The sequence below is a fragment of the Corynebacterium poyangense genome (assembly GCF_014522205.1).
Taxonomy (GTDB): Bacteria; Actinomycetota; Actinomycetes; order Mycobacteriales; family Mycobacteriaceae; genus Corynebacterium; species Corynebacterium poyangense.
Window position 1 is genome coordinate 2,073,798 of the sequence record NZ_CP046884.1, and the last position, 57,671, is coordinate 2,131,468.

General features: G+C 52.7%; 52 protein-coding genes, 6 tRNA genes and 3 rRNA genes (2 of these 61 cut by a window edge). 21 read left to right on the forward strand and 40 right to left on the reverse strand.

Annotation, left to right across the window (positions count from 1 at the left end; translation table 11 throughout):
- The 4 genes in view from murI to clpS are tightly spaced (at most 21 nt apart) and all read right to left on the reverse strand, a layout consistent with a single transcriptional unit that may run on beyond the window.
- Nucleotides 1-214, reverse strand: partial view of a glutamate racemase gene (gene murI, locus GP475_RS09805; protein ID WP_224400627.1) — the 5' portion only. Its footprint begins 656 nt before the window's first position; the window shows 214 of its 870 coding nt (coding positions 1-214); the start codon lies at nt 212-214; the stop codon falls past the left edge of the window.
- Between the two features lie 21 nt (nt 215-235).
- Nucleotides 236-877, reverse strand: coding sequence for a rhomboid family intramembrane serine protease (locus GP475_RS09810; protein WP_187974208.1), 642 nt, complete (start codon nt 875-877; stop codon nt 236-238).
- On the reverse strand, nt 861-1,394 hold the full coding sequence (locus tag GP475_RS09815; RefSeq protein WP_187974209.1) for a DUF2017 domain-containing protein: 534 nt from the start codon (nt 1,392-1,394) through the stop codon (nt 861-863). Before GP475_RS09815 ends, GP475_RS09810 begins: the two co-directional genes overlap by 17 nt.
- 3 nt (nt 1,395-1,397) lie before the next feature.
- Nucleotides 1,398-1,739, reverse strand: coding sequence for an ATP-dependent Clp protease adapter ClpS (gene clpS / locus GP475_RS09820; protein WP_262485178.1), 342 nt, complete (start codon nt 1,737-1,739; stop codon nt 1,398-1,400).
- A 30-nt stretch (nt 1,740-1,769) separates the two neighbouring features.
- On the opposite strand from clpS, the gene GP475_RS09825 reads away from it, so the two are divergent.
- Entirely contained in the window at nt 1,770-3,131 is a 1,362-nt protein-coding gene (locus GP475_RS09825; protein WP_187974210.1) for a nicotinate phosphoribosyltransferase, read from the forward strand.
- A 59-nt stretch (nt 3,132-3,190) separates the two neighbouring features.
- The gene (locus GP475_RS09830; protein ID WP_187974211.1) at nt 3,191-4,027 is read left to right on the forward strand and encodes a hypothetical protein; all 837 of its coding nucleotides are present in this window, start codon (nt 3,191-3,193) and stop codon (nt 4,025-4,027) included.
- Here GP475_RS09830 and GP475_RS09835 read toward each other — a convergent pair.
- From GP475_RS09835 to nrdF, 5 genes are all read right to left on the reverse strand, one after another.
- A complete protein-coding gene (locus GP475_RS09835; RefSeq protein WP_262485179.1) occupies nt 4,024-6,012 on the reverse strand; it encodes an ATP-dependent DNA helicase in 1,989 nt (662 codons plus the stop codon). The genes GP475_RS09830 and GP475_RS09835 overlap by 4 nt on opposite strands.
- On the reverse strand, nt 6,005-6,763 hold the full coding sequence (locus GP475_RS09840) for a peptidyl-tRNA hydrolase (RefSeq protein WP_187974212.1): 759 nt from the start codon (nt 6,761-6,763) through the stop codon (nt 6,005-6,007). Before GP475_RS09840 ends, GP475_RS09835 begins: the two co-directional genes overlap by 8 nt.
- Complete coding sequence (gene serB, locus GP475_RS09845; protein WP_224400621.1) at nt 6,763-8,028, reverse strand: phosphoserine phosphatase SerB; 1,266 nt, start codon at nt 8,026-8,028, stop codon at nt 6,763-6,765. The genes GP475_RS09840 and serB overlap by 1 nt, the downstream gene beginning before the upstream one ends.
- A 111-nt stretch (nt 8,029-8,139) precedes the next feature.
- A complete protein-coding gene (gene ctaD / locus GP475_RS09850) occupies nt 8,140-9,882 on the reverse strand; it encodes an aa3-type cytochrome oxidase subunit I (protein ID WP_262485180.1) in 1,743 nt (580 codons plus the stop codon).
- A 406-nt stretch (nt 9,883-10,288) separates the two neighbouring features.
- Nucleotides 10,289-11,296: a class 1b ribonucleoside-diphosphate reductase subunit beta gene (nrdF, locus tag GP475_RS09855; protein WP_187974213.1), complete on the reverse strand. Its 1,008-nt coding sequence runs from the start codon at nt 11,294-11,296 to the stop codon at nt 10,289-10,291.
- A 438-nt stretch (nt 11,297-11,734) separates the two neighbouring features.
- Between nrdF and GP475_RS09860 the strand changes: the two genes are divergently transcribed.
- Together GP475_RS09860 and GP475_RS09865 are read left to right on the forward strand one after the other, a co-directional pair.
- The gene (locus tag GP475_RS09860; RefSeq protein ID WP_187974214.1) at nt 11,735-12,223 is read left to right on the forward strand and encodes a ferritin; all 489 of its coding nucleotides are present in this window, start codon (nt 11,735-11,737) and stop codon (nt 12,221-12,223) included.
- A 119-nt stretch (nt 12,224-12,342) separates the two neighbouring features.
- Nucleotides 12,343-13,062, forward strand: coding sequence for a FadR/GntR family transcriptional regulator (locus GP475_RS09865; RefSeq protein ID WP_187974215.1), 720 nt, complete (start codon nt 12,343-12,345; stop codon nt 13,060-13,062).
- Between the two features lie 62 nt (nt 13,063-13,124).
- Here the strand turns inward: GP475_RS09865 and nrdE are convergent, their stop codons facing one another.
- The 5 genes from nrdE to GP475_RS09890 all read right to left on the reverse strand — a co-directional run bounded on the left by nrdE (nt 13,125) and on the right by GP475_RS09890 (nt 18,063).
- Nucleotides 13,125-15,287 carry a class 1b ribonucleoside-diphosphate reductase subunit alpha gene (nrdE, locus tag GP475_RS09870; protein WP_187974216.1) on the reverse strand — a complete coding sequence of 721 codons (2,163 nt, stop codon included), beginning with the start codon at nt 15,285-15,287 and terminating at the stop codon, nt 13,125-13,127.
- 24 nt (nt 15,288-15,311) lie between these two features.
- On the reverse strand, nt 15,312-15,788 hold the full coding sequence (gene nrdI, locus GP475_RS09875) for a class Ib ribonucleoside-diphosphate reductase assembly flavoprotein NrdI (protein WP_187975904.1): 477 nt from the start codon (nt 15,786-15,788) through the stop codon (nt 15,312-15,314).
- 96 nt (nt 15,789-15,884) lie between these two features.
- Nucleotides 15,885-16,118, reverse strand: a complete 234-nt coding sequence (nrdH, locus tag GP475_RS09880; protein ID WP_187974217.1) for a glutaredoxin-like protein NrdH — start codon at nt 16,116-16,118, stop codon at nt 15,885-15,887.
- 369 nt (nt 16,119-16,487) lie between these two features.
- Nucleotides 16,488-16,610 carry a type B 50S ribosomal protein L36 gene (ykgO, locus tag GP475_RS09885; RefSeq protein WP_005511141.1) on the reverse strand — a complete coding sequence of 41 codons (123 nt, stop codon included), beginning with the start codon at nt 16,608-16,610 and terminating at the stop codon, nt 16,488-16,490.
- Nucleotides 16,611-16,719: 109 nt separating this feature from the next.
- On the reverse strand, nt 16,720-18,063 hold the full coding sequence (locus tag GP475_RS09890; protein ID WP_187974218.1) for a sugar porter family MFS transporter: 1,344 nt from the start codon (nt 18,061-18,063) through the stop codon (nt 16,720-16,722).
- A 35-nt stretch (nt 18,064-18,098) separates the two neighbouring features.
- Between GP475_RS09890 and nadE the strand changes: the two genes are divergently transcribed.
- A complete protein-coding gene (nadE, locus tag GP475_RS09895; protein WP_187974219.1) occupies nt 18,099-18,947 on the forward strand; it encodes an ammonia-dependent NAD(+) synthetase in 849 nt (282 codons plus the stop codon).
- Nucleotide 18,948: 1 nt separating this feature from the next.
- On the opposite strand, the gene GP475_RS09900 is transcribed toward nadE, so the two are convergent.
- Nucleotides 18,949-19,701, reverse strand: coding sequence for a fructosamine kinase family protein (locus GP475_RS09900; protein WP_187974220.1), 753 nt, complete (start codon nt 19,699-19,701; stop codon nt 18,949-18,951).
- 173 nt (nt 19,702-19,874) lie between these two features.
- Here GP475_RS09900 and GP475_RS09905 point away from each other — a divergent pair, with 173 nt between their 5' ends.
- Both GP475_RS09905 and GP475_RS09910 read left to right on the forward strand, forming a co-directional pair.
- Nucleotides 19,875-21,182, forward strand: coding sequence for a Na/Pi symporter (locus tag GP475_RS09905; RefSeq protein WP_223144653.1), 1,308 nt, complete (start codon nt 19,875-19,877; stop codon nt 21,180-21,182).
- A gap of 12 nt (nt 21,183-21,194) precedes the next feature.
- Nucleotides 21,195-21,449 (forward strand): hypothetical protein, encoded by a 255-nt coding sequence (locus GP475_RS09910; RefSeq protein ID WP_187974221.1) that lies wholly within the window; start codon nt 21,195-21,197, stop codon nt 21,447-21,449.
- Between the two features lie 7 nt (nt 21,450-21,456).
- Here the strand turns inward: GP475_RS09910 and GP475_RS09915 are convergent, their stop codons facing one another.
- The 12 genes from GP475_RS09915 to pgm all read right to left on the reverse strand — a co-directional run bounded on the left by GP475_RS09915 (nt 21,457) and on the right by pgm (nt 31,028).
- Entirely contained in the window at nt 21,457-22,050 is a 594-nt protein-coding gene (locus GP475_RS09915) for a vitamin K epoxide reductase family protein (RefSeq protein WP_187974222.1), read from the reverse strand.
- Between the two features lie 82 nt (nt 22,051-22,132).
- Nucleotides 22,133-22,561, reverse strand: coding sequence for a pyridoxamine 5'-phosphate oxidase family protein (locus GP475_RS09920; protein WP_187974223.1), 429 nt, complete (start codon nt 22,559-22,561; stop codon nt 22,133-22,135).
- A gap of 83 nt (nt 22,562-22,644) precedes the next feature.
- Nucleotides 22,645-23,169 (reverse strand): hypothetical protein, encoded by a 525-nt coding sequence (locus tag GP475_RS09925; RefSeq protein ID WP_187974224.1) that lies wholly within the window; start codon nt 23,167-23,169, stop codon nt 22,645-22,647.
- 24 nt (nt 23,170-23,193) lie between these two features.
- Nucleotides 23,194-23,523 carry a hypothetical protein gene (locus GP475_RS09930; protein WP_187974225.1) on the reverse strand — a complete coding sequence of 110 codons (330 nt, stop codon included), beginning with the start codon at nt 23,521-23,523 and terminating at the stop codon, nt 23,194-23,196.
- Between the two features lie 188 nt (nt 23,524-23,711).
- Nucleotides 23,712-24,068 (reverse strand): DoxX family protein, encoded by a 357-nt coding sequence (locus GP475_RS09935; protein ID WP_187974226.1) that lies wholly within the window; start codon nt 24,066-24,068, stop codon nt 23,712-23,714.
- A gap of 2 nt (nt 24,069-24,070) precedes the next feature.
- The gene (locus tag GP475_RS09940; protein ID WP_187974227.1) at nt 24,071-24,658 is read right to left on the reverse strand and encodes a TetR/AcrR family transcriptional regulator; all 588 of its coding nucleotides are present in this window, start codon (nt 24,656-24,658) and stop codon (nt 24,071-24,073) included.
- Between the two features lie 259 nt (nt 24,659-24,917).
- Complete coding sequence (locus tag GP475_RS09945) at nt 24,918-26,168, reverse strand: ArsB/NhaD family transporter (RefSeq protein ID WP_187974228.1); 1,251 nt, start codon at nt 26,166-26,168, stop codon at nt 24,918-24,920.
- Between the two features lie 36 nt (nt 26,169-26,204).
- Nucleotides 26,205-27,320, reverse strand: coding sequence for a 2-methylaconitate cis-trans isomerase PrpF family protein (locus GP475_RS09950; RefSeq protein ID WP_316932490.1), 1,116 nt, complete (start codon nt 27,318-27,320; stop codon nt 26,205-26,207).
- 832 nt (nt 27,321-28,152) lie between these two features.
- A tRNA-Ala gene (locus GP475_RS09955) sits at nt 28,153-28,225 on the reverse strand.
- 51 nt (nt 28,226-28,276) lie between these two features.
- A tRNA-Ala gene (locus tag GP475_RS09960) sits at nt 28,277-28,349 on the reverse strand.
- 82 nt (nt 28,350-28,431) lie between these two features.
- Nucleotides 28,432-29,172 carry a DsbA family protein gene (locus GP475_RS09965; protein WP_187974229.1) on the reverse strand — a complete coding sequence of 247 codons (741 nt, stop codon included), beginning with the start codon at nt 29,170-29,172 and terminating at the stop codon, nt 28,432-28,434.
- 197 nt (nt 29,173-29,369) lie between these two features.
- A complete protein-coding gene (gene pgm / locus GP475_RS09970; RefSeq protein WP_187974230.1) occupies nt 29,370-31,028 on the reverse strand; it encodes a phosphoglucomutase (alpha-D-glucose-1,6-bisphosphate-dependent) in 1,659 nt (552 codons plus the stop codon).
- A gap of 224 nt (nt 31,029-31,252) precedes the next feature.
- Here pgm and GP475_RS09975 point away from each other — a divergent pair, with 224 nt between their 5' ends.
- The 3 genes from GP475_RS09975 to GP475_RS09985 are packed head-to-tail and all read left to right on the forward strand — an operon-like array spanning nt 31,253 to nt 33,329.
- A complete protein-coding gene (locus GP475_RS09975; protein WP_187974231.1) occupies nt 31,253-32,671 on the forward strand; it encodes an alanine/glycine:cation symporter family protein in 1,419 nt (472 codons plus the stop codon).
- 26 nt (nt 32,672-32,697) lie between these two features.
- Nucleotides 32,698-32,991: a fluoride efflux transporter family protein gene (locus GP475_RS09980; RefSeq protein WP_187975907.1), complete on the forward strand. Its 294-nt coding sequence runs from the start codon at nt 32,698-32,700 to the stop codon at nt 32,989-32,991.
- Nucleotides 32,988-33,329, forward strand: a complete 342-nt coding sequence (locus GP475_RS09985; RefSeq protein ID WP_187974232.1) for a FluC/FEX family fluoride channel — start codon at nt 32,988-32,990, stop codon at nt 33,327-33,329. Before GP475_RS09980 ends, GP475_RS09985 begins: the two co-directional genes overlap by 4 nt.
- Before the next feature lie 2 nt (nt 33,330-33,331).
- On the opposite strand, the gene GP475_RS09990 is transcribed toward GP475_RS09985, so the two are convergent.
- The 7 genes from GP475_RS09990 to ramA form a co-directional block, all read right to left on the reverse strand.
- The gene (locus GP475_RS09990) at nt 33,332-35,920 is read right to left on the reverse strand and encodes an ABC transporter permease (RefSeq protein WP_187974233.1); all 2,589 of its coding nucleotides are present in this window, start codon (nt 35,918-35,920) and stop codon (nt 33,332-33,334) included.
- The gene (locus GP475_RS09995) at nt 35,920-36,696 is read right to left on the reverse strand and encodes an ABC transporter ATP-binding protein (protein WP_187974234.1); all 777 of its coding nucleotides are present in this window, start codon (nt 36,694-36,696) and stop codon (nt 35,920-35,922) included. Before GP475_RS09995 ends, GP475_RS09990 begins: the two co-directional genes overlap by 1 nt.
- Nucleotides 36,697-36,979: 283 nt before the next feature.
- Nucleotides 36,980-37,097 (reverse strand): 5S ribosomal RNA (gene rrf, locus GP475_RS10000).
- 107 nt (nt 37,098-37,204) lie between these two features.
- Nucleotides 37,205-40,318: ribosomal RNA gene (locus GP475_RS10005) — 23S ribosomal RNA — on the reverse strand.
- A 247-nt stretch (nt 40,319-40,565) separates the two neighbouring features.
- Nucleotides 40,566-42,084 (reverse strand): 16S ribosomal RNA (locus tag GP475_RS10010).
- The 16S, 23S and 5S rRNA genes sit together here, the layout of an rRNA operon.
- A 395-nt stretch (nt 42,085-42,479) precedes the next feature.
- Nucleotides 42,480-43,739, reverse strand: coding sequence for a UDP-N-acetylglucosamine 1-carboxyvinyltransferase (murA, locus tag GP475_RS10015; RefSeq protein ID WP_187974235.1), 1,260 nt, complete (start codon nt 43,737-43,739; stop codon nt 42,480-42,482).
- 66 nt (nt 43,740-43,805) lie between these two features.
- Nucleotides 43,806-44,648 carry an acetate metabolism transcriptional regulator RamA gene (gene ramA, locus GP475_RS10020; protein ID WP_187975908.1) on the reverse strand — a complete coding sequence of 281 codons (843 nt, stop codon included), beginning with the start codon at nt 44,646-44,648 and terminating at the stop codon, nt 43,806-43,808.
- 428 nt (nt 44,649-45,076) lie between these two features.
- Here ramA and cysK point away from each other — a divergent pair, with 428 nt between their 5' ends.
- The gene (gene cysK / locus GP475_RS10025) at nt 45,077-46,012 is read left to right on the forward strand and encodes a cysteine synthase A (RefSeq protein ID WP_187974236.1); all 936 of its coding nucleotides are present in this window, start codon (nt 45,077-45,079) and stop codon (nt 46,010-46,012) included.
- Nucleotides 46,013-46,097: 85 nt separating this feature from the next.
- Entirely contained in the window at nt 46,098-46,670 is a 573-nt protein-coding gene (gene epsC, locus GP475_RS10030; RefSeq protein ID WP_187974237.1) for a serine O-acetyltransferase EpsC, read from the forward strand.
- A gap of 35 nt (nt 46,671-46,705) precedes the next feature.
- Here the strand turns inward: epsC and GP475_RS10035 are convergent, their stop codons facing one another.
- The 6 genes from GP475_RS10035 to GP475_RS10060 all read right to left on the reverse strand — a co-directional run bounded on the left by GP475_RS10035 (nt 46,706) and on the right by GP475_RS10060 (nt 48,146).
- Nucleotides 46,706-46,993 carry a GNAT family N-acetyltransferase gene (locus GP475_RS10035; RefSeq protein ID WP_187974238.1) on the reverse strand — a complete coding sequence of 96 codons (288 nt, stop codon included), beginning with the start codon at nt 46,991-46,993 and terminating at the stop codon, nt 46,706-46,708.
- A 127-nt stretch (nt 46,994-47,120) separates the two neighbouring features.
- Nucleotides 47,121-47,267, reverse strand: coding sequence for a hypothetical protein (locus tag GP475_RS10040; RefSeq protein ID WP_187974239.1), 147 nt, complete (start codon nt 47,265-47,267; stop codon nt 47,121-47,123).
- A 303-nt stretch (nt 47,268-47,570) separates the two neighbouring features.
- Nucleotides 47,571-47,643: transfer RNA gene (locus tag GP475_RS10045), tRNA-Phe, on the reverse strand.
- A gap of 41 nt (nt 47,644-47,684) precedes the next feature.
- A tRNA-Asp gene (locus GP475_RS10050) sits at nt 47,685-47,758 on the reverse strand.
- A gap of 234 nt (nt 47,759-47,992) precedes the next feature.
- Nucleotides 47,993-48,069, reverse strand: a tRNA-Asp gene (locus tag GP475_RS10055).
- A gap of 1 nt (nt 48,070) precedes the next feature.
- Nucleotides 48,071-48,146, reverse strand: a tRNA-Glu gene (locus tag GP475_RS10060).
- A gap of 285 nt (nt 48,147-48,431) precedes the next feature.
- On the opposite strand from GP475_RS10060, the gene GP475_RS10065 reads away from it, so the two are divergent.
- The 9 genes from GP475_RS10065 to GP475_RS10105 all read left to right on the forward strand — a co-directional run.
- Nucleotides 48,432-50,081, forward strand: coding sequence for an ABC-ATPase domain-containing protein (locus tag GP475_RS10065; RefSeq protein ID WP_187974240.1), 1,650 nt, complete (start codon nt 48,432-48,434; stop codon nt 50,079-50,081).
- Entirely contained in the window at nt 50,081-50,563 is a 483-nt protein-coding gene (locus tag GP475_RS10070) for a methylated-DNA--[protein]-cysteine S-methyltransferase (protein ID WP_187974241.1), read from the forward strand. The genes GP475_RS10065 and GP475_RS10070 overlap by 1 nt, the downstream gene beginning before the upstream one ends.
- Before the next feature lie 25 nt (nt 50,564-50,588).
- Entirely contained in the window at nt 50,589-51,161 is a 573-nt protein-coding gene (locus GP475_RS10075) for a hypothetical protein (protein WP_187974242.1), read from the forward strand.
- Between the two features lie 90 nt (nt 51,162-51,251).
- Entirely contained in the window at nt 51,252-52,673 is a 1,422-nt protein-coding gene (locus GP475_RS10080) for an MFS transporter (RefSeq protein ID WP_187974243.1), read from the forward strand.
- Entirely contained in the window at nt 52,673-53,755 is a 1,083-nt protein-coding gene (locus GP475_RS10085; protein ID WP_187974244.1) for a glycerophosphodiester phosphodiesterase family protein, read from the forward strand. Before GP475_RS10080 ends, GP475_RS10085 begins: the two co-directional genes overlap by 1 nt.
- Nucleotides 53,756-53,838: 83 nt before the next feature.
- Entirely contained in the window at nt 53,839-54,813 is a 975-nt protein-coding gene (locus GP475_RS10090; protein ID WP_187974245.1) for a FecCD family ABC transporter permease, read from the forward strand.
- A complete protein-coding gene (locus GP475_RS10095) occupies nt 54,810-55,637 on the forward strand; it encodes an ABC transporter ATP-binding protein (RefSeq protein WP_187974246.1) in 828 nt (275 codons plus the stop codon). The genes GP475_RS10090 and GP475_RS10095 overlap by 4 nt, the downstream gene beginning before the upstream one ends.
- Entirely contained in the window at nt 55,606-56,580 is a 975-nt protein-coding gene (locus GP475_RS10100) for an ABC transporter substrate-binding protein (protein ID WP_187974247.1), read from the forward strand. The genes GP475_RS10095 and GP475_RS10100 overlap by 32 nt, the downstream gene beginning before the upstream one ends.
- Nucleotides 56,581-56,600: 20 nt before the next feature.
- Nucleotides 56,601-57,671, forward strand: the 5' portion of a protein-coding gene (locus tag GP475_RS10105) for a family 1 glycosylhydrolase (protein WP_187974248.1). 276 nt of this gene lie beyond the right edge of the window; the window shows 1,071 of its 1,347 coding nt (coding positions 1-1,071); its start codon is at nt 56,601-56,603; its stop codon lies off the right edge, out of view.

Sequence of the window (57,671 nt, forward strand, 5' to 3'; positions counted from 1 at the left end):
CATAGGTTCGGACCAGTGGCAAGGGCAGCGGCCCATAGGGGCTATGGGCGGTATCGCCGATGTAGATGATGGATTCACCCGGAAGCTGGTCCATGATGGTGCGCGCCACCGTCAAACCGCCTACTCCCGAATCAAATATCCCGATCGGAGCATTCGGATCATTCAGTCCGGGGTATGAGCTCGGGCCGGGCACATGCTGCTGCGAATAATTCACTTAACACACCATAGTCGGGTTTTATTGTTCCATCGACGATGGGAGCCGCTGCTGGCGTCGAGCTTGAAGAGCAGGCGGGTCATCGGATCGGATCACCATGCCCGCAAGAGCTCCGCCGATCCCTCCAAAGAGATGCGCCTGCCATGATATTCCAGGAACGCCGGGGAGCACGCCCCATACGAGCCCGGAATAGCAGAATCCCAGGATGACCCCCAACAGGATTTGGCTGAAGCTTCGATTGAATATTCCTCGTATAACGAGGTAGGCTAGCCACCCGTAAATCAGCCCGGAAGCACCGATGTGGTTGGTCCCAACCCCACCAAATAGCCACACTCCGATGCCGCCGATGATGAGGCTGATGAAGGTTACTTCCCAAAAGGCTCGTCGCCCCGATAACCCAATGAGGAAACAAAAGATAGCGCCGGGGGCAGAGTTGGAGATGAGGTGTTCTAGATTTGCGTGGAGAAGAGGGCTGACAAAAATATGCCACCATGCCGAAGGATCCAGGGGATGGATACCTAAGGCGTTGAGAGTTCCGCCGAAAACAAACAGGTTTATAAAAAACACCGCCCAGATCAGGACTACATACCCAAGGGCATAACGCACACCGGTAGCTATCCGCGATGGGCGGGGGCGGGTTGAAGGATTAGCCAAGTAAGACATCGAGAAGAGAATCCTGGTTATAAGCGAGCCATTCAGCGACAGTGTCGATATCCAACGGGCTGGTATCTACTTGCCCCTCGGTGAGAAGGTAGAGCCGCATATCGTTGATAGCGGCCACCCAAGCATGTGCCTCTTCTTCACTGAGATTGATTTCTACACCGCCGTCTGGCCCGAGCGCCGTATTGACAACCTGTAAGTTGCTCAGCTTTGCCCGAATAATGTCATTTTCATGGAAGGAACGCAGTAAAGAGTTGTCGCCTTCAAACTCTTCATCGCCATCACGTTCAAAATCAGGTAAGAGTCGGGCCAAGGCTGGGTCTTCTGGGGCTTCTTTATGCCCGGATGACAAGCCAGTCATTTCGGCCAATTCATCCTTCGGCGATGACTGTGCCCGAGCAATCAACGCCTCAGCTACCGTCGAGCTCATATTTCCGAGGATTTCTCGCTCCAGCGGTTCTAACACACACTGGAACCTGACCTGACGCATCAGACCTTTCTTCTTCCGCCACGGTTGCATTTCTCACCCTGCCTGCTGCATTGTTGCCCAAAGCCCAGCGGTATGAAGCTTCTTCACATCGCCTTCCACTTTGTCCCGTTCGCCACTAGAAACTACCGCTTTGCCTTCGGTATGAACCCGACGCATCAGTTCCTGCGAGCGTTTACGGGAATACCCTAGGACGGTTTGGAACACATAGGCAACATAACTCATTAAATTAACTGGATCATCCCAGACGATGCACAGCCAGGGTAAATTTTCGCCGGTTAACACTTCCATCTCAATGTTTTCATCAAGTTCTGGAGTGGCCATCGGCGAGCCCATGGCACGCACTGTATCCCGGGCGATATCTTCTACCTCACTCATGCCACATAGCCTAGCCAAGCTGAGAGCATCATGAGGTGCGGCCCGGTGAACTTAGTGCCGATTTCTCCCCGCGATAGGATAAATACTGTGACTTCTTCCTCCACCGCTTTTCTTACTGATAAATACGAATTAACCATGCTAGAAGCCGCTCTTCGGGATAGCACCGCAGACCGGCAATGCACTTTTGAAGTTTTTGCCAGAAAACTTCCTAATGAACGTCGGTATGGCGTAGTAGCTGGAACCGAACGCGTCTTAGAAGCAGTACGACATTATGTTTTCACCGAGGAGCAACTCGCCACCCTGGATTTCCTTCAAGAAAGCACCATCGAGTATTTGCGCCGCTTCCGATTCTCTGGGCATATCGATGGCTACCGCGAGGGAGAACTGTATTTCCCCTATTCCCCACTGCTCACGGTCCGCGGTTCTTTCGCTGAATGCGTTGTTTTAGAAACCGTCATTCTTTCCATCATGAATGCAGACTCCGCGGTTGCTTCTGCCGCAGCCCGCATGGTTACCGCCGCCGATGGTCGCCCCATCATGGAAATGGGGTCCCGACGTACGCACGAATACTCCGCAGTCACTGCTTCCCGTGCGGCTTATCTTGCCGGTTTTCAAGCAACCTCCAACATGGAGGCGAGCTTCCGCTATGGCATCCCCGCCTCGGGCACTTCCGCCCACGCATGGACTCTCCTCCACGTTAACGAGAAGGGCGAACCAGATGAGAAAGCAGCATTTAAGGCCCAAGTAGAGGCATTAGGGATTGGCACAACCCTACTGGTCGACACGTACGACATATCCCAAGGAGTAAGAAACGCCATTGAGGTAGCCGGGACTGAACTAGGCGGAGTGCGGATTGATTCCGGTGATCTTGGCGCTATTACCCGACGCGTCCGAGCGCAATTAGATGAGCTCGGCGCCTATAACACAAAAATCGTCGTGTCGTCAGATCTTGATGAGTTCACGATCGCCGGGCTGAGGGGCGATCCCATTGATTGTTTCGGGGTAGGCACCTCGGTGGTTACTGGTTCAGGCGCGCCAACCGCCCACATGGTTTATAAATTAGTGGAGGTGAATGGACACCCGGTGGCCAAACGATCTCGAGGGAAAGCAACTACTGGGGGTACTAAAAAAGCTCTCCGAACCCATCGGGCCAGTGGTACAGCCATAGAAGAAATTGTGTATCCCTTCACTGCACCGCGTCCAGACTTCCCGCACCTGCACTGCTTGGAGTTAACTCATCCGCTCATCCGCGATGGAGAAATAGTTTCCGACCAACCTTCCCTCAGCGAGGCGCGCGAATACTTAGCACAGCAATTGGTATCTCTACCTTGGGAGGGGTTAGCTCTGTCTCGGGACGAGCCCGCAATTTCTACCCGTTTCTTAGGTTTCTAGGATTCCGCCAGGGGCACCGATGCTGAGAAATAAATAGATTGACATTGTAGACTGGCTCCATGTCTCAACCACCACAAAATTTCTCTCCCCATCCTGAGGATTCCCCTAACTGGGGAACCTACCATCCCCAACCGACTTCTTCGGAAACTATCAGTGATCCTCAACGAAGCCCAGAGCGACCTGGGAAATTCACCATCGGGGATACCTTGAGCATTAGCTGGAATGCTTTTAAAGAGCATTGGAAAACATTGGTAGGCGCCTATGCCCTTTTCATCCTCCTCTTGATCGTTCTCGTTGTGGTCGCAATCATCGCCTCTCCCTCAAGAGGTGCTACCTATGACCAGAAAACCGATGTACCTTTTGAGGTCGGTCCCGAATTTTGGCTAGCGTACGGGATAATCTGCGTACTGAGTTTAGCTTTCTCTATCGCCATTGTCCTCAGCAGCGCACGAATCATCGGTGGTCAACCCTTTGCCGGTCTCCGTGGATTTTTCGACTTTCACGGCGGAGGACTAGTTTTTCTCGTCAACATCATCGCCTCTATTCCCGGCCTGATCCTGTTCTCCATCGTCACCTGGGTATCGCTGAATCCCTTCGTCTTTTTACTCTGCTCCCTTCTCCTAATCCTTTTCAGCCTATTATTAGTTTTCAGCGTCTATGCTGCAGCAAATACACCTCAGGGTGTCATTCACGCTCTCCGCAGTTCGGTGAACGTCCTCAAGAAAAACCTCGGTGCCACCATTGGGCTTTTGGTACTGATCACCCTGTTCTCCATCATTGCTGGTTTCACCCTGATCGGGGTACTTGTCGTCTCACCCTATAGCGTTCTTGCCTACACCACGGCGTATCGCATTGCCGTTGGCGCCCCGCTCAAGACCGCCTATCTGCGAAACTAACCCTTGCTCTGAGGCGATACCAACCGCCGCAGTGCTCCCTTAACGATGTCGGGATCTGTGGTTTGCCAAAAGCGAGGCATTGAGGCACAAAAGAAGCTGCCATAGCGTCGGGTCACGAGGCGGTTGTCCAAGACTGCTACTACTCCTCTATCGTCGATACGACGTAGGAGCCGCCCGGCGCCTTGGGCTAATAACAACGCTGCATGGGTTGCCGATACTTCCATAAAGCCGTTACGCCCTTCGGCGTCAGCGGCTTCTTTTCGGGCTTGGAGCAAGGGATCATCGGGGCGGGGGAAGGGAATCCGATCAATGAGTACGAGAGAAAGTGATCGTCCCGGCACGTCTACTCCCTGCCACAGGCTTAAAGTGCCAAAAAGACAGACGTTTTCTGATTCAGCGAAGCGTCGAACTAACACCCCGGTTGCTTCGTCACCTTGAAGCAAAATATCAAAGGGAAGTTGGGGCCGGAGTGATTCGGTAGCTTGTTGAGCTGCTCTCCGCGAGGAAAATAACCCCAGGGTCCGCCCTCCTGCCGCCATGATGAGTTCCTTCATTTCTTGAAGGGTTTCGGGCGATAAACCTTCGCGCCCCGGCGCTGGTAGATGCCGCGCCACGTAGAGGATTCCTGAGCGCTCGGGGACGAAGGGGTACCCCACGTCTAGTCCGTCCCAGGATCCTTTTGCTAAACCCCATGACGCAGCTAGCGCCGAAAAATTCCCGCCCACCGTCAACGTCGCCGATGTTAGGATCACAGTTTTTTCGCTAAATAACCGGCTGTGCAGCAGTCCTGCCACGGACAGGGGTGCGACTTGCAGCGAAACTCCCCGACGACCATCCATGTCCAGCCAGACCACATCAGAGTGTCGAGCAGGATCAGGCTCGTCAAACACCTGCAGCATCCGCACGACAGAATCATGCAACTCCATCAAGTGGTTACAAAGGTTATGGCGCTCGGCTGCTTGCTCGGGGTTCTTTGCGGCCTCATCTTCTGGCCCACGCCCCAGCCGTTGGCGCAACTGAAACAGATCATCCCGCAGCCCCTCCATGAGATCCTTCATCCGCGGATCTAAGGTAGTCCACCGGCCTATAACTTGATTCTCCAGCGCTTCTTCAAAAGCCGCAGCACTATCTTCTAAACCTTGAACTTTAGCTTCTTTACCGGACAGTTTTTTGGCTCGACGCGCAGCCATCCGCAGCATGGTCCCCGATAGAGAATTTGACGCTACCGAGGTGATCCGGCTATCTAATTCATGCGCTTCATCGACAATTACTACATCATGCTCCGGCAAAATCTGAATATCCGAAAGCGCATCAATGGCGAGCAAGGCGTGATTAGTGACCACAACATCAACATCGCGGGCTGAATTGCGCGCTTGCTCAGCAAAACACTCCGCACCATGAGCGCAAGTCTTTGCTCCGACGCATTCACGGGCAGTAACTGACACCATGCGCCAGGCAAGATCGGGCACCCCCGGTTCCAGATCATCTCGATCTCCCGTTTCTGTGTTCTCTGCCCATTCTCGCACTCTGGCGACTTGTTTCCCCATCCACGAAAGTTCTTCTTCCTCGATCAACGCCTGACTCGGCTCACCCATGTCTTCTGCAGATATTCGGTTGAGACATACATAGTTGGAGCGGCCTTTCATAATCGCGAAGGTGGGGGTGCGCTCCAAATGTGCGTCGAGCGCCTTCACGAGGCGTGGCAAATCCCGCTGAACTAATTGATTTTGCAGCGCAATGGTTGCTGTTGATACAACAACTGTTCCCCCCGTAGCCTGGGCATGGCGCAACGCCGGCACCAGATACGCCAAAGACTTACCGGTACCAGTTCCCGCCTGTACTGCAAGGTGGCGTCCAGTGTCCATCGCCTGCGTTACCGCTTGTGCCATGCGCTGTTGGCCTTCCCGTGGGGCGCCCCCTAAAGCCTCCACCGCAGCTTCCAGCAAGAGGGCCGTATCTGGGATTTCCGACGCACAATCAGTCACGAATATTGAGTGTATCGGTAGCTAACGCGGTGACCGAGCCGGGGGCAACCTCAGTGAAGCCGGCATCGTGCACCACAATGGTGTCCGGATCATTAGCTAGATGTTGAAACTGCTCATGAGACAATTCGACAGCCCGAATTGGCATATTTGCCGATACCCAGCGCCCCACAACGTCTGCAGGTTTTCGCGCTGCCCACAACATAGCTGCATGACCCACCTGCGCAGCCGCCTTACCCAGAGTCATCGCCAAGGAAGCATCTACTCCAACTAATAGCTCATGCTTTCCCATCGGAGACAGGAGGGGCGGTGTCGGATCTGGCGGCAAGTCTGTGCCGGCAATTTGTAACCTCCGCAACGCAGGGGGAACCATATTTACCGGACCGGGAAGAAAGGCACGCGCTTGAGCATCCGGATTATTCTCAGCCACCGCGGTGATTCCCGGTAACTTCTGCACATCCCTCCAGCCCTTATTGCGAGCTCGTCGGCTTACCTTCCGTATTCGATGGGAATACCAACCGTGCAGGGCTTGGCGCCAGGCCGGATCTGTAGCTGCCCGTGGGTCCAGACATACTGCGGCTACAGCCTGGGCGGCTACAGCGAGTAGTTCTGACCGCAAAGGCGGATCCTGTTTGGGGAGGTGCAACACAATTTGCATCGCCTGGACTGTTACTGGATCATCCGGATCCTCGGTACGTGGACCACCTGCTGCAAGCGAATGCAGGAGGTTATAAGACTGGCGAGAAAACTCCATTATGGTGTTAGTGGTACTCGGTGGAAATTGCCGTCTTCCAGGTCCGATGCTTCTATTTCAGATCGAGGGATCCCCAACATATACAGCACTTCATCAAGGAAGGGATTGTTGACGGAGGTATCGGCAACCTCTTTGAGCGCTGGTTTTGCATTGAAGGCAATTCCGAGGCCAGCGGCCGATAACATGTCAATGTCATTAGCACCATCGCCCACCGCCACGGTCCGATGCATTTGGACTCCTTCTGCATCGGCGAATTCTTTCAAAAATCTCGCTTTTGCTTCTCTATCGACGATGTCGCCGACCACGTTGCCAGTAAGCTTTCCATCGAGGATTTCTAGCTCGTTGGCCCGTGCATAATCGATCCCTAAGTCATCCACCACATAATCGAGCACTTGGGTGAAACCTCCTGATACGACGGCGGTGGAGTAACCCAATCGCTTTAATGTTCTGATGGTTGTGCGCGCGCCGGGGCTCAGCACAATAGCTTTGGCAACTTCTTCAATGACCGACGCATCAAGGCCAGCAAGAGCCCGGACTCGTTCTCTGAGAGATTCAGCAAAATCTATTTCCCCCCGCATGGCCCGCTCGGTGACCGCGGCTACTTCAGCTTCACGCCCGGCATGAGCGGCGAGCATTTCAATTACCTCTCCGGTAATTAAGGTGGAGTCGCAATCAAAGCAGACCAGTCGTTTGGAGCGACGCAACAGGCCCGCTCGCTCTATCGCAATATCCACTCCCAGTTCAGGGGTCAGGGCTGCCAACGCCGCGCGCAATGTGCGTGATCCCCCAGGATTCGGGTTGGGGACCCGGAGTCGAAACTCTAGCCCGGTTACCGGATAATCAGCAATCCCACGGATGCGGTCAATATTCGCCCCGAAATCTGCCAAGGTCTGCCCAATCCTAGATACATCACGGGCGGTGACGGGATTACCAAGCACCACCATCATGTGGGTGGAACGCGGGTGAGACTTTTGGACCCGATCACTGACTTCAACAGTTACTGACTGCCCGTAGGAACTAAGTGTTCCCTGTAATCCGGATCGTAGTTTTGATTCTGCTTCCGGGGGGAAAGCCACGAACGCCGCCAGGGAGAGTCGACCACGGAATTGAGATTGCTCGACGTCGAGAAGCTGAACGTCGTGTGAGGACAAAACGCGGAAAGTCGCCGCGGAAACTCCTGGTCGATCTGGACCAGTTACGGTAATGACAGCTGGCGCGAACCCGGGTTGAAGAGGTGGAGAAATTTTTTCTGGCTGATCAGTCACCACTCTATTTTGTCATGGCACTTCTCAGCTACGACCGAAGCCCCTGGCTCCTTCCATCGAGGATAGAACCAGGGGCTGTGTAGTCAGGTAGGTAGTTTCGCTAGAAACTTTTTAACGAACTCCGACCGTTTCGTCGTGCTTACCGGCGGTGCCTGAGGGCTCAAACTTTCCACCATGGTTTTCAGCACGCATCCGTTCAACCACGTGTGGATAGTGCAGCTCAAAAGCGGGACGCTCGGAGCGGATTCGCGGCAGGGATACGAAGTTGTGGCGCGGCGGCGGGCAGGAGGTAGCCCACTCCAGGGAGTTGCCATAACCCCAGGGATCATCGACGGTGACCACTTCACCGTAGCGCCAGGACTTAAAGACATTCCAGATGAACGGGAGAACAGAAAGACCCAGCAAGAAGGCAAATACCGTGGAGATCTGGTTCAGCAGGGTGAAGCCATCGGTGTCGAGGTAGTCAGCGTAACGACGTGGCATACCCATGTTGCCCAGCCAGTGCTGAACCATGAAGGTGCCATGGAAACCGATGAAGGTCAACCAGAAGTGAATCTTGCCGAGCCGTTCATCCAGCATACGTCCGGTCATCTTCGGGAACCAGAAGTAGACGCCAGCGCAGGACGCGAATACCACGGTACCGAAGAGGGTGTAGTGGAAGTGCGCAATCAAGAAGTAGGACTCAGAGATATGGAAGTCCAACGGAGGAGAAGCCAACATGATGCCGGTCATACCACCGAAAAGGAAGGTTGCCATAAAGCCTAGGCACCAGATCATCGGGGTCTCCCAGGTGATGTGGCCACCCCACATGGTTCCAACCCAGTTGAAGAACTTCACGCCGGTGGGGACCGCGATGAGGAAGGTCATGAAGGAGAAGAACGGCAGCAAGATGGCGCCGGTCACGAACATGTGGTGTGCCCACACTGCCATCGAGAGAGCACCGATGGACAAGGTCGCGAAGACCAGGCCGATGTAGCCGAACATCGGTTTCCGCGAGAAGACGGGGATGATTTCAGAGATCACGCCAAAGAAGGGCAGAGCCAAAACATAGACCTCGGGGTGTCCGAAGAACCAGAACAGGTGCTGCCACAGGATAGCGCCACCATTACCGGGATCATAGATGTGTCCGCCGAGCTTGCGGTCATAGAGCACGCCCAGGGCGGCGGCCAGTAGCAAGGGGAAGATCATGAGTACGATGACCGAGGTGACGAAGATGTTCCAGGTGAAAATCGGCATCCGGAACAGGGTCATGCCCGGTGCGCGTAGGCAGAGAATAGTGGTCAGCATGTTGATGGCAGATGCAACGGTACCTACACCAGTTGCACCGACACCCACGATCCACAAGTCTGCACCAATACCTGGGGTGTAGAGCACGTCGGAAAGCGGGGAATACATGGTCCAGCCGAAGTCAGCGGCTCCACCTGGGGTAAGGAAACCGGCGAGCATGGCTACACCACCGACGGTGGTGATCCAGAAGCCGAAAGCGTTCAGACGCGGGAAAGCAACGTCGGGCGCTCCGATCTGGAGCGGAAGCACATAGTTAGCGAAGCCCCAGACGATGGGGGTGCCGTAAAGCAGCAGCATGACGGTGCCGTGCATGGTGAACAGCTGGTTGAACTGCTCATTGGATAAGAATTGCAGACCCGGCGAGAAGAGTTCCGCACGGATCAACAGTGCCATCAGCCCTCCCAGGAAGAAGAAGCTGAAGGACATGATGATGTACATGATGCCCAACTGCTTGTGATCAGTTGTGGTAAGCATCATCCAGGCTCTAGACCCTTTACGGTCATGCCCGGTGGGATTAGGCCGGGTAGGCTCGACGTAATTGTCAAGCCGTGGCTCCACAGCGGTCATATGATCCTCCTGACTACGTGGGCAGCTCTGAAGGTTACAGAAATGCCCAAGGGTTTCACGGATCTATCTTAAGAGAGCATGAGGAACTAATCCAGCTCGGCATGGTTCCAACGGGGGTGGAAAATATCTAAGACCACCTGGTTATGAGGCAGAGCTCAAGTGATTCCAGCCCGAATGCCGGGTTTCCTGAGAAAAAACGGCAGCAGGAATTGTTTTTTTGTGACACTCCTCACTTGGGCGCCCTGAAGCGAGAAAGGTTTTTCACCCCCCTCTTGGGATCAACCCAAAGATTGATCAAGACTGAGAAAAGCGAGGTAGCGGTTACCCACTACCTCGCCTAGACAGGAAAGCTAGGGTGAAAGTGCGTGATTTTCGACGCCGGGTAGGCATCGAACCTCTTTGCGGGCTAAAAGTCCCAATCCTCATCAGTAGTATCTTCAGCTTTGCCCATCACATAGGAGGACCCAGAACCTGAGAAGAAGTCATGGTTCTCATCGGCGTTGGGCGAAAGCGCAGAGAGAATTTCCGGCGAAACTCGGGTGTCATCGGCCGGGAATAGACCTTCAAAGCCCAGGTTGTTCAAAGCCTTATTGGCGTTATAACGAAGAAAACGCTTAACATCCTCAGTCCAGCCAAGCTCATCATAGAGATCCTCGGTGTATTGGATCTCATTTTCATAGAGCTCATAAAGAAGATCATAGGCATACTCTTTGATCTCCTCTTGGCGTTGTTCGCTCTCCTTTTTTAGGCCTTTCTGGAACTTATAACCGATGTAATATCCATGGACTGCTTCATCTCGAATAATCAGCCGAATAATATCTGCAGTATTAGTCAGCTTTGCATGCGCAGACCAATACATCGGCAAATAAAAGCCTGAATAAAAAAGGAAAGACTCCAATAGTACGGAGGCAACTTTCCGCTTGAGCGGATCCTCACCGGCGTAATAGCACATAACGATTTTAGCTTTACGCTGCAGATTTTCATTCTCGGCTGACCACCGGAAGGCGTCATTAATTTCCCGGGTAGAAGCCAAGGTCATAAAGATATTGGAGTAACTCTTCGCGTGAACTGACTCCATAAAGGCAATGTTGGTGTACACCGCCTCTTCGTGCAGCGTCTCCGCGTCGGGCAATAACGACACTGCCCCCACCGTGCCCTGAATGGTATCGAGCAAGGTAAGACCAGTAAAAACCCTCATGGTGGTTTGCTTCTCTACCGGACTGAGCGTGGCCCAGGTTTTGACATCGTTGGATACCGGCACCTTTTCTGGAAGCCAGAAATTGGCAGTGAGGCGATCCCACACCTCAAGGTCCTTCTCATCGGGAATTTCGTTCCAGTTGATCGCTTCAACTGGCCCGGGATAGCGATCAAAGAAAGGACCACAATCGTGTTGTGAGGGCGTATCTGCCGTCATGCTTACTCCCTAAAGTTCACGTCATTTTCGCCAACTCGGCAAGAACCCCAGGAGGCTGAGGTGCCGGATAGCAGGTTCCCTCAGTCTACCCGTCACCTCAGACGGTGATCAGGGCAGACCGATCCTCCGCCGCATTTCTGGGATATGACAACCCAATTATCACGGCAATAGCTGCCGGTAGAGCCGCGGCGATCAACAACTGAGCCGAGCAGACGTGATAAATGCAAAATCTCACCCGCCACAAACTATGTGACATACCCCATAGTAACCACTTCAACCACCTGCACTTTTTAGGTTTCACAAAGAGGGCAAAGCCATCATCGCCAAACCTTAGACATCCCATATTACGGGAATAGTTGTCTTAAATAGTGCGAATCTCCAGGTAAACCGACGCTTACCTTAGGTGCAACCTATCAGGGACTGGTTTAGATTGCTGTTATGGCTATTAACGAACAACTTCAGGATGCACTCAATGACCAAGTAACTGCTGAGATCGAAGCCTCGATGCTCTACCTTCAGCTCTCCTACATTCTCGATGACCTAGGCCTCCTGGGGATGAGCGCATGGATGAAAAAGCAGCATGAAGAAGAATTAGAGCACGCCGCACGATTCTCTCAGCATCTTCTTGACCGTGAGATCCTGCCCCAAATCAATAACATCAATGCTCCTATCCTGAAGATCTCCAATGCCGTCGAGGCATTCGAAGCTGCCCTCAACCATGAGCGTGCAGTATCGGCAAAAATCCGTCGGTTAGCAGAGCTTCAAGATGAGCATAAAGATTGGGATTCTCGCCCGTTGATTAACTCTTTCCTGGAGGAACAAATCGAAGAAGAGGCGACTGTGAACGAAATTTTGGATCGCCTGCGGATTGCCGGAGATTCCGGCTCTGGCATCCTGAGAATCGACGCGGAATTGGGCTCCCGCTAAGAAATTCATTACCCCCGCTCCCCCAACGGCTGTCGATCGACAGCCGTTTTCCGTTATCTTTCTAAGAAAATTGCCTTAAACTTTTAAGGAACCAACCTAGTTTCTCGGAGTTGTCCGTCATGAAAGATCAACAGTGCGTCTACCCCACTGCCGTACCCATCCTGGACTCAGTCCTTGATGTGATAGCCGGGGACATTATTACCGGTCGGATTAAACCAGGCCAGGTTTTTACCCTTAATGATATTGGTCAACGCTTTGATATCTCTCGTACTGTTTCCCGAGAAGTCATGCGGGCTTTGGAACAACGTGGACTCGCCTCTGCTTCACGGCGGGTGGGAATCACCGTCTTAGATAGAAGCCACTGGAATGCCTTTGATCCCTTAATTATTAGGCTGCGGCTTGAAGACCGAGAGCTACGAATCCCTCAACTTCGTTCTTTAAATGAATTAAGAATAGGGATTGAACCCTTAGCAGCTCGTCGAAGTGCGGAATTTGCTTCAGAGGCACAGCGAGAAAGGTTAGTAGAGCTAGCCGCAGAACTTGCCTGCCTTGGCAATGAACGGAAAGCCAACACCCAGGAATTCCTCATCGCCGATTGTGAATTCCACAGTGTGCTTTTGGAAGCTTCCCACAATGAGATGTTCTCCGGGCTAACACCCCTGTTATTGATGGTCTTGCAAGCCCGCACCGCACATCGCCTGCAGCCGGCAACCCCCGCTGAGGGTGTGATGGATCATCATGTGGACTTAGCCCAAGCCATCGCCCGAGGAGATGGTGCCGAAGCTGAACGGCTTACTCACGCGATTCTGGCTGAAGTCAATGCGTTCTTAGAGTCTTAGCGAACAAAAAACGACCGCCTAGGTCTTTTCTTTCCCTATGGCGGCCGCCTGCTCACGGTGCGCTAGAGCATACAGCTTACGCACCCTTCCACTTCGGTTCCTTGCAGCGCAATTTGACGAAGCCGAATGTAGTACAGCGTTTTGATCCCATGAGACCACGCGTAGATTTGTGCCCGGTTAATATCGCGGGTAGTTGCGTCTGCTGGGAAGAACAGGGTCAAAGATAAGCCCTGGTCAACGTATTTTGTCGCCACCGCATAGGTGTCAATGATTTTCCGGTAACCGACTTCGTAGGCGTCGGCATAGTACTCCAGGTTGTCATTGTCCATATGGGGGGCTGGGTAATAGACCCGGCCAATTCGGCCTTCTTTGCGGATCTCCACCTTCGACGCAATGGGGTGAATAGACGACGTTGAGTTATTGATATAAGAGATGGATCCGGTAGGTGGAATCGCCTGAAGATAGCGGTTGTATAGCCCATCTTTCATGACATCATGTTTGAGGTTTTCCCAATCTTCCGCGGTGGGGATATGGGCCGAGGAACGCTCAAAAAGTTCCTGAACCTTAGGGGTTTTAGGGGCAAAATCCGCAGGGTCAAAGCGATCAAAATAGGCTCCGCTGGCGTAGTCAGAAGTCTCGAACTTTTCAAAGCTCCGCCCCTTTTCGCGAGCTATTTTATTCGACGCCCGCAGGCACTGGTAAAGCACAGCCGCGAAATATGCGTTCGTAAAATCGAGGCCTTCTTCAGAACCATAATGGATTCGTTCCCGGCCAAGGAAACCGTGAAGGTTCATCTGTCCTAACCCAATAGCGTGGGCAGCATTATTGCCTTTACGGATTGAGGGAACAGAATCAATTGAGGTCCGTTCGGATACAGCAGTGAGCCCACGAATAGCTGTTTCAATGGTGCGTGCAAAATCGGGAGAATCCATAGATAGAGCTATGTTGAGGGACCCAAGATTGCAGGAGATATCCTCTCCGACTTCCTGATAGGTGAGATCATCATTCAGCACCGAAGGGGTGGAGATCTGCAAAATCTCCGAACATAAATTAGAGTGCGTTACCCTACCTTCAATGGGATTTGCCCGGTTAGCGGTATCTTCAAACATGATATAGGGATAACCGGATTCAAATTGCACCTCCGCCAACGTTTGGAAGAATTGCCGGGCGTTGATCTTCTTCTTTCGAATACGGTCGTCTTCGAGCATTTCTGCATAATGCTCAGTAATAGAGATATCTGAGAAAGGCTTGCCGTACACCCGCTCTACGTCGTAGGGCGAGAAGAGGTACATGTCATCGTTCTTCTTCGCCAATTCGAATGTAATATCCGGGATCACCACACCCAGCGATAGAGTCTTAATACGAATTTTTTCATCAGCATTCTCCCGCTTGGTGTCCAAGAAGGTCAAGATATCTGGGTGGTGAGCATTGAGGTACACCGCCCCAGCCCCTTGGCGAGCCCCCAGTTGGTTGGCGTAGGAGAAGGAATCTTCGAGCAGCTTCATGACGGGAACGACCCCGGATGATTGGTTCTCAATCTTTTTGATGGGGGCTCCTGCTTCTCGGAGATTGCTAAGTAATAGCGCCACACCGCCTCCGCGCTTCGATAGCTGCAGCGCAGAGTTAATTGCTCGACCAATGGATTCCATGTTGTCTTCAATGCGCAGCAAGAAACAAGAAACCAGTTCTCCGCGCTGGGCCTTGCCGGCGTTTAAAAACGTTGGAGTTGCGGGCTGGAACCGACCAGTAATGATTTCATCGACCAAATGCTCAGCTAAAGATTCATCGCCACGAGCCAAATAGAGGGCCACCATGCAGACCCGGTCTTCAAAGCGCTCTAGGTAGCGCCGGCCGTCGAATGTTTTCAGGGTATAAGACGTGTAGTACTTATAGGCTCCCAAGAAAGTTTTGAACCGGAATTTATAGCCATACGCTCTCTGGAAGAGAGATTTAATAAATTCAAAGCTATAAGGCTCTAGGGTTTCCGGATCATAATAGTCATTGTCAACCAAGTAATTGAGTTTTTCTTTCAAATCATGGAAGAAAACGGTGTTCTGGTTGACATGTTGCAAAAAGAATTGCCTCGCGGCTGCGCGATCTTTATCGAATTGGATCTTGCCGTCCTCATCATAAAGATTGAGCAAGGCGTTTAATGCATGATAGTCCATCTGCTGGTGCTGGATAGTGGGTTCTGTAACCGATGAAGCGTGGGCATTCTGGGACATGGTGATAGGAAAGAACCTTTCAAGTTAAGAGGCGGATCCCGGTTGGGCAGCAGACCCCACAGAATCACTCAATACTGGATTTTCAAAGCCAAGAGCTCGCGCATGAGCGCGCAGTCCTGCACGGAGGACGCGGACATCTTCATCCGTGCCCAACAGCTCAAATCGATAGACATAAGGGACATGGCATTTTTCTGAGATCACATCTCCGGCTTTGCCATAATCCACCCCAAAATTAGAGTTCCCGCTCGCCACCACACAGCGAATCAAGCTGCGATTGTGCTTGTTATTAAGGAACCGAATGACCTGGGGTGGTACTGGACGAGAATTCTGGTTCAGGATTCCCGCCCCACCGCCATAGGTTGGACAAATCAACACGTAGGGTTCATCGACAATAAGCGGCGGATCGCTACGTCGCAGGGGAATTCGTTGCGCAGGTAAACCAAGCTTCTGGACGAAGCGATGGGTATTCTCCGTAGCTGAGGAGAAGTACACCACCAGCACGTCGATCACTTCCTTATATTGTGGGAGCTAGGGGGCTAGATATTGTAAAGACCGCCTCGAAAGATTCAGAGACGGTACGAACAGGGGCTAGCTGCGTTAAGCAACTTCTGCAGCCAGGGAGCGGATCCGATCAGGACGGAAGCCGGACCAATGCTGTCCATTGACTTCTACGACCGGGGCCTGAAGATACCCCAAAGCCATGACGTAATCACGTGCGTCATCATCAAGGCTGATGTCAACGGTGGTGTACTCCAACCCGGCGCGATCCAAAGCCTTCTTCGTGGCGTTGCACTGCATACAAGCGGGCTTGGTGTACAAGGTGATAGCCATGGTTCCGTCCTTCAAAAAATCAGCTTCAGGATGCCTAGTGAATGGGACCTTCCCCGGTCTCATTCGCCGCCAAGAGCTGTTCCTCTACCGGCTGGCGGCAACACGGATAACACTATACTTTGTGGGAATATGCTGCAAGTGACACTAGATATAGTAGTTACACGGAGGGAATTCCCAGGATGGTAGTTCCCCGAACCCCACATGTGGCGGCTTAAGAATTTGAAGCTGTCGGGCATGTAACTACACTCGCGTCATTCTCCCAGGATGAAACCATAAATAGTGGTATAAATCACATTTAGGTGGGCGTCGGACAATAAAACAAAACCGCACTGAATCTCAAAAACTCAGTGCGGTCAATTCCCGGGCTCATTAACCCTGACGGGCTTTAAAGCGCGGCTCTTTCTTGTTGATCACGTAGACCTTGCCGCGGCGACGCACGACCTGGGCGCCCGGCTTATTCTTCAGCGACCGAAGTGACTTGCGGACCTTCATCGGGCGCTCCTTTCCTGGGACTCGTAGTTCGATAAAATCATGACATCACGGTCATGACACGGGGGTACATGTTACCTCACCACGGCTCTTATACCAAACTGTCTAAACTTCAGGACCAACGACGCCTAAATTCTTCGCTTACTTCCTCCAGGCTGCGGCCGGTTGTTTCTGGAACGAAGATTCGGACAAAGACCAGGGATAATGCTCCTAAGACGGCAAATACCCCAAAAGCCCCGGTAGCGCTTAAGGCATCAACCATAGGCAAGAAGAACTGCGCCACAAACCAGTTAGCGATCCACAGCATCAACCCCGCCATACCCATGCCGATGCTGCGGACCTGTACTGGAACAATTTCACTCATCAACAGCCACGTTGTCAGCGATACCGCGGACTGCTGGAAAGCGACGAATAAGGCCATCAAAGCAAGGCAAAGATAAGCCATGGCGGTGGACTCGGTGGCATGACGAAACATAATTGCCACCAAAATGAGGGAGATAACATTCCCACTGAGACCAATGGTCAGGAGCCGACGGCGACCAACTCGGTCCACAATTTTAAGACCAATCCAGCACGCAACAACACTGACTACGCCAATAAGAATTGCGGTATATACCGAGTTTGTGGTGGAAATTCCGACTTGGCTCATCATGGTCGGCGCAAAATAGATAACTGCATTTACTCCGCTGATTTGCTGAGTTATACCCACCCCAATGGCAATCATTACGGTGATCAATAACCATCGTTGTTGCAGTGCTCGCCATTCTTTACGTCGCGATGGCCCCTGCTCTTCCTTCGCGTCAAGAAATTCGCTTAAGTGCATCCCCGCCCGGTTCGCCACCTCGTGGGCACGGTCCACACGGTTGTGTCGGGCATACCAATAGGGGGTATCGGGCAAAAGCACCATCCCTATTCCCAGCATAGCTCCGGGGATAGCTGCCATACCCAACATCAGGTGCCAATTTCCCGAGGACGCCAATACGGAGTTGACCAGGTAGGCAACAAGTTGTCCCACCACAATCATCAGGGTGTTGAGAGAGACCAGACGTCCCCTGACTCGTGCCGGTACCATTTCGGCGATATACATGGGTGCGACGATGCTCACTGCGCCTACCGCGACGCCCAAAAAGGTACGAGCGGAAGCCAGCATGAACACCGAGCTAGAGAGGGCGCACCATAGTGATCCGAGGATGAAAACCCCCGCAGCCACGATGAGGCTGAGCCGGCGCCCTAGCATTTCTGCTATTCGACCACCAAGCAAGGCTCCGATAGCGGCCCCCACAAGGAGCATGGCGGTTACTCGCCCCTCTTGGGTAGGGGTCATGTGAAATTCTGGGGTGATATATAGCAGTGCCCCGGACATTACTCCGGTGTCATAACCAAAAAGCAGTCCGCCTAACGCAGCCACGCTGGACACCGTGCGCACATAGCGGGATTGCTGGGTCTGTGATTCCATATTCAGCAACCTATCCCCTCAGCTAAGGTAAGGTCATGTCTTCACCCGAGTGCACTCTTCAGCAAAAGATCATATCTACCCTGCATGTCCGCCCCTTGATCGATCCAGCTAAGGAAGTTCAGGACCGCTGCAACTTTTTAGTTGACTACCTCCGCACAACCGGGGCGCGGGGTTACGTCCTAGGAATATCTGGGGGACAAGACTCCACGCTTTGCGGCAGACTCGCCCAAATGGCGGTAGAACAGGCTCGACACCACAACCTAGAAGCAGAGTTTTGGGCTCTTCGGCTTCCTCATGGTATCCAAGCCGATGAGGCTGACGCCCAACGAGCACTGGATTTTATTCAACCTGACCACCGACTCACCATCAATATCGAAAGCGCGACGTCGGCTTTGGATTCAGCGGTAGCGCAGGCACTGGGACGCACCGAACTTAGCGATTTCAATCGAGGAAATATCAAAGCTCGACAGCGCATGGTGGCGCAGTATGCCTTGGCGGGCGAGTATGGACTCCTGGTTCTAGGGACAGACCACGCGGCCGAAAACCTCACCGGATTCTTCACGAAATTTGGTGATGGCGCAGCAGATCTATTGCCCTTGGAGGGCCTCAATAAACGTCAAGGTGCGCAAATCTTGAAATACTTAGGGGCCCCGGAATCAACCTGGCTGAAAATTCCTACCGCAGATTTAGAAGATGACCGGCCAGCTCTGCCTGATGAGGAAGCATTAGGGGTGACGTATCAGGATATCGATGATTACTTGGAAGGCCGCCAGGTGAGCCCTCAAGCCCAAGGTCGTATTGAGCAGCTATGGCGTAACGGCCAACACAAGCGGCACCTTCCCCCTGGGCCTACAGCCGCCTGGTGGCAGACGACTTCCTCCTGACCTAACTCAACACCCGGATCGCTGCCCGAGCCTGGTGTCCTAACTCAACCCCATAGGCTGCACCGTGGGTAAGAGCATGGACGGCCAGGGGATGCAATTGGTGAATACACGTACGGTCCAGCCACCCTTGAGGAAGCGGGTGGACTTCTTCATAACCAGCCCGAATGTCCGCCAGATAGGGCGCCCCAAATAAAGCTAGCATCGCTAAATCAGTTTCCCGGTGCCCTCCGTGGGCGGCAGGATCAATCAACACCGGACCGTCGCACCCAAATAACACATTGCCCGACCATAAATCACCGTGAAGTCGCGCAGGTTCAACATCCCATCGCTGTTTCACCAACAACTCCAGGGCATGTTCCACATCCCCGAGGTCCGACTGGCGCAATGTCCCCTGGTCAGCTGCCGCCCGGGCAAAGGGCAGCACTCTTTGCTGAGCATAAAATGTCGCCCAATCCTCGGTGGGTGAACACTCCTGAGGTTGAGTCCCAATGAAATTTGGACCATCCCAATGCTCGGGTGGGCATCCATGTGCTGCGGCCCCAGCGTCATGGATCCGAGCCAATTCCCGCCCCACCCTGCGCGCCGCATCTGGGGTCGGAGACACCGTGGGGATACGGGTGATGTCAAGATAATTCTCCCCCACCTTGTGGACCGCCACCACAATGTCACTGGCTTCGGCTAACCATCTCAACCCGGCAGCTTCCGCTCCTGCAGCTCCGGGGATTGACGTTCTTTTACGGTGAATCTCAACCATGAAGGACCATCCTATACCCGATGGAGAGCATCCTCGCATCCGCTCAGCGGCAATGTTGCCAAGCTCTCTATGAATGTTCACAATCGGGCCGGACAGCGTTTACCTTTTCGTTACCTCCCGCCAGGAAAATCACTGTTGTTAGGTTTTTTAGTTGTGATTAAAGAAGACAGAAGATGACCGCCACAGCCGATAATGCGCGTATCTCTCCTCATCATGGTGGGGAGAACACTCTTATTCGTGAAGATCTGACGGGCAAGCACCTGGGGCAACCTCGCACCTCGGGCTCACACATGAGTGATGAGGAATTTCTTCGCCACCATCAGCCTTCTGCCCCGCGCACTCTCCTTCAAACCCTTCCCTCGTGGATTTTGTGGATAGCTGCAGTGGGCATCCTCTACATGCTCATCGTTGCTATCACCGTCATCGGAGATGGTTTTAAAACCCTCAGTGGACAAGCAGCAGAAGGGCTTTTCGATTTCGCCGCTAACCCACTCATCGGGCTCTTCGTCGGTATTCTCGCTACCGCTTTAGTGCAATCCTCTTCAACGACCACAGCCATCGTGGTCAGCGCGGTGGGTGTTGGAGCTATGCCAGTAGAAGTTGCTATTCCCCTGGTCATGGGAGCTAATATCGGTACCTCGGTCACCAACACCTTGGCTTCGCTTGGCATGGTTGGATCCAAGCAGCAGTTCCGTCGAGCCTTTGCCGCCGCTATGGTGCATGACTTTTTTAATCTTTTCGCGGTGATTATCCTCCTTCCCCTGGAGTTAATCTTCCACCCCATTCAACGCTCCGCTACCTGGTTAAGCTCCGTGTTGCAGGGGACGGTACTCCCCGATCCTGGTGAGGCGGATTTCCTTGGTGCCATTACCGAACCTGTCGCGAGCAAACTCGGAGTAGACGGCGCCATGGGCTATTTACCTGGTTCAGATAAGGTGGCTGCTATCGGAACCATGCTGCTCGGCGTCGCCATGATCTTCCTCGCCGTAGCGTGGTTAGGGAAAGTACTGCAGTCAATTATGGTCGGTAAGGCCCGTACCTTCCTGCAAAATGCGGTCGCTGGTAAGCCCTTGGTCGCCATGTTTGCTGGTTTCATCGTCACCGTGGCAGCACAGTCATCATCTGTCACCACTTCTTCCATGGTTCCCTTTGCGGGGGCGGGAACCCTCACCGTCCGACAGATTTATCCCATGACCCTGGGGGCTAATGTAGGGACTACCACAACCGCGTTGATTGCCGCCATGGCCGTTACTGGCACCCACGCCGATGCGGCACTGACCATTGCTTTAGTACACACCCTCTTTAATGTGTTTGGCATCTTCCTGCTCTATGTCATTCCTGTCATGCGTGAGGTTCCTGTACGCTGCGCAGAATTCCTTGGGTGGCTAGCATCGGAGCGAAAAATTTATGCTCTCATTTGGGTGGTGACCGTATTCCTCGCTATTCCCGGACTCGGGATTGCCGGATACGCGCTCTTCTAAAGGCAAAACACCATGGGATTGGAAGGTAATGGAGATCATAGTCCGCCGTCGAACTCGGCTATGAAGGATTTATACCGCTATTTCAGCCAAGCAACCCTGCGTGAATTAGAGGAAATACTCTGGCGCGCGGAAAAGGCGGAGCTCAGCGCCCACACATGCGGAAATATTGACGCGGCCGATTTGATGTCTTCGAAAGGCAGCTGGCGTGACCTCATTGTGTTTCTAGAGGAGCTTATTCAGGAACGCCGCCTTGGGGGCGCTGCCTAGAAAAATACTAGAAAAATAGCCGGTCCCCAATCAGGAAAGCAATGGCCAACACCCAGACCACCCAGATCACGGTAGGAAGCCATATGTCGCGGGATACTGCTAAACCTGCAGCTTCTCGACGCCTGCGGTAAAGGGTAACGACAGTGCTGATGAACATTCCCATCGAGGATGCCCAGACAGCGCCACAATAGGGACACAGTGCAACAATGACGAAAATAGATTGATAAAACAACCAATGGCTACCGAGAGCAGCGATGAGCGTTCCCGCAAGCATCCCGTACCAGATCCATTTCGGGGGGTGGAAACCGGCCAGCATGATGACCCCTAAGGTCAGGAAAACGCTATAGCCGATAACCCCAAAGATGGTGTTGGGGATGCCAAAAATCACCTTTGCTTGGGGGGTATTCATGACATCAGTACAACTGATGAAGGAATTGATGGTGCAGGCGGGGATGTGGGTGGGATCTTCGAGCGTAAAGATTCGTTCGTATATTAAGAGCGACGAAAATAGTAAAGCGACAGCGGAAAAAAAGACTATTCCCCAGGCATAGGCGCGGGTTGACCGGTAGGTGCCAGCCGGGGCTCCAGACTCACGAGTCATTAAAGATCTCCTCCTCAAAAAAACGGCAGGACAACTTTATCCTAGGACTGGGCGGGAGGAGAACATTCCTCTGGTGTAGCTGTTAGTAACGCTCTGGTTCTTCGGCTACCTCAAATTCACGGCCGCTGATGTCTTCTTCAGTACTGATCCGGACCCAGTTGTATTTCAACGTGGGTGCCCAAGGTTTAAGGGGAAGTTGATCCGCGTATGCCCGCTGTTGTTGGTCCTCAACAATTTCTGCATTGGCTTTTACTACTACAGACCATGCCACTTCACCTTCGCGATCATCGGCTTCAAAGAGCACATCGTGATTAAGGTTAATCGTGAAAAGTTTACTGCCTTCAGCAGTCCGGAAATAAATATCTCCTTTATTATCAACGACGTAGTTCACCGGGAAGATATCCATCTCATCAGAACGGCGAACAACGACTCGGCCCAACTGGACACGCTTGAGGCGTTCAAGGCAGGCCTCACGGTCTAAAACTTCGAATACATCTCCATTGAAACTCATGCACCCCATTATCTCACTATCTCTGAAAGCTGGGCAGTGGGAAAGGTCCTATTCCTCCCATCCGGGGGGACAGTATTTACAGTTTAGAATTCCCCATTGATTTGGCGACGATAATGATCCAGACGCAGCGTCAATTGATCCGCCTGGTGAAGCTCGTAAAGGCGTTGTACTGCACCCACCTGAGATAGTGGCACCGCTATTTTGCTTTGAAGATTTTCCGCATCAATCAGTATTTTATTGATCTCTGTTACTAATTGCCGGGATTCCGGGTCCACCTGACCTGAATAAAAAGCCTGCTCTAGCTGGGTTCCAACACCTCTGCTGTCCTGAATAACTTGCCATTGGTCCATTGCTTTACGTAGTGCCTGTTGCGAGCGTCGTTGCTGCTCTCTGAGGACTTCTCCAAATTGGGTTCTTAAGGCATTACCGTCACGCGCCTTGAGATAGTTTTGCCATAGATTGTAGATCCGCCACGCGGAATATCCCGCCGCCCCCACCGCTAGGGCGGTGCCGAAAAGAAAACCCAGAACTGAAAAAACTATGGGGACACAGACCAGGACAAAGATCCCGAATATTAGGCAACCGCTACCACTATTGCTCTTAGCCATTGACGTTTCCTTAAAGCCATGAGCCTAGAAGATTGACGTTGCGCCAGAAATCATCATGATTCCCACGAGTACCCCGACTAGGCCGATCACAGCCCACGCGATGGTTGGGACAATCGGCTTAGGATGCTCCTGTAGTGAGGGTAACTTGCTCACTTCGTCTGCAGTATCTAAGAGCGCCTGAGTGTTTTCTGCCAGCTTCGCTTCTTTGAGCTCTAAATCATTTCTAGCTTCTGCCCGTGCTAGCTCCCCACCGATAACCAAACGAGGGCCAGATTGATACGTAGGCTGAAAAGTTCCAGCTACTACTTGCTCACGTTGCTCTAAAAGCTTATTCAAGTCACGTTCACGGTGCATGTCACGAGTGTAACCCACCCTGCGCCAAGAAACCCAGGGCAATTCTCCCCAGCACAGGCCCCCATTGCGACGACGAAGGATTTTGCGCAAATACACTTCTATCCAGCAAGGAGAAGGAAGAGTTAACAGTCTCGTCCACCCCGGGAAATTCATCTTCCCGTAGGGGCAATGGCCTTTGCTATAGCAGGTTAACGAAAACTCAGTGCCAAAATTGCACAAGACAACACCAGCATTCCCACACAATTTAGCCAGAATGCAGCACCGGTCGCTTTGGCTCGAAGGTGGGCCACCGCAGCGCAGATAAAATAGCCGACGACCCCGCTGTTGGCCGCGAAGGCTACCCCCGGAATCCATATCCCAGCGATAAGGCCGATGGCAGCAAGAGTCTTAACCACAAGGAGGACCCACCACCAATTCTCTGGGAAATGAACACTGTGAAGGCAATCGCGGATAAAGCCCACCGGCTTCACTGATAACGCCACATCGACTAAAAGGACGAGCGCCAGTAGAACCGGTAGCACCCACCACGAGGGAAGTAAAATCATTGTCACTCTCCTTCATAAGAACAAATAGCAGCGAAGACCTTATAGAGCTGGTCTATAAAATCCGCGGCTGATCTTTCCGGGGTAGCAGCCCACATGAATAAACTCCCGACATAGGCCGCGTGGAGGGCTTGCGCCCGTTGAGAAGCGTCACTGGGGGTAAACCACCCGCCGGCTGTAAGTATCTGTTTAAAAACCTCAATTAGTCGACGTGCAAGATCAGTAAAAACAACAGAGGAATGCCTCCCACCCACAAGAATCGAAGCATAGGTCTGCGCTAGTTGTCGTCGTTCCTCAAAAAGGTCAACAAATGGCGCCACTACAGCGACTATGTCTGCGACGCGCCGGGAGTTAGCATGGGGAGGCTGGGCGTCGATTTCCTGCTGCCGCTCCTCGATGAGCCCGTCAAATAGCTCTACCAGCAGCGCTTCCTTATCACCGGCAGCCATCACTGTGCCAACGCTGACTCCGGCTTTGTGGGCTATATCCCTAATGGTTGTTGCATGAAACCCGCGTGCATCGAACAGCTGGCTTGCTGCGTCAAGAACAGCTCGACGGGTTGCCTCCCGCGCCTCAGCTCTAGTGCTAACCATCCACAACTCCTGAACATGTTCACTGAACATGTTCATCTTATGTGATAGCGTCGCTTTTCACCAATAGGGCTCGTGAGAACATTCCGCAGCAAGCCTCACCGTATTTCGCGTAAAAGCAGCGCCAAAGGTGCACCTGACCATACTAGGCGGAGAATGCCACAATCCAAAGAAGGTGCATCAATTCAGGTTTAACAATTTGAAGACTGATATGAAATGGACTTTAACTATTCCCGCATGATCTAGCTTCTGCAAACTTCGCCTAAATTATACCGCCTAGACTAAATACTCCAAGAGCCGCCATGATAATATTAATCACCACGTTTGCCACAGAGAGTAAAAACAGATTCTTGAACATAGTGTTTTGCTGTTGAATAGTTAAACCCTTCGCGCTCGTGTACGCCGACAAAATAATTGCACCACCGGTAGATAAGGGACTTATCGCTGCCGCGAACGATGTCGCAGTAATAGCCGATATAAGCTCAACATAATCAACACCGGTATTTGCTGTAATATCTGCAGCTACAGGAAAAAGGGTTGGCATAACTACACCGGTTGTTGAACTGACCCATGACAAAATTCCTGAAGTAGCAGCAATGATCGGCACGGCGGTGGACTGGTTCATTAGACTTTCTAGGAAGCTAGAAATCATAGAAATTCCACCCAACGTATCCATAACGTGCACCAAGACACCAACTCCAGTAATCATCATCAAAGTGCCCCAAGGAATATTCTGGATTCCCTTTTTCTCATCGACACACTTTGTAATAACCAATAAGGCAGCGCCGACAAAGGAGATTGTACCAACATCCATTTGAAAACCGATACAAAGAACTACCAACACAGCCATAACCAAGAGGGTAAAAAGTTGTTTTCTATTAAACCTAGGCAGCTCAGATAGTTTCATCGGATTCTCAGCTTTTACATTATATGCCTTGTAAAGAAAATATACAACTAGAGTAAAAACAAACCCAGAGAGTAAGGTTGTTAAAAATAAATGTAATCCAAAATCACTATACCCTAAGGGCTCAGACAAGCTAGCAGCCAAAACTCCCGTTAATGATATCGGCGAAGCACATCCAGCATTGGCGCCCAGCTTTGCAAATAACGCTGTGGAAAAGGGATTAATATTCATCTCCAACGCTAGATATATAGCAAACGTCGTCATCAATATTCCCGCAGCGATATGACCTGGACCCGCCGCAGAGATAGCGGCAGAGAGCACAAACATTAGAATAGGAATCAAAAATGTATGTCGACCAACTAAGGCTACAATTTTTTTTGAGAGCAATTCTAGAGTTCCATTTATTGAGGCCATTCCAAAGAGAAAAGTTACGCCTACCAAAGTGACGAATAGCGATCGGTCGAAACCTGCTACTATTTCCTTAGGAGCCATCCCGCCTATCATTCCAAGGAGTACCGCTGCCCCTAGAGCCAAAAAACCTATATTAACTTTTTTAATAAATCCTATTGCTACAACTATTGCTAGCACACAGAGAGATGCAACTGCCATTTCAGAAGCCTTTCTTAACCATTAAGCTCAGACAATTTAAACGCGGCAGAATGCATTACCATCTAAAAGTAGATTCGCGGTTCTATAACCAAATGTCCCTAAGATATTCGGCTCAGATTCACCCGACTCATATTCCACCCCTACTTCTAATATCCCGCCGGGATGGCCAATTCTGATCTTCTTCAAATTGACACTATCCCTCATAGCTTTTGCCACAATACTTCCCGGAACAGCTGCAGCTGCTGCAGTACACATAGCCCCTGTCATGGCATATGAGGGATGAGCCTTTTGCATAGACATCATTCGAGCCACGATGTCGACCTCACCGGCTTTTACGTGCCGGCCATTACTTGTCACATAATCCTGTGGAGGAGAAACTAAGGTCATTTTTGGCAGTCCAGGACATTCCCATGCTGAGGTCTGGTAGTCATCAATTAGCCCTAGCCTGACTGCCGCCATTCCTCGCACGGTCTCTAGCTTTTTGAGCACCTCGGGGTTCTGATCGATTTCCGAGGGAAGTTCAGTCCCTTTTAGCCCTACATCCTTGCTTGAAACGAATACCAAAGGATTTGCCGCATCTACTAGAGACATTCGGATTGAAGACATCCCAGGAATTTGTATTTCGTCAACGGCATTTCCGGTAGTTAACAGCCTTGGTGAAATTGTCCCCGAAGGATCTACAAATTTTAGTTTTATAGGTGATCCAGATCCTGGCACTCCCCCAATTTCATAATCCCCGTCATATTTAACGTGCCCACCCGATGTTTGGACTTCAGCCTCAATTATTTTGTCAGTGTTTGTGTTGTAGATACGAACAGTTGTTACTGGTTCTTCAATTGCCACCAAGCGACGTTCGATCGCAAAAGGTCCTACAGCCGACGAGATGTTACCACAGTTACCCTTATAGCTCACTAATGGCTTATCGACCGAGACTTGCGCAAATGTGTAATCAATATCTGCATCTGGTCGGCGGGAAACACCGATAATTGCCACCTTTGAGGTCACTGAGGTGGCCCCACCCAGCCCATCAATCTGCTTTGAGTCAGGACTCCCCATCACTCTCAAAAGAAACCGATCTCTACTGTCCCGGTCCTTAGGAAGATCATCTTCTAGAAAGAAAACCCCTTTGCTAGTTCCCCCTCGCATGAGCATACAACGCGTTGATCGTTTAGAACCCACAGCACATACTCCCTTCCAGACTGTAAGTTATATCACTTGTCTGGCAAAAGTATATTGCTCAGGAAATTACCGTGTCAAAACAATAATGAATAGATATGACTTGAAGTATTACTTTCCCGCAACATCTCATTTGACTCCGGGGTTTACCAGATTTTGTGGTTGATCGTCTATAGAGATCAAATTTCTTGCTTTGGCAATTGTGGACAGTGACCAACGAAGAGGACCTACCACGTCAATCGCCTACGAATCCAAGCCTTGGAGGTAAGTAAAGCCCGTAGTTGGCACTTGTAATCAATTCAGTCAAATCACAGTCCGCAAGGCCAAATAGCTTATGTACAGATTACTTTTCGAACCCTGCACCTCACCGATCACTAGAAGGTTCAACGAGCACAATAAAGAATTAAGTCTTACGATCGCCGGGTCCGGGATCGCCCCTCACAATCCATCATCCTGATAAAATAGAGAGATTTACCGGGCATTTGAAATTACTTGTTGATCAGCACTTTAACCCCCATAGCCGACTTGTTTGACTTCAAATATTTTTACTGTGTGCACGGCAGACAGTTGATGTACATAATATGGTTTGACTTAGTGGCTGAATCACCTGCGAACTGGTTCGACAAGTCAGACTAGAAGAACTAACCCTACTCCTAGATAGGAAGATCATATTAGTGACAAACCTGACGCCCAGAACAGCCTGATCTATCAGCTAAACCAGGCTCCATGCGCAGGGAATACAAAAAGTCCATCTCGCAACTCCGCCCAGCCAAGCTAGGTTCCGAGACAGAATGACTGTGTAAGTAAGTGGAGCTAACGGGACTCGAACCCGTGACCCCCACACTGCCAGTGTGGTGCGCTACCAGCTGCGCCATAGCCCCTAGGTGTGCGATATTAAGTTATGGTCACCACCGTTTATTGGTGATTCACCGTGGAGCTAACGGGACTCGAACCCGTGACCCCCACACTGCCAGTGTGGTGCGCTACCAGCTGCGCCATAGCCCCGTTGTGGACCTTTGCAACCCTACACCCCCGAAGGGGTAGGCAACAAATCAGCAGGTCACACTTTTGGCCTTGAGAACCTAGCCTAGGACTTCAACGCGGCGTCCACCCAGCCCTGAAGCGTCCCATGCTTTTGCAGGTCAAACTCTTTACCATTGACAAAGATTCGTGGCGAGGACACTGTTCCGGTGTCTTTCTCCAGTTTGTCCTTATTATTCTGACCTATATCATCAGCTTCTTGCAGGTATTGCCCGTCTTTAATTTCGGATGCAACATCAGAGGAAACACCTATTTGCTCTGCCGCAGCTGCGAATTTCGCATCATCCCACTGGTTGTAGATTTGCTGCATGTGCTCCATGAGCAGGGTGTGATACCCCCAATATGCAGTGGCATCGCCGCTATCAGCAACCGCCAAAATGGCGGCAAGAGCGTGGTGGGAGTGCCCATCAGTGTTGTTGTTATCTAGGAAATGTAGGGGATGAATGATGAGCACAGCCTCCCCAGACTCCACCACTCTGCGCAGGTCAGCGTCGGAAGCTACCGATAGCTCACCGCAGTGCGGGCATGAGAAATCCTCATAGAGTTCGAGCTTCTTCGTCTGGTCAGTAGCTTTATCGGATTTCAGAGTGATGGTGTCACCGGTGTGTTCAACGGTAAACGCTACCTGTTGAGGTGGAGAGATGTCGACGCCTAGATCCTCGTCGCCCTTTCTCCCTTTCACCACGATGTAGCCGATCACGACGGCTGCAATCACCACAATAGCCAGGATTCCCCAGATGAATCCGGCTCCGCCCCCCTGCGTCGGGGACTTAACCCGGTTGCTCATTGTTCACCTTTAAGGTTGTTGACGTGTTTTACTCCCCCGACTTTAGTGCACCGCTTCGACTTCGGCAGCAAGGTGCCCCGGGGCAATCCAGGCGTCAAGCACTCCCTAATTTCTCATTCCTTCGGGCATAGGGTTTTCTCACCTGAACCCCAACTTGGTAAGAGCCAGGGTTCAGATTGACAGTAGCGCCCCCAAAATCAACCTTCAAGAACTTCCTTGACCAGTGCTTTTGCTTCTTCTTGGACTTGCTTGAGGTGGTCTTCGCCTTTGAATGACTCAGCATAGATTTTGTATTTGTCTTCCGTTCCGCTGGGCCGGGCCGCAAACCAGGCATTTTCAGTAGTGACCTTCAAACCGCCAATCGCAGCCCCGTTTCCTGGGGCTTCAGTCAGTCGTTGGGTAATCTGCTCCCCAGCCAAAGTCTCCGCCTTGACTTGTTCTGGGCTAAGCGCCTTGAGGATAGCTTTTTGCTCTCGGTTAGCCGGGGCGTCGGTGCGAGCGTACGCCGGTGCACCAAATTTCTCAGCTAATTCTGCATAACGCTGAGAGGGTGTTTTCTCCGTCACAGCAGTAATTTCTGCAGCGAGTAGATCCAGGATGAGACCATCTTTATCAGTTGACCACACCGTTCCGTCATGGCGCAGGAAGCTCGCGCCGGCGGATTCTTCTCCGCCGAAGCCAATTCCACCATCTATGAGTCCGGGCACGAACCACTTAAATCCCACCGGAACCTCAACCAGGTTTCGGCCAAGATCTGCTACCACTCGGTCAATCATGGAGGAGGAGACCAGAGTTTTACCTACCGCGGTGTGCTCCGGCCAGCGAGAACGATTGCGGTAAAGGTAGTCGATGGCGACTGCGAGGTAGTGGTTGGGATTCATCAATCCAGCATCGGGGGTGACTATGCCGTGGCGATCAGCGTCGGCATCGTTACCGGTAGCAATGTCATACTTGTCCCGATTAGCTACGAGTGACGCCATGGAATAGCGGGAAGAACAATCCATCCGGATGGCCCCGTCTGAATCCAGGGTCATAAACCGCCAGGTAGCATCCACATGCGGGTTTACTACATCAAGGTTCAGCTGGTGGGTTTCGGCAATAGCTCCCCAATAGTCCACTGAGGCGCCTCCCATCGGATCAGCACCAATATGCAGCCCAGATTCTCGGATAGCTGCAATGTCGATGACCGACGGTAGATCGGCAACGTAGTTCTGCAAGAAATCAAATTTGCGCGCTCGGTCATCAAGCACTCCGCTGACTGGGGTTCGACGCACCCCTGCCAATCCCTCGCGCAGCAATTCATTAGCTCTCGCTGCAATCCGATCAGTATCTTCCGCAGCAGCTGGTCCCCCGCTGGGTGGATTGTATTTAAATCCGCCGTCCCGAGGCGGGTTGTGTGAAGGGGTAATAACAATTCCGTCAGCCCGGCGCGGGTCTGTTCCGGTAACCCCACCGTCTAAAGCTGCATTATGGGACAAAATAGCACGAGAAACCGCCGGCGTAGGAGTGTAGCGGCCAGCTGCGTCCACTAACACCTCAACATCATTAGCGAGGAGCACTTCCAGGGCAGAGATCATGGCTGGTTCACTTAGCGCATGGGTGTCTCGACCAATAAATATCGGGCCTTGAATACCACGCTGTTGACGCAACTCAACGATCGCCTGGGTAGTCGCCAGAATATGAGCCTCGTTAAAGGCGGTGTCTAAGGCAGAACCCCGGTGCCCAGATGTCCCGAAACTGACTTGCTGATCCGGGTTATCCGGATCAGGGGTGCGGGTGAAGTATGCGGTGACTAGCTCGGCTATATCAATAAGGTCTTCAGGCAGTGCTACTTGGCCGGCGCGCTCATGTGCCATGGATGGAGGCTCCTTCGAAAGGTTCGAGTCGAAAAACTATAAAGATATTCCTTATCCATCTTCCTCCTTCTCAGCTGCTCCCGCAGCCGAGGAACCTCCCAAGCCCAGCGCCAACCCCAGGATAGAAGAGAACTTACCCCCGTGCGGGGGCAATGATGTGGCTCACATTATGGGTTTTCTTTGTTGGGCTTTACCAAATATCTATCCAAAAGTAGTTTTATGCCATGGAAGCTCTCAATGATTTCTTATCTACACTTGGCGGGTTTGTCTGGGGTCCTTTCCTCCTTATTCCCCTGCTTTTAGGTACCGGCCTATATATGACGTTCCGGCTCACCGGTCTGCAAGTACGTATGTTGGGTCGCGCTCTTCGGCACGGCTTAATTGATCGCAATGATCACGGTGGCGCCGGAGATATTTCTAACTATCAGGCCCTTACCACTGCTCTGGCCGCCACCGTCGGAGTGGGCAATATCGTCGGAGTTGCTACCGCTATTTCACTAGGTGGACCGGGTGCCCTTTTTTGGATCTGGGTAACCGGCGTCGTAGGCATGGTCTCTAAATATTCAGAAGCCTTCTTGGGTGTGCGCTTCCGTACCACTGATGCCGCCGGTGAACAATCAGGCGGCCCGCAATACTATTTGCGCCGAGGCATCAACGGCCCCATCGGGAAAATCCTCGCTTTTTCTTTTGCTGTATTTGCCATCATCGCCTCCTTCGGCATCGGCAACCTCACCCAGGCAAACGCCGTAGCCGCAGGCATCCACGACACCTTTGGCGTTGACCCGTGGATTTCCGGGGTCGTGATGTTTGTCGCTGTCGGTGCAGTTCTCCTCGGCGGGATCCAAGCCATCGGTCGAATCACTGCAGCTTTCGTTCCCATGATGATTCTGATTTACGTAGTCGGCGGCCTCGTTGTCCTTGCCCTCATGATTGATAAGCTCCCCAGCACCATGGCTCTCATCTTCACTGACGCTTTCACCGGCACAGCTGCTGCTGGTGGCTTCGTTGGCTCATCTTTAGCCATGGCTATCCAATACGGTGTAGCCCGAGGGATTTTCTCGAATGAATCCGGTATGGGATCAGCAGCCATCGCCGCTGCTGCGGCAAAAACCAGCCACCCTGTTCGGCAAGGGCTCGTTTCCATGACGCAGACCTTTATCGACACCATCATTGTGGTAACCATCACCGGTTTAGTGGTGATCGCTTCCGGCGTCTGGGACCAAGGATCAGATACTGCGGGCACGATGACAGCTACCGCCTTTTCTACCGTCCTCCCCGGTCAATACGGCGGAACCATCGTCTCCATCTCGGTGGTATTCTTCGCGTTCTCTACCATCCTAGGATGGTCCTACTACGGTGAGCGCTGCGTTGAATCCCTCATCGGCCGACGCGGCTCCCTCCCCTACCGCATGATTTTCACCATCATGGTTTTTGTCGGAGCCACCAGCGAACTTGAGCTTGCTTGGACGTTCTCGGACCTCGCTAATGGTCTTATGGCACTCCCCAACCTCATCGGTATCCTTATTCTTTCTGGCCTCATTGTCCGAGAAACTCGTGCCTACCTGAAGTTCGATCCTATGCTGCGGGCAAGCGCCACGGAGGTTCAACAATTCCTACAAGAACAGGGCACTGATTGGAAATAAACCTCACCGTGTAATCTAACCTGGTGATTCGTGAAGGATTCTTAGTATCACTGGGTGCTAGTCTCGGCGCGATCGCCCGGTTTCTTCTCACCGCGCTCTTCCCAGCCTCCGCTCTCACCCTCGTGCTCATTAACTGCCTCGGCTCCTGGGCCATGGGGAGATTCCAACCCGGCCCCTTTTTGGGGACCGGGTTTTTGGGTGGTTTCACCAGTTTCTCCGCCTTCATTTTGCTGTACCAAAACGATCACGGATTATGGTGGATGCTCATTACCATCCTCGGTTGTATGTGCTCCTGGCTACTAGGGGAGAAAACACGATGATTAGTACCCTCGCGATTATCTGCGTCGCCATCGGCGGGGCTCTTGGTGGAATAGTGCGATGGCTGTTGAAAAAATATCCGGGCGGATACCTAGGCACCTTTATCGCCAATATGGCGGCGTGTGCACTCCTGGGCTGGGCCAGCACCAAGCCGACGTCGAGCTTTCTTTTTGTCACCCTAGGAACGGGCATTGCCGGGGCGTTATCCACGTGGTCAACTCTGGCCGCCGAGTTAGGACAACTATGGCAGCACCGAAAATACCCCCACCTCGCTGTCCATCTACTAGCCAGCGTAATGGGGGGGATGGGGTTGATGCTCGTCGGGATACACCTCAGCTAGTACTACTCCGCCACGGCCTCTAGCGGTGGGGTGGACGCCGCGCGACGTGCTGGCCATATGGCTGCGGCTACTCCCACAACAGCAGAAGCCACCAGCATCACCAGGATTTCCCAGACGGGGAAGGAAATAGTATCGAGGCCTTCCCCAGCCATGATTTTCAAGAAACACCAGCTTAAGAAAGCGCCGATGAGGATGCCCGAGACTGCGCCGAAAATCGCGATTTGAACAGCCTCAAGGGTAATCATCCGACGCACCTGCGGGCGCTTCATACCTACTGCCCTGAGCATACCGATCTCCCTACGACGCTCAATCACATTAAGCGTCAAGGTATTCACAATGCCCAAAATGGCTATCACTACTGCTAGAGCCAATAACCCATACAAAATATTCAGCATTTGATCGATAGATTTCGCGCTGACATCTGCCATATCGTCACGATCCATCACCTGAACTACCAGGTAGTCAGCTACCGTGTCTTCCAATTTCTGGCGCAAGTCCTCATGCTTTACTCCAGGTTGGGCAGTCACTCCGACCATCTGCACCTGCATACTCTGATCAGAAATAATTCCAGCCACGGAGGCTCGATTCAGCACCGGCCCCTTTAGTAGCGTCGTTGGCTGATAGATCCCGATTATGGGGACTTCGCCTACTATCTGTCCTGCTGCCGTCGGGTTAGCCGACGCCATCCACATGGGTGGCACACCGGTGGTGATCGGAAGTTTGTCGCCTACTTTCCATCCCTGTTGATGTGCAAGATCTTGGTCAATTAGTACTCCGGGTTGATCGCCGGAATCAGCGACTCCATCTTCGATGGACAATTCAAAAAGCTTTCCGGGATTGCCGCTGATGACGTAGCTTAACCCCATGGGGTGGCTGCTTACTCCAGCGACTCGCAGCGGGACCGCAGACAGCGTGGTCACACTATCAATCTCGTCGATTTTCTTAATGTCCTCGCTCACCCCTTGGGGCACCGGGAAATTACCTTGCTGCGGACCAGAAAGCACAAAGTCCGCAGAAATGGAGCTCTTCGCCATATCCTCAACTGTGGATTTCATGGTGTCACCAAAGGCTCCGATAGCGGTGACCAGAGCAACCCCCAAGGTAAGAGCAAAGGCTGTGGTGGCGGTGCGGCGCGGGTGGCGTCGAGCATTGGTGGCAGACAGTTTTCCTACCGCACCGAAGGGTGCGCCAATGATTCGACCTAATGTGGGGACAAGAGGGAGGGAAATAGCTGGGGAGGCCAGGAAAAACCCAAGAATTAGGGATAGGGCCCCGGCTCCGACCATCCAGGCGCGGGTCTTCGTGGAGCTATCTTCCATGCCGAGCGGGACTAAAGCGATAATGATGCCGAAGATCAGCAATACCGCACCGATGATGCTTCGCACCCATAACGAGGTTGCGGATTCTTGTTCGGCGACGCGCATGGCTTCCACAGGCTCTACCCGTCCGGCTCGACGCGCCGGCACCCAGGCGGAGGCAATGGTGACCACAACCCCGATCACCAGCGGAACAAAAACTGATAACGCAGTAATACCAAGGCTAGAGCCCGGCAACGGCATCCCATAAGCTTTAAGGACAGCTCGGATTATCGCTACCAACCCAATACCGCCGAGGACACCGAGGATCGAACCAAAAAATCCGACGATCGCTGCTTCAATCACCACAGATCTAGTGATTTGACGTCGGGTCGCACCGAGTGCTCGCAGTAGGGCAAATTCTTTAATTCTCTGCGCCACAATCATGGAGAATGTGTTGGCGATCAAGAAGGTTCCTACTAATAAGGCCACCAGCCCAAAGGACACCAGGAAATAATTCACAAACTGCAACGCTTGAGTTATCGATTCAGTGGCACGTTCGGCCAGGACACTACCCTGCTCCACTTTGACGTTGGGATACCGGGACGCCAAATGCTGTACCAGGTCAACGTCGCTTACCCCATCAGCTGCAGACACTTTCAACTGAGGAAGATGCTCACCATCGGTGTATCGCTGAATATAGTCAGCTTCTCTGAGCCAAAGATTCACCCCACTCGTGCCACCCTCATCAGCAGACAAGGTCGTCACACCACTAATGGTCACGTCATACCGTTGCTGGGGGTCTACCACCAGCAACCTATCCCCAACCTTTATTCCATAATGTTCAGCGGCACTGGCGTTGATCAACGCTTGCTCTCCGTTTTCCGGGGCATGTCCACTACTAATCTGAGGCTGGAGTCCGACGACGTCTTCACTTTCCGCCCAGGGTTGCAAACTTACCGTCTGCCCACGAGTTTGGATAGCTTGATGATCCTCAGTAGCTAAAACCACGGTGGTCGAGGCTTCTAGCGCAACACTTTTCACCTGTGGATCCTGCGCCAATTCTTGACGAATCTCCTGCGGCACACCACCTTGCCCAGACAGCACAGCATCCACGCCATCAAATTGAGAAGCTACCGTACTGTCAAAGGCGGTAGACAACGTGCGGGTGAACATCATGGCGCCAGCGATAAACGCAGTGCCTAGTACTACCGCAAGAACGGTGAGAACCAGCCGAAGTTTATGGGCGCCGATGTTACGGAAACTAATTTTCCACAGCACAGAGCGGGAACCCATTAATCCTCCTTTTCGAGGCTAGTCATGGTGGCTAAAATATTATCCATCGAACCGCCGCGTAATTCATCAACAATTTCCCCATCGGCCAGAAAAACTACGCGGTCCGCATACGATGCTGCTCTGGGATCATGGGTAACAATCACCACTGTCTGTCCGTCTTGGTCTACCGACGTCCGCAAGATCTCTAAGACTTCCCGCGAACTGTTGGAGTCTAGGTTGCCGGTTGGCTCATCACCGAAAATAATCTCTGGCTTCGAAACTAAAGCACGGGCACAAGCTACCCGCTGTTGTTGACCACCGGAAAGCTCAGACGGCCGATGCTTCAGCCTCTCACTAAGGCCGAGGCGGGAAGTGATTTCTGCGAACCATTCGCCATTGGTTGCCCGAGAAGCAATATCACCAGGCAAGGTAATATTCTCCTCCGCAGTTAAAGTCGGCACCAGGTTAAAGGATTGAAAAATAAAACCTAAGCGGTCTCTTCTTAGGACCGTCAGTTCCTTATCCCCCAGTTTCGATAAATCTGTATCACCAATCATGGCTTGACCAGAAGTAACCGAATCTAATCCAGCCATGCAATGCATTAACGTGGATTTTCCGGAACCGGATGGGCCCATGATGGCCGTAAATTCTCCTTGATAAAAGCCGATGTTGATATTATGCAAAGCAGTAACAGCAGTATCGCCGTGTCCATATTGTTTTTGTAAGTTAATAGCTTGTGCAGCAAATTCTTTATTCTCTTTAGTAAAACCATTATTAGGGGAATTATACTTTTCCACGGTTAAAGGTCAGCCCTTCGATATCAATGACAATGATTCGGACTGTTCTAGGCTACCCTCGGAGTCCGGAGAACACACCCCCATTTATAAAAATGTAACCCCAGATGTATTTCTCCGGTTGTGGTTGCTTTGCCACAGAGCCGTTGGCGGGTATCGTCCCCGCATACCCCGCGCCATCCCCGGGCTATGCCTCTACCCCCCCGCAGGGCACGAAAAAAAAAGGGGGTGGTACGGGATCACACCATACCACCCCACCCCACAGGGAATTAATCAAATTATCACGTGTTGGCAGCAACCTACTCTCCCACACCCTCACAAGTGCAGTACCATCAGCGTAAACAGGCTTAGCTACCGGGATCGGAACGGGACCGGGCGTGACCCTGCCACCATCAACCACCAACACACCCACCAACACAACCCACCACCCCCACGGGGTGGCAGTGTCATGCCAGACACTATACAGCAGACGCAAACACAATCACTTACTCTCAAACCACACACACTCATTTTTTGTGTGTTATCGGTCTATTAGTACCGGTCATCTCAACCCCTCACAAGGCTTACAACCCCGGCCTATCAACCCCATCATCTCTAGGGAACCTCAAAAGAAACCTTATCTTAAAACAGGCTTCCCGCTTAGATGCTTTCAGCGGTTATCCCTCCCGCACGTAGCTAACCAGCCATACCATAGGCACAATAACTGGCACACCAGAGGTACGTCCGTCCCGGTCCTCTCGTACTAGGGACAGCCTTTCATCAAGTTTCCACGCGCGCGGCGGATAGAGACCGAACTGTCTCACGACGTTCTGAACCCAGCTCGCGTGCCGCTTTAATGGGCGAACAGCCCAACCCTTGGGACCTACTCCAGCCCCAGGATGCGACGAGCCGACATCGAGGTGCCAAACCATCCCGTCGATATGGACTCTTGGGGAAGATCAGCCTGTTATCCCCGGGGTACCTTTTATCCGTTGAGCGACACCCAAACCACAATGAGATGCCGGATCACTAGTCCCAACTTTCGTTCCTGCTCGACCTGTCAGTCTCACAGTCAAGCCCCCTTATGCACTTACACTCTAAAACCTGATTACCAACCAGGCTGAGGGAACCTTTGGGCGCCTCCGTTACCTTTTAGGAGGCAACCGCCCCAGTTAAACTACCCACCAGGCACTGTCCCCAACCCAGATCATGGGCCAAGGTTAAGACATCCAATCCGGCCAGAGTGGTATTTCACCAACGACTCCGCTACCACTAGCGTGATAACCTCACAGTCTCCCACCTATCCTACACAAACCGAACCGAACACCAATACCAAGCTATAGTAAAGGTCCCGGGGTCTTTTCGTCCTGCCGCGCGTAACGAGCATCTTTACTCGTACTGCAATTTCACCGGGCCTGTGATTGAGACAGCAGGGAAGTCGTTACGCCATTCGTGCAGGTCGGAACTTACCCGACAAGGAATTTCGCTACCTTAGGATGGTTATAGTTACCACCGCCGTTTACTGGGGCTTAAATTCTCCGCTTCAACCCACAACAGGTTTAACAGGTCCTCTTAACCTTCCAGCACCGGGCAGGCGTCAGTCCGTATACCTCAACTTAACCGTCTTCGCACGGACCTGTGTTTTTGATAAACAGTCGCTTCCCTCTATCCTCTGCGACCACCAACAGCACCACCACAGACAACATGGGGCACCACCAGCGGCCCCCCTTCTCCCGAAGTTACGGGGGCATTTTGCCGAGTTCCTTAACCACAGTTCACCCGAACGCCTTAGTATGCTCTACCCAACTACCTGTGTCGGTTTCGGGTACGGGCCGTACACACACATCGCTAGAAGCTTTTCTCGGTAGCACAGGATCACTAACATCACCCACAAAAAGGGCTACGCATCACGCCTCACCTTTACAAACAAAGACCGGATTTCCCTAGCCTTTAGGCCACACGCTTACACCACCATAACCACCAGATGGCTTAGCTACCCTACTACGTCACTCCATCACTTGACTACTACCAGATCAGGCCCTCCCAACACCATCACACCAACCACACACCCACAAAAGGATGCGCAGCACAATAATGCAACAGCACGAAAGTTAGTATCACTGATTCATCATGGTCGCATGCATACAGGTACGGGAATATCAACCCGTTATCCATCGACTACGCCTGACGGCCTCGCCTTAGGACCCGACTCACCCTGGGAAGACGAACTTGACCCAGGAACCCTTAGTCATACGGCGGATAAGATTCTCACTTATCAATCGTTACTCATGCCTGCATTCTCACTCGCGTACACTCCATCACACGGTCACCCGGCAACTTCACCACATACACGACGCTCCCCTACCCAACAACACACAAACATGTGTTCTTGCCGCGGCTTCGGCGGTGTACTTAAGCCCCACTACATTGTCGGCGCAGAACCACTCGACCAGTGAGCTATTACGCACTCTTTCAAGGATGGCTGCTTCTAAGCCAACCTCCTGGCTGTCTTCGCGATCCCACATCCTTTTCCACTTAGCACACCCTTAGGGGCCTTAGCCGGCGATCTGGGCTGTTTCCCTCTCGACTATGAAGCTTATCCCCCACAGTCTCACTGCCATGCTCACACTTACCGGCATTCGGAGTTTGGCTGATATCGCTAAGATGATCGTCCCGCTAAACCAACCAGTAGCTCTACCTCCAGCAAGCACACACAACGCTGCACCTAAATGCATTTCGGGGAGAACCAGCTATCACGGAGTTTGATTAGCCTTTCACCCCTACCCACAACTCATCCCCTCAGTTTTCAACCTAAGTGGGTTCGCGCCTCCACAACCTCTTACAATTGCTTCACACTGGCCATGGGTAGATCACTCCGCTTCGGGTCCAGGACATGCCACACACACCCCATGAGGATTCGCTTTCGCTACGGCTACCCACCAAAGGTTAACCCAAGCGACATGCCGCTGACTCGCAGGCTCATTCTTCAAAAGGCACGCCATCACCCCACACAGAGGCTCTGACGGATTGTTAGCGCACAGTTTCAGGTACTATTTCACTCCCCTCCCGGGGTACTTTTCACCATTCCCTCACGGTACTTAATCCACTATCGGTCATATCAAGTATTTAGGCTTACCGAGTGGTCCCGGCAGATTCACAGCAGATTCCACGAGCCCGCTGCTACTCGGGGACAATTCACAAACCATCACAATCACAAGTACACGTACAGGGCTATCACCTTCTACGACGAGTGCTCCCACACCACTTCCGCTCTTGCAACCACAACAATCAACAGCCTGGCAGAACTGTTACGCAAAAAACCCCACAACCCCTAGCATGCAACCACTGCCACGTATCACACACACCAGGTTTAGCCTCATCCGCTTTCGCTCGCCACTACTCACGAAATCACAAATTGTTTTCTCTTCCTACGGGTACTAAGATGTTTCACTTCCCCGCGTTACCCCCACCATGGCTATACATTCACCACGTGGTCACCACCCATAACGATGGCCAGGTTACCCCATTCGGACATCCTCGGATCAACGCTTAGCTGACAACTCCCCGAGGCTTAACGCAGCCTCTCACGTCCTTCATCGGCTCGATATACCACAGGCATCCACTATACGCCCTACACAACACACAACATGCTGCAGAAAAATAGAATAAGATGCTCGCGTCCACTATACAGTTCTCACACAACACCAACCACAGCACACCACCACCCACAAACAAGCAGCAGCACACCACAGCCAGACAACAAGGAAAACACTTAACTGTGCCATCCCAGACACCCAACAGCCACCAGCAGCACCACAACAAACCCACACGCTACCAACCATGACCACGCATGACGTTTCACAACCAAAAAAACAAAAAACAAAACTCCCTAGAAAGGAGGTGATCCAGCCGCACCTTCCGGTACGGCTACCTTGTTACGACTTCGTCCCAATCGCCGATCCCACCTTCGACAGCTCCCTAACGAGTTTAGGCCACTGGCTTCGGGTGTTACCAACTTTCATGACGTGACGGGCGGTGTGTACAAGGCCCGGGAACGTATTCACCGCAGCGTTGCTGATCTGCGATTACTAGCGACTCCGACTTCATGGGGTCGAGTTGCAGACCCCAATCCGAACTACGACCGGCTTTCCAAGGATTAGCTCCACCTCACGATATCGCAACCTACTGTACCGACCATTGTAGCATGTGTGAAGCCCTGGACATAAGGGGCATGATGATTTGACGTCATCCCCACCTTCCTCCGAGTTAACCCCGGCAGTTTCTCATGAGTCCCCACCACTACGTGCTGGCAACATAAGACAAGGGTTGCGCTCGTTGCGGGACTTAACCCAACATCTCACGACACGAGCTGACGACAACCATGCACCACCTGTACACCAACCACAAGGGAAACTACATCTCTGCAGCGATCTGGTGTATGTCAAGCCCAGGTAAGGTTCTTCGCGTTGCATCGAATTAATCCACATGCTCCGCCGCTTGTGCGGGCCCCCGTCAATTCCTTTGAGTTTTAGCCTTGCGGCCGTACTCCCCAGGCGGGGCGCTTAATGCGTTAGCTACGACACAGGAACCGTGAAAAAGTCCCTACACCTAGCGCCCACCGTTTACAGCATGGACTACCAGGGTATCTAATCCTGTTCGCTACCCATGCTTTCGCTCCTCAGCGTCAGTTACTGCCCAGAGACCTGCCTTCGCCATCGGTGTTCCTCCTGATATCTGCGCATTTCACCGCTACACCAGGAATTCCAGTCTCCCCTACAGCACTCAAGTTATGCCCGTATCGCCTGCACGCCCGAAGTTAAGCCCCGGAATTTCACAGACGACGCGACAAACCACCTACGAGCTCTTTACGCCCAGTAATTCCGGACAACGCTCGCACCCTACGTATTACCGCGGCTGCTGGCACGTAGTTAGCCGGTGCTTCTTATCTAGGTACCGTCACCAAAGCTTCGTCCCTAGCGAAAGAGGTTTACAACCCGAAGGCCGTCATCCCTCACGCGGCGTCGCTGCATCAGGCTTGCGCCCATTGTGCAATATTCCCCACTGCTGCCTCCCGTAGGAGTCTGGGCCGTATCTCAGTCCCAATGTGGCCGTCCACCCTCTCAGGCCGGCTACCCGTCGCCGCCTTGGTAGGCCATTACCCCACCAACAAGCTGATAGGCCGCGGGCTCATCTCATACCGAAAAAACTTTCCACCACACCACCTACAATGCAGTCCTATCCAGTATTAGACCCAGTTTCCCAGGCTTATCCCAGAGTATGAGGCAGATCACCCACGTGTTACTCACCCGTTCGCCACTCGAGTACCCTGCAAGCAAGGCCTTTCCGTTCGACTTGCATGTGTTAAGCACGCCGCCAGCGTTCGTCCTGAGCCAGGATCAAACTCTCCATAAAAAAGGAAAAAACCCTTCCACAACAAAGAGTCAAAACCTAACCAAAAAACAAAAAACCATCACCAATGACACAGCACATCCGACGAGGACAACACACCATACCACCAGCAACAGCCAAAGCTAAATTAAAAAAACATTATTGATCACCGTGACACCACAACAGCAAGGAATAGCCACAACCCCACCACAGCACCACGAGGCCCATCACACAACAAGCCACAACCAATAACGCGTGAATCCATCACAAAAAATACTACTGGCACACTATTGAGTTCTCACACAACACACATCACCCACACGAAACCACAACACAGCCCCACGCGGTGACCCGACTAAACTTACACACCCACCACACAACACACAAATCCCCAGCACAAAGCCTATAAAAAATGGAGATTAGTGGTGGACTCTTTCGACCTGTGCACCGAGGCTTTGGAGGTTTTCGACGAAATTCGGGTAGCCCCGGTCAATGTGGTAGACGTCATGAACCTCGGTTTGGCCGTCGGCTACTAGTGCCGCCAGAACTAAACCAGCCCCGGCTCGGATATCTGAGCTCCACACCGCAGTTGAAGAAAGTTGCTCTATTCCCCGGATAACGACGTGGTGACCATCAACGCTGGCATCTGCCCCGAGTCGAAGCATCTCATCAACAAAACGGAATCTCGACTCAAAGACGTTTTCAGTAATGACGGAGGTTCCGTCGGCAATGGCTGCGATCCCAATAGCCATGGGTTGAAGGTCGGTGGGGAAACCTGGGAACGGCAGGGTTTGATAGTCCACCGCGCTTGGACGTCGGTCCATTCTTACCCGAAAACCGTGGTTATAGGTCTCTACCTCTGCCCCAGCAACTTTGAGCTTTTCTAGAGCCAAGTGCAAATGGCTGGGAGCGATGCCAGCAACAGTAATATCCCCGCGGGTCATGGCGGCAGCATAAGCCCACGTCCCAGCCACAATTCTATCCCCAATCACCTCATGCTCGGTGGGGTGAAGTTTCCCTACCCCGTCGATGGTGATGGTGCTTGTCCCCACCCCATGAATCTGCGCCCCCATAGACATCAGCATTTCACAAAGGTCAATGATTTCCGGTTCCCGGGCAGCGTTATCCAAAATGGTTTGCCCGTCTGCAAGCACAGCTGCGGTGAGAATATTCTCCGTGGCCCCTACAGAGGGGAAATCCAGCGCTATTCGGGCCCCATGAAGGCGATCTGCAACCTCAGCAACTACGGCCCCATGTCGAATTTTCGTGGTAGCGCCCATTTTCTCTAGCCCTGACTGATGCATGTCTAGCGGCCGAGAGCCTATGGCGTCTCCTCCCGGCAGCGCGACAACCGCCCTACCGCACCTAGCAGTCAACGGGCCGAGAACACACACCGAAGCCCGGAATTGCCGGACGGCTTCAAAGTCAGCATCACTACACGGGAGACCGGGGGTAGTGATATACACCGTAGATCCGTCGATCACGACCTCACAACCGAGGCCTTCTAACACCTTCTTCATGAGTGGAACATCCAGTATTTCCGGACAGTTCCTCAGCGTGGTGGTCCCCTCAGCCAGCAGTGCTGCCGCCATCAGCTTCAGCACACTATTTTTTGCTCCGCTAACTTTTACCGCACCCTGAAGCCGGGCGCCTCCGGTCACAAGAAAACTGTCCTTCACGCCCATTAGCGTAGCGTTTTCTCCCCAGAGCCGTCAGGCGCTACCCCACCTCCTGACACCTTGACCCTAGGGTAAAGCCCCGATTCGTCGTGCGGCATTTACCGCTTCATAGCGCGTATGTGCTCCTAGCTTCCGCATCACCGAACGCAGATAGCTTTTAACAGTTTCTGCTCCGATCCCCATTTCTTCTGCTGCTTCAACATTGGTGTGCCCCAAAGCCACACAAGAAAGGACATCGAGTTCCCGTGCGGAGAGCTTGGCTGATTGCTTCACCCGAACTGGGGTGACCAATTGTTCACAGAGAATTTCTAGCTCTTTGCGAACATTGTCGTCTTCCAGACGATTTGCCAACATGCGTAATTTCGTGTGAGTTGAGCGGACCTGCTCCCACTCGGCACCATTCATGACCCTGCCAGCTTTAGCCACTCCAGGCTTTCCACCCTCCACCCGACGCATAGCGGAGTTGACTGCCAAATCTTGCTCCAAGTTTCGGCCAGTCATTGTTACTTCTTCAATAACCTTGTCCCCCAACCGCACTGGCGAATGAACACCGACATACAGCACACCGCGGATTTCGCGATGCACAATCACCGGGACAGCCACGATGGAGTGAAGACCTTCGTCCTGGATATGGCGATCATTTTCGTGAGAGATCACTTTGGCTCTGGTGTAGTCACTGACCCCAACTGGCCGGCGGGTGCTGACCACTCGGCCACCTACCCCAACCCCTGGCTCGATAATGAGGTTGTGCAATGCGGGGGTTCTTAATCCAACCCATTGAGTAATCTGCAATCGGTTGTCAGAAAGCAGCGTGGCATACATCGTAACGGGGATGCCCGTCGTTGTTTTTAAGGTGGTCAGGGCCGCCCTAATTGCTTCATCATCATCTCTGATGCGCTGGAAATCCACCGTCACACCTCCCAGAGTTCCACCTATAAAGGGGCACCCATTTTCCGAACTTGAAAACCAGCAATTGCCAACTAGGGGCTAGTATATCCCGACAATGGGGGTAAAGAAAATCCCCCCAAAGCACAGAACAAACTATGAACGGGCATAAAACACAACTTTTCTCCCTCCCCCTTAACCCCGAAAGCTGAGAAATTGTCATTATTTTCCCAGGTTAATGGGCTATGAACCAGGCAAACAAACCGTGAGCTGGGCGTCGAACCTAAAAAGGAAAGACTGTAAGTGTGGTCATTTTCATAATCGCTTGAATATCCAAAGACCACTCTGTCTATTATAAAGAAACTGATATGTCTGTTGTAGTGGTGTATGGTGGCCTGAAGAACAGATATTTCTTGTCAACGAATCATTGGTTATAAGGAGAAGCCACTCTCATGGCACAGGTTTATGAAAGCATCGCCGACACAATCGGTGGCACCCCGCTAGTAAAATTGCACCGGCTGACCGAAGGCCTCAAGGCCGATGTCCTGGTGAAAGTGGAATCTTTCAACCCGGCCAACAGCGTGAAAGACCGGATTGGGCTTGCCATCATTGACGCCGCTGAACGCTCCGGGGAGCTAAAACCCGGCGGCACCATCGTGGAGGCAACCTCCGGAAATACCGGAATAGCCCTCGCCATGGTAGGCGCTGCCCGCGGATATAAGGTCATTTTGACCATGCCAGAAACTATGTCTACCGAACGCCGAGTCATGCTGCGCGCCTATGGGGCACACATTGAACTTACCCCCGGCAGCGAAGGAATGCAGGGAGCAGTAGACAAGGCCAATGAGATTGTGGCCCGTGAGGACAACGCCATTTTGGCCTCTCAATTTGCCAATCCTGCCAACCCGGATATCCACCGGAAAACCACTGCCGAGGAACTCTGGAACGACACCGACGGCCAGATCGATATTTTTGTCGCCGGCGTGGGCACCGGGGGAACTGTTACCGGCGTGGGTCAGGTTCTTAAAGATCGCAAGCCAGACACCAAGATTTATGCCGTAGAACCTGCCGCCTCCCCGCTGCTGACCACGGGCAAGGCCGGCCCACATAAAATCCAAGGGCTAGGCGCAAATTTCATTCCGGAAGTATTAGATCGACGCATCCTCGACGACGTTTTAACCGTATCCCACGAAGATGCTGTAGCTACCGCTCGTGAATTAGGCACCAAAGAAGCCATCTTGGGAGGAATCTCCTCCGGAGCCAATGTTTATGCTGCCCTCCAGCTAGCCAAGCGGGAAGAAAACGCTGGAAAAACCATCGTCACTGTAATCGCAGACTTTGGTGAGCGCTACGTGTCTACCATCTTGTACGAAGATCTTCGCGACTAGGTTCACCGCTTAAAGACTGCACGGTCCTACCCCCAGCGCAAGGAAGTCCTCCAGGGCTTCCTTTTTTGCTGTTAGGATCAGGCCCATGCTATTGACCATTTGGAAGCGGATCCGAGAAGATTTAGCGAACGCTCGCGACCACGACCCTGCTGCTCGCGGGGATCTCGAAAACGCCATAGTCTATTCCGGCCTGCACGCTATCTGGGCCCACCGAGTATCTCACTGGCTGTGGCTCCGCGGGGCCCGAGGATTAGCTCGGATACTCTCCCAACTCACCCGCTTTTTCACGGGCATTGAGATCCACCCGGGAGCCACGATAGGGCGACGCTTCTTCATCGACCACGGGATGGGGATAGTCATTGGCGAAACCGCCGAAATAGGCGACGGTGTCATGCTCTATCACGGCGTAACCCTGGGAGGACAAGTACTTACCCAAACGAAACGCCACCCCACTATCGGCAACAATGTCACCATCGGTGCAGGGGCAAAAGTTCTGGGACCAATTTATATCGGCGAGGGCTCAGCAGTCGGCGCAAATGCCGTAGTCACCAAGGATGTTCCGCCTAATAGCATCGCCATTGGAATCCCCGCTACCACCCGGCCTCGTCACAAGGATGAGTGCATTAAGTTAGTGGACCCGGACTATTACGAGATTTAAGTGTCAACGGGCATTCTGATCCCGTCATCGAGCCGCTAGTCAGCGATGAGAGCTCGGAACTGGGCATTGGCCTCCTTGCGGAGGAAATGCTCCACAGCAGAACACGTGGGTTTAATCTTTAGGCCCACGTTTTTAGTGTCCTCAAGTGCAGCTTTTATCAGCGGGGAAGACAGGCCTTGACCTTGGAATTGCGGATAAATCTCAGTGTGATGAAAATCTCGTACACCTTGGCTTTCTTGGTATAAAGCAAGACCTGCTTCTTGTCCATCAACCATGATGACAAAACGAGAGTTGTCTGGCTGGTGCTGAACCTGAGTACTCATTGCACATATCTCCTCATCTTGTGCGACGTTCTAAGGCCGGTAAGACCCTAAGAATGTTCTGCGCCTTAAGTTTAATGAGATTGTCCACCACCGAACACTATTTTTAACCCAACTTGAGCTCGCACTCTTATTTATAGACCTGTTCTTCCGGCACAGCAGCAGAGTTTGCCAACCAAGAACTTGATAAAACTCCCACGACACCAACGGATTTATTCCATCTGCGCCACCATCCTGAATATTGATACAAAATACCTGGTGAAGGTGGTGTTTTCATCGGAAAGCACCCAAGGCCTTCCGTGCACAATGACATTATGCACGTGAGATACGTCTAAACAACGCCTCAATAACCGTTTTCAGACGCACTTTGAGAATAGGGCAAGCCAGCAAGGCTCGATTATTTCTAAAACGACGGCCCCTAGTAAGCCCCACCCCTAACTAGGTCAGAACTCAAGGTCTGAGAATTACAGTTCTTAACGCACTACTCTTTCCCGAAGCATTCGCAGTTCCATAGCCCTACGTTGAGCTCCGAACCATACACTAAAAGCCCTAGGTTCTCAGGGGACCGAGGGCTTTGTAGTGGCCAGACGCGGGATCGAACCGCGGACCTTCCACTTTTCAGGCGGACGCTCTACCGACTGAGCTATCTGGCCGAGAAACACTTCCAAGGATATCCTATGGAGGAATTTCTCCGCGACCCTGACGGGACTTGAACCCGCGACCTCCGCCGTGACAGGGCGGCGCGCTAACCAACTGCGCCACAGGGCCTAAAAGCACTACTACGTAGTGCCTGTTGCACGAGTTGATACTTTACACAGAATCACCTGCGCGTCACAAATAGCCACGTTAATACGGTTTTTCTCGCACTTGCATACTAGTGCTCATCATTGAGGGAGCTAAGGAACTACTCCACGAGGCCTCACCAAGACCCCCACAACAAAAAAATCCGGTTCCTCCAGGAAAATCTTAACTCCTGGTGAGACCGGATAATTTTTCTTCTTGTGGCGACCCTGACGGGACTTGAACCCGCGACCTCCGCCGTGACAGGGCGGCGCGCTAACCAACTGCGCCACAGGGCCTTGGTACTCCCAACGGGATTCGAACCCGTGTCGCCGCCGTGAAAGGGCGGTGTCCTAGGCCTCTAGACGATGGGAGCCTGTCACTAATGCACTCAACACGTTCCCGTGTCGCGTGGTGACCATGTGAGAATATACCGTGCCATAGCGAAGAAACAAAACCACAGGTCAGATTGGGCTTTGGGGGTGAGTACGGATCATCTATTCTCTCGCTGGTGCTTACCTGGGGTGTTTCGCTCATCAGTCGTACTGCGGTATCGGTATTCTTAAGGACCACCTCTCGCACACCTGGATTCTCCGCTTGAGAATCGCAAATGACGTGCGGCATCAGGCCCAGGAACTATCGAAGGACGGTGTTGTTATTCATGCTGAGTTCTCGCCTTAAGGCGTTGGACAAGAAAAGCTATGGGGCCTATAAAAGCCTCAAAGGTAGCCATGATTTAGGATCTGGTCTAAAACTTCACCTTGACCGAATCCAATCTGATCCTTTCGCTTCCCCTTCCTTGGCCCGGGTGGAAGTGCCTTTGGCCTGGGTTCAGCCGGACAAGGGGCAATGGGCAGCCGAAGATCTATCCTGCCCGGCCTTCGCTGATTTTTTATTGCGACGTCTCAACCGCGCCTTGCCTCAGCAAGGCTCTAAGGATCACGGCAGCATCTCTATAGATTCCCCTGGCCAACAGATTCTTCGAAGGGCAGCAGTCCAGCTTTCACCCCAGCGGCCCATCGTGGTGTGTCTGGAAATCGCACTTCCTGCCTCTGGGCGCAGGATTCGTGGCCTGGCGGCTGCTGATTTAATGACGTCTTCCTTGCCCTACGCTTTACGTCGAGCACTGAACCTAGATTCAGCAGCGATCACTCAGCTGCACCAAGTTCTGGTGCTTTATCGAGATCAGGTGGCACTGCGTGAGTACCTTGATGAGCACAAACTAGTGTCATTTATTGCTGATGGATCTGTGCTGCCGCGGGAATCTGGCAACTCGGACTTGCCGGCTTCCCACGCCCAAGAATTTATTAGTCCAGAGTCGCTTCGACACCACGTCTGTTTACCTTCTGGGAAAAATATCAGTGGGATGGGGATCCCCGAAGGAATTACGCTCATTGTTGGTGGAGGTTACCACGGAAAATCGACTCTTCTTCACGCTATTGAACGCGGCATCTACCACCATATTGCCGGTGATGGCCGAGAATATGTGGTTACTCGCGAAGACGCTGTCTCTCTTCGAGCAGAGGAGGGGCGGTCGATTAGTAGAGTAGACATCAGTCCCTTTATTGGTGCTCTTCCCTCAGGCACAGATACTCGCAGCTTTTCCACCACCAATGCTTCTGGTTCTACTTCCCAAGCCGCAGCGCTTATCGAAGCCCTTGAAGCCGGTGCCGGAGCATTCCTCATTGATGAGGACACCTCCGCCACGAATTTCATGTTGCGCGATGATCGCATGGGCCAATTGGTACCCCAAGCCAAAGAACCCATTACCCCGCTTATTCGCCGGGTGCGGGCGTTGTATCGAGACTTGGGGGTGTCTACCATCATGGTGGCCGGCGGGTCCGGAGCTTTCATCGATGTAGCAGATCAGGTCATTTGTCTTGACGCTTATCTTCCCCAGGATATTAGTGAACGTGCCCGCTCCTTGTCCCAGCCTATTCCAGAGCAACCGGAATTTCCAGCGCCACGGAAACGTCGGGCACATATTAAACGACATATCGGGAAAGGAAAGGCTAAACCGCCCCGGGCGCACGGGGTTCACGCGCTCCGAGACGGACGTAATGACCTCGATCTCAGCGCCCTTCAGCAGCTGGTGGATTCGTCCCAAACAGCCAGTATCGCCGCCCTCCTGGCACGGGTAGAGCGCGAAGATAATGACCGTACCGCCCTGGTTGACCAAATCAGTGCACTGTCCGACGCCCACCCCGGCGAGTTTTCTTCTCATCGCGGGCACCCCGGCCGCCTGGCAGAGGTGCGAGTGTTAGAAATTATGGCTGCTTTGAACCGGCATCGTGGACTGCGGGCTCACTGATGTCTCAACACAGCTGGATTGAGTTTCTTAGCCCCTTGGGGCAGCTACGGTTAATCTCCGATGACACGGCATTGCTAGGGGTTTATTACCCGCATACCGGACCCCTAACAGAGAATGATGCCGCAGCCGATCATCCCATTCTCTGCCAAGCCGCCACGGAACTAGAGCAGTACTTCGCTGGTCAACGCCGCATCTTCGAGGTCCCATACCGCCTCCGCGGCACCTCCTTCCAAAAGAAGGTGTGGTCAGAACTTGAGAAGATACCCTTTGGCACCTGGATCAGCTATGGGGAGTTAGCGCGCCGGATCGCTCAGCCACGAGCTGCCCGTCAAGTAGGGCAAGCCGTCGGCGCTAACCCACTGAGCATCATCGTGGGGTGTCACCGAGTTCTTGGAGTACATCAAAACCTCACCGGCTATGCCGGGGGACTCGAACGAAAAAGATTTTTGCTTGATCTCGAAAACATTTCCTGGAAGGAATAAAGGAAACTTCATTAAGATTTTTCCTATGAAACTGCACACTCTTCTAGAAATGCTAAGCGATCCGGCCTCTCTCTACGCCGTCGTCGTGAGTCTAGTTCTGTGCGCTGTCCCCATAGGCTATGGCCTAAAAAAGGCGCGGCAGGCCCTGCGTAACCCCGCCAACGCTAAACCCTCCGGTCTGAAGCTATGGCAGGTTGGGCTTTTGGGCTGGCTCGGAGGAGCCATAACCTGGCTGGCATGGTTAACGTGGTCCCCTGCACCCGGCAGTATTTTTAGAACAAATCCAGCTAACCAGCCCTATGACACCAACCAGGTTGTGTGCTGCGCGCTCACCTTAGTCATCGTTGCTCTTGCCGTGGGGCAAAGTGCTCGCTACCGGGTAGCAGGGCCCTTTGTCGCTGCCGCCGCCACCCTGTGGGGCTTCCACCTACTGTGGTCGCTCGACGCTTCCTCCACTGATAGCACCGGACTGTGGGGAGTAGGGGCAGTACTCCTAGCTACCGGTTCTGGCCTAGCACTCTATGCCGTAGCCTGGGTTCACTCTGCCATCCAAATCACACTTCATCGGCGCTCACAACGGCCACAAAATACCCCCTAAAAGGGGCGGAATCCGGTGAAGAATATCTCAGCTAGCGAAAATCTTGATCGATTTTCTTAGGTGCCCCTGAGGTTTCCTCATAATAGCTTTATGAGTTCACAGTCTAGATCTGGTGGAGTGCCTACATTCTTGCGCGCTCTTCCACCAGCTCCGCGGCTCAATGCGGAGGAAATCACCCGGAAATACCCATTCTTAAGATTCCAAGTTTTTATGGGTATTTTCCTTGGCTACGCAGGTTTTTACCTGGTCCGAAACAACATATCTTTGGTATCCGCACTCCTCAAAAGTGAAGGAATCCTCGATACCGTCGCCATCGGAATTATCGGCAACGCCGTCTTCGTTTCTTATGGACTTTCCAAGTTCTTCATGGCCACCCTCTCGGATCGAGCTAATGCCCGGCTCTTCATGCCCATCGGCCTAGCTCTTTCTGGCCTCACCAACATCTTGCTGGGCACTCTCCCGGCGCTGTCTGCCACAGTCACTATCTTCGCCTTGGTCATGTTCATCAACGGCTGGTTCCAAGGAATGGGCTGGCCTCCTTCCGGGCGAGTTTTAGTTCACTGGTTTTCCACCAGTGAGCGTGGATCAAAAACAGCCATCTGGAACTGCGCCCATAATGTGGGCGGCGCCGGAGTGGGAATAGCTGCTGCGTGGGCATTGTCTTTTAGCTCTAACCAATGGCAATCCGCATTCTGGTTCCCCGGCATTATTTCTCTCATTGTGGCGGCAATCGCTTTCGTCCTCATCCGGGACACCCCCGAATCCCAAGGGCTTCCTCCCATCGAGGAATACCGCAATGATCCGGCCAAAACCGAAGCGATAGATGAGTCAGAACTTGCCGGACAATCCGTTTGGTCCATTGTCTGGCGCCATGTGCTTTCCAACCGCACCATGCTCTTTTTGGCACTCGCCAATGTGTTTATCTACACCCTGCGCTACGGCGTCTTAAGCTGGACACCGGTATATCTTCACGATCTTCACCACGCCGACCTCAACGCGGGAATCGCAGGCTTTTCATTCTTCGAAATCACTGGCATCGTCGGCACATTGCTGTGCGGGTGGGTTTCTGACCATCTCTTCCGCGGCTATCGAACTGGCACCGGAGTGCTTTTCCTCAGCGGAGTGGGCATTTTCATTGCTGCCTATTGGTTGGTTCCCACCGGAACCCCTATCTGGGTGCTCATGGTGATTGTGGCCATGATTGGTGGTCTGATCTACGGACCGGTCATGCTCATTGGTCTCCAAGCTATTGACATGGCACCGCGCAACGTCGCTGGCACTGCCGCCGGGTACACCGGATTGATGGGGTATGTCATCGGCGCAACCCTGGCTTCTACCGGGGTGGGTTGGATCATCAAACACTACGGCTGGAATGCCACTTTTATTTTCCTCATCATCTGCACCGTTCTAGCGGTTGCCCTCCTTCTTGGGGTGGGTAAAGATGAAAAGCGGCTGATGGAATCTCATGCAGCCGCTCACCGAGACGCCCAACTGCGGCAGGAGCAGAAATAATGAAAAAAACCACAGTTATTGCGCTGGTTCAAGCTTCTTTGTTGTCGCTGACCCTAGGATTAGCGGCATGTTCTTCAACGCAGGACTCCACCACCCCGTCGTCTTCAGCTTCTCAAGAAAGTAGTACCGCTGTGCACTACCAAGAACCTTTAGATCTTCAGGCACACCGAGGCGGACGTGGCGAAAGCACCGAGGAGTCACGTTTAGCTTTTGAAAAGGCGCTGAAACTGGGAGTCACCACCTTGGAGATGGACATTGTCTTGTCTAAGGATGGGGTGCCAGTGGTGTGGCATGACCCGGATGTGAAGGCAGAAAAATGCCGAGACACAGCCCCGGTCCAGGAGGGAGATCCCCAGTTCCCCTATGTGGGGAAGGACCTTCATGATCTCACTTTTGCCCAGCTGCAAACCTTAAGTTGCGATCAAAAATTGAAGGATTTCCCGGATGCGGAGGTAGCTCAGAACAATCGTATGCTTCAACTCAAAGATGTATTTGAGCTCAGCGCCGCCCACCACTCCACAGTGAACTTCAATATCGAAACCAAGATTGAAGGTGACAAGCCGGAGCGTTCTGCCTCCCCCGAGGAGTTCGTTAACACCATTTTGGCTGAGGTGGACCGGGCTAACGTCGCTGATCGCGTCACTATCCAGAGTTTCGATTGGCGCTCTTTGCCGCTCGTAAAGCAGCACAACCCGAAGATCCGGACGGCTGCCCTTTATGATGAAACTACTTGGCACAGCGGATCTCCGTGGCTCGGCTCTATTGACTATGACAAGGTCAATGGAGACGCTCTGGAAGCCACCGCCCAACTGGGAGCAGATTATGTGTCGCCTGGCTATTCAGTTCCCTATGGCCAGAAGGCTGAGGATCCAGACTTTTCTCCCGTTACTACGCGGGAATACGTCGAAAAGGCACATCAACTTGGGATCAAAGTTCTTCCCTGGACCGTCAATGATGAAGCCACCATGCGCTGGATGATCACCGAGGCTGGGGTTGACGGTATCATCACCGATTTCCCCTCTAAGCTTCGTCAGGTCATGAAGGATCTAGGGATGGAGCTGCCTAAGCCGGCCTCCGCTTAAACCCCTTATGAAAACTTCAATCACTTGGGGTAGGCTAAATTTGCTCACATAAGTTTGGCCACCACTAAGGAGGGCGAGGCTCAATGCCTACCTCAAGAAGAGTTATTCTTCCTCTTCTTCTCATCCTCCTTGTGGTGGCTTTTTTCTGCGCTCTAAGCCTAGGCCCCAGCTCTCCCGACTGGGCCAACCTATGGTCTTCTCCCCTCATCCGCAGCATCCGGCTCCCTCGCGCCCTCGTAGCCCTCGGAGTAGGTGCTGCCTTAGCCCTAGCCGGCACCATTCTCCAAGCCATCTTCCATAACCCCCTTGCTGACCCAGGGATTATCGGGGTGTCTTCTGGTGCCGCGCTCGGAGCTGTCATCGCCATGGTCTCCGGAGCCACCGCCACCTACCACTGGGCATTACCCGCCGCAGCGTTTCTGGGCGCTATCCTCACCGCAATCCTGGTCTACGCTGTGGCTTCCCGGCGCGGAGCAGACCCTATCACCCTCGTCTTGGTCGGCATTGCCGCCAGCGCGTTTCTGGGCGCCATCACCGCCTCCTTGGTCGCTAACGCACCACAAGACTCAGATCTTCGCGGTATCGCCTTTTGGATGAATGGGGATTTAGTTGCTCGACAATGGCGTCACGTCCCGATGGTTTTCCTCCTCCTTCTTATCGGGGTGCTCGGTATCATTCCAATGGCCCGACGTTTGGACTTACTTCTTCTAGGTGAAGATATTGCTCACTCCACTGGAGTCAATGTACGTCGCACTCGCTTCCTGGCTTTAGCTATTGCCTCTCTAATTACGGCTGGAGCAGTGTCCGTAGCCGGAATCATTGGCTTCGTCGGTTTAGTCATCCCTCACCTCATACGGCTGGTTATTGGCCCACGCCATGGATTATTACTTCCCAGTGCAGCCATAGCCGGAGCTGCTTTTCTCCTTTTCGCAGATACCCTAGCCCGGCTATGGGTATCCCCTTTCGTTTTCCAAACCGGCACCATGATTGCGTTTCTGGGTTCTCCCGTGTTCCTGTGGTTGCTGCTTCGCTCCCGGGGGAAATGGAGCCACCCATGAGTTTGACCACAACCAATCTGTGTGTACCGGGAATTCTTCCCCCTCCGGGAATCAGTTTCCACGCCCCCACCGGCCACGTCACCGGAATCATCGGGCCAAATGGTGCAGGAAAATCTACCCTCTTAGCAGCCATCAATGGACGACGTCCACGTAGCGGCGGATCAGTTGCTATTAATGGTCACGATATTGCTCATATCAGTGCCGCAGAACGGGCACGGCTATTGGCACTCGTGCCTCAAGACACCTCCACCGGCGGAGAGTTGCGGGTCAAAGACATGGTGGCCTTAGCTCGCAGTCCCTATGTGGGGCGCTTTGGCCGTTTTCACCCCTCCGACCACGCTGCGGTGGATCAGGCCCTCACCGTAACGGGGATAAGCCATATTGCAGATCGGCCAGTTCAAAGCCTGTCTGGAGGCCAACGACAACTAGCTCACCTAGCCAGAGCAATTGCTCAGCGAACCCCGGTGATTCTGCTTGATGAGCCAGTCAGTGATTTAGATATCCGCCATCAGCTCCTGGTCATGTCCCTGTTGCGCCAGCTTGCCGACGACGGCAATACAGTGGTCGTGGTTCTACATGATTTAGCCTCCACAGCTCGATTCTGCGATGAAGTAATTCTGCTTCATCATGGAACCGTGGCGTGTCAGGGCCCTCCGGATCAGGTGCTGACAGAAGAAAAACTGGCTCAGTTTTACTCTGTTCGCGCCAGGGTCCGTCACGATCCTGATGTGGATTCAGTGATGATTACTCCCCTTGTCCCGCTTCCCCTAGACCAAAATAAGGAGAACTCGAATGAAGATACACTCCCGCCTAGCAGTGTGTAGCCTGGCATCTTTAACACTTCTTTTAGGAGCATGTAGCAGCTCCCCGGAACAGTCCGAAGATCATAGTGCCACCTCGGAAACTACCCGTTCCGCGTCTGCGGATTCAGCTAGTTTTCCCCGTGACATTCAGGTGGGAGACAATAGCGTTCACATTGAATCTGAACCTCAACGCATCGTCGTCGCCTCCACTGATGGAGCCTCCGTTCTCGCTGACCTTATTGAACCGGAACGCATTATCGCCACCCCGGATATTGGCGATAAAACCCCCTCTCAGGCCACGAAAATTACCGGATCAGCTCATGTTGACCCAGAACAATTGCTGTCTTTTAAACCTGATTTAGTGGTGTTGACGTCTCGGCATGGTCAGGAAAAAGATGCCTCTGAGTTGTTGAAGCAAGCAGGGGTACCGACGGTGAGCTTTGCTTCTTCCGCGTGGTCCAAGATTGATTCGATTGAAGACAATATCCGGATCCTCGGGCAGGCTACCGGGGCTGAGGAAAAAGCTGATGAGATTATTGGGCAGATGGAGCAGAAGCGCAATGAGGTGACGTCGAACCTTAAAAGGGACCATAAACCCAGGGTGATGATCTTAATGGCGCGAGGTGGCACCAAGATGTTGATGCCTGCTAATACTTTGCTCAATGGATTGGTGCGTGAGGCTGGTGGTTCCGCGGTCATTGATGAAGTAGGAAGTCAAGGCGTCACCCCAGCCGATCCGGAAGTCATTGCCCAGCTGAAACCGGATGTGATTTTGATTTCAGATCATAAGCAGAAGGCTCAGGCAGAATTTAAGGAATTGCTAGAGAATCCGGCGTTGGCGGATGTTCCGGCAATAAAGAATAAGCAAGTTAAGTATCTTCCGGAAAACACTACTGGAGCCTCCTCGGGCAGCCGTTGTGTCGAGGGGCTCAAGACCGTTGCAGAAGATATCGGCACTCTTTAAGCCCTTGCTAGAGTGGGCTTATGAGTAACCTTAGAGCCCGCTTGATGGCCGCGGCGGCGCTACTTTTCACCCTTTTCCTCCTGCCCACCTCCCCGGCTGCGGCAGGAGGTTTTGCCGCTGCGCCTACTGCTTCCCCTACCTTCCACTGGGGGGTGGCAACCTCCGGATTCCAAGTTGAAGGCCACAACCCAGATTCCAATTGGAAACGGTACGTCGACGCGACGGCACCCACCGGGAAAAACGACCCAGTCAATGACGCCGTTAATTTTTGGGAGCGCTATCCCGAGGACATCCAACGCGCTGCCGATATGGGAGTCAACACCTTCCGAATCAGTGTGGAATGGGCACGAATTGAACCCACTCCCGATCAGTACGATGAGGCCGCCCTCGCCCATTATGATGACATCATTAACAGCATTCGGGCGCATGGCATGACCCCCATGATCACCATGGTTCACTACGTTTATCCTGGATGGCTAGCTGACCGCGGTGGTTTCCTCAGTGAGGACGCTATTGAGCATTTCGGCCGTTTCGCGGATTTAATTACCCAACGCTGGGGAGGCCCCGGACAGGACACCCTATGGGTAACCTTTAATGAACCCCTGGTGTTCTTTGGCCATGAAGTAGAAATCGGCCTCATCAATGTAGCTGATATGCCACGCTTCCTCGATAACATAGCCCGCGCCCACCGGCTAGGCTATGAGGCCGCCCACCGGGCCAACCCAGCTACCATGGTTACCACCAACGAGGCATTCTTACCTGCGGTCACGGGCATTACCGACACCATGCTGCTTAATCGGGTAGCAGATGCTCTGGATTATGTGGGCATTGACTACTACTACGGAGTAGCCGCCAATAATCTCACGACCATCAATGCCGCATTCGGCAAATTTGCTGCGGTACGCCCCCAACCAGAAGGAATCTATGAAGCCATTCAGCACTTTGCTGGAGCCTTCCCCGGTAAACCCATCTACATCGTGGAAAACGGTATGCCTACGGATAATGGGGTTCGAACCGATGGCGTAGAACGAGGAGATTTTATTAAGGACACCGTATTTTGGCTTCAGCGTGCACGTGCCGATGGCTACAAC

Coding starts and splice junctions, on each gene's coding strand:
- GP475_RS09825 (WP_187974210.1), top strand. CDS start 1,770: ATGAGGTGCGGCCCGGTGAACTTAGTGCCGATTTCTCCCCGCGATAGG.
- pgm (WP_187974230.1), bottom strand. CDS start 31,028: ATGGCACATGAGCGCGCCGGCCAAGTAGCACTGCCTGAAGACCTTATT.
- GP475_RS10085 (WP_187974244.1), top strand. CDS start 52,673: ATGAAAAAAACCACAGTTATTGCGCTGGTTCAAGCTTCTTTGTTGTCG.
- nrdH (WP_187974217.1), bottom strand. CDS start 16,118: ATGGCTATCACCTTGTACACCAAGCCCGCTTGTATGCAGTGCAACGCC.
- GP475_RS10100 (WP_187974247.1), top strand. CDS start 55,606: ATGAAGATACACTCCCGCCTAGCAGTGTGTAGCCTGGCATCTTTAACA.
- GP475_RS10095 (WP_187974246.1), top strand. CDS start 54,810: ATGAGTTTGACCACAACCAATCTGTGTGTACCGGGAATTCTTCCCCCT.
- GP475_RS09890 (WP_187974218.1), bottom strand. CDS start 18,063: ATGGAATCACAGACCCAGCAATCCCGCTATGTGCGCACGGTGTCCAGC.
- GP475_RS09840 (WP_187974212.1), bottom strand. CDS start 6,763: ATGGAGTTTTCTCGCCAGTCTTATAACCTCCTGCATTCGCTTGCAGCA.
- ctaD (WP_262485180.1), bottom strand. CDS start 9,882: ATGACCGCTGTGGAGCCACGGCTTGACAATTACGTCGAGCCTACCCGG.
- GP475_RS09860 (WP_187974214.1), top strand. CDS start 11,735: ATGGCTATTAACGAACAACTTCAGGATGCACTCAATGACCAAGTAACT.
- ykgO (WP_005511141.1), bottom strand. CDS start 16,610: ATGAAGGTCCGCAAGTCACTTCGGTCGCTGAAGAATAAGCCGGGCGCC.
- GP475_RS10065 (WP_187974240.1), top strand. CDS start 48,432: ATGCTGAGTTCTCGCCTTAAGGCGTTGGACAAGAAAAGCTATGGGGCC.
- GP475_RS09940 (WP_187974227.1), bottom strand. CDS start 24,658: ATGGTTAGCACTAGAGCTGAGGCGCGGGAGGCAACCCGTCGAGCTGTT.
- GP475_RS09915 (WP_187974222.1), bottom strand. CDS start 22,050: ATGACTCGTGAGTCTGGAGCCCCGGCTGGCACCTACCGGTCAACCCGC.
- GP475_RS09930 (WP_187974225.1), bottom strand. CDS start 23,523: ATGCACCGTGAACGTGACTTGAATAAGCTTTTAGAGCAACGTGAGCAA.
- GP475_RS09975 (WP_187974231.1), top strand. CDS start 31,253: ATGGAAGCTCTCAATGATTTCTTATCTACACTTGGCGGGTTTGTCTGG.
- clpS (WP_262485178.1), bottom strand. CDS start 1,739: ATGAGTGAGGTAGAAGATATCGCCCGGGATACAGTGCGTGCCATGGGC.
- nrdE (WP_187974216.1), bottom strand. CDS start 15,287: ATGTCCCAGAATGCCCACGCTTCATCGGTTACAGAACCCACTATCCAG.
- nrdF (WP_187974213.1), bottom strand. CDS start 11,296: ATGACGGCAGATACGCCCTCACAACACGATTGTGGTCCTTTCTTTGAT.
- GP475_RS09830 (WP_187974211.1), top strand. CDS start 3,191: ATGTCTCAACCACCACAAAATTTCTCTCCCCATCCTGAGGATTCCCCT.
- GP475_RS09815 (WP_187974209.1), bottom strand. CDS start 1,394: ATGCAACCGTGGCGGAAGAAGAAAGGTCTGATGCGTCAGGTCAGGTTC.
- GP475_RS09925 (WP_187974224.1), bottom strand. CDS start 23,169: ATGGCTAAGAGCAATAGTGGTAGCGGTTGCCTAATATTCGGGATCTTT.
- GP475_RS09965 (WP_187974229.1), bottom strand. CDS start 29,172: ATGAGCAACCGGGTTAAGTCCCCGACGCAGGGGGGCGGAGCCGGATTC.
- GP475_RS10075 (WP_187974242.1), top strand. CDS start 50,589: ATGAAACTGCACACTCTTCTAGAAATGCTAAGCGATCCGGCCTCTCTC.
- GP475_RS10080 (WP_187974243.1), top strand. CDS start 51,252: ATGAGTTCACAGTCTAGATCTGGTGGAGTGCCTACATTCTTGCGCGCT.
- GP475_RS09865 (WP_187974215.1), top strand. CDS start 12,343: ATGAAAGATCAACAGTGCGTCTACCCCACTGCCGTACCCATCCTGGAC.
- GP475_RS09900 (WP_187974220.1), bottom strand. CDS start 19,701: ATGGTTGAGATTCACCGTAAAAGAACGTCAATCCCCGGAGCTGCAGGA.
- GP475_RS09945 (WP_187974228.1), bottom strand. CDS start 26,168: ATGGCAGTTGCATCTCTCTGTGTGCTAGCAATAGTTGTAGCAATAGGA.
- GP475_RS10090 (WP_187974245.1), top strand. CDS start 53,839: ATGCCTACCTCAAGAAGAGTTATTCTTCCTCTTCTTCTCATCCTCCTT.
- GP475_RS10035 (WP_187974238.1), bottom strand. CDS start 46,993: ATGAGTACTCAGGTTCAGCACCAGCCAGACAACTCTCGTTTTGTCATC.
- GP475_RS09990 (WP_187974233.1), bottom strand. CDS start 35,920: ATGGGTTCCCGCTCTGTGCTGTGGAAAATTAGTTTCCGTAACATCGGC.
- epsC (WP_187974237.1), top strand. CDS start 46,098: ATGCTATTGACCATTTGGAAGCGGATCCGAGAAGATTTAGCGAACGCT.
- GP475_RS09920 (WP_187974223.1), bottom strand. CDS start 22,561: ATGAGTTTCAATGGAGATGTATTCGAAGTTTTAGACCGTGAGGCCTGC.
- GP475_RS09810 (WP_187974208.1), bottom strand. CDS start 877: ATGTCTTACTTGGCTAATCCTTCAACCCGCCCCCGCCCATCGCGGATA.
- GP475_RS09910 (WP_187974221.1), top strand. CDS start 21,195: ATGGGATTGGAAGGTAATGGAGATCATAGTCCGCCGTCGAACTCGGCT.
- nadE (WP_187974219.1), top strand. CDS start 18,099: ATGTCTTCACCCGAGTGCACTCTTCAGCAAAAGATCATATCTACCCTG.
- GP475_RS09985 (WP_187974232.1), top strand. CDS start 32,988: ATGATTAGTACCCTCGCGATTATCTGCGTCGCCATCGGCGGGGCTCTT.
- GP475_RS10040 (WP_187974239.1), bottom strand. CDS start 47,267: ATGAAAACACCACCTTCACCAGGTATTTTGTATCAATATTCAGGATGG.
- GP475_RS09905 (WP_223144653.1), top strand. CDS start 19,875: ATGACCGCCACAGCCGATAATGCGCGTATCTCTCCTCATCATGGTGGG.
- cysK (WP_187974236.1), top strand. CDS start 45,077: ATGGCACAGGTTTATGAAAGCATCGCCGACACAATCGGTGGCACCCCG.
- GP475_RS09935 (WP_187974226.1), bottom strand. CDS start 24,068: ATGATTTTACTTCCCTCGTGGTGGGTGCTACCGGTTCTACTGGCGCTC.
- GP475_RS09950 (WP_316932490.1), bottom strand. CDS start 27,320: ATGCTCATGCGAGGGGGAACTAGCAAAGGGGTTTTCTTTCTAGAAGAT.
- GP475_RS10070 (WP_187974241.1), top strand. CDS start 50,081: ATGTCTCAACACAGCTGGATTGAGTTTCTTAGCCCCTTGGGGCAGCTA.